Source organism: Chromobacterium sp. CV08, assembly GCF_051129845.1.
GTDB lineage: Bacteria > Pseudomonadota > Gammaproteobacteria > Burkholderiales > Chromobacteriaceae > Chromobacterium.
On the sequence record NZ_CP150453.1, the window covers coordinates 1,350,100 to 1,403,827 of the forward strand.

General features: G+C 65.7%; 56 protein-coding genes and 7 tRNA genes (1 of these 63 cut by a window edge). 44 read left to right on the plus strand and 19 right to left on the minus strand.

Annotated elements, in window-relative coordinates; genetic code table 11:
* The first annotated feature begins 132 nt into the window (after positions 1-132).
* The 3 genes from WNM05_RS06410 to WNM05_RS06420 are packed head-to-tail and all read left to right on the plus strand — an operon-like array spanning position 133 to position 2,807.
* On the plus strand, positions 133-861 hold the full coding sequence (locus WNM05_RS06410; RefSeq protein ID WP_434633502.1) for a CDP-alcohol phosphatidyltransferase family protein: 729 nt from the start codon (positions 133-135) through the stop codon (positions 859-861).
* On the plus strand, positions 851-1,816 hold the full coding sequence (locus tag WNM05_RS06415; RefSeq protein WP_434633503.1) for a fatty acid desaturase: 966 nt from the start codon (positions 851-853) through the stop codon (positions 1,814-1,816). The genes WNM05_RS06410 and WNM05_RS06415 overlap by 11 nt, the downstream gene beginning before the upstream one ends.
* Complete coding sequence (locus WNM05_RS06420; RefSeq protein ID WP_434633505.1) at positions 1,806-2,807, plus strand: Gfo/Idh/MocA family protein; 1,002 nt, start codon at positions 1,806-1,808, stop codon at positions 2,805-2,807. Before WNM05_RS06415 ends, WNM05_RS06420 begins: the two co-directional genes overlap by 11 nt.
* A 2-nt stretch (positions 2,808-2,809) precedes the next feature.
* Here WNM05_RS06420 and WNM05_RS06425 read toward each other — a convergent pair whose 3' ends face one another.
* Both WNM05_RS06425 and xseA read right to left on the minus strand, forming a co-directional pair.
* Positions 2,810-3,628: a hypothetical protein gene (locus WNM05_RS06425; protein WP_434633506.1), complete on the minus strand. Its 819-nt coding sequence runs from the start codon at positions 3,626-3,628 to the stop codon at positions 2,810-2,812.
* 193 nt (positions 3,629-3,821) lie between these two features.
* Positions 3,822-5,123 carry an exodeoxyribonuclease VII large subunit gene (gene xseA, locus WNM05_RS06430; RefSeq protein WP_434635128.1) on the minus strand — a complete coding sequence of 434 codons (1,302 nt, stop codon included), beginning with the start codon at positions 5,121-5,123 and terminating at the stop codon, positions 3,822-3,824.
* A 483-nt stretch (positions 5,124-5,606) separates the two neighbouring features.
* Between xseA and WNM05_RS06435 the strand changes: the two genes are divergently transcribed.
* A complete protein-coding gene (locus tag WNM05_RS06435; protein WP_434633507.1) occupies positions 5,607-6,116 on the plus strand; it encodes an O-acetyl-ADP-ribose deacetylase in 510 nt (169 codons plus the stop codon).
* On the opposite strand, the gene WNM05_RS06440 is transcribed toward WNM05_RS06435, so the two are convergent.
* Positions 6,109-6,975, minus strand: a complete 867-nt coding sequence (locus WNM05_RS06440) for an ion transporter (protein WP_434633509.1) — start codon at positions 6,973-6,975, stop codon at positions 6,109-6,111. The two genes, WNM05_RS06435 and WNM05_RS06440, sit on opposite strands and share 8 nt — an antisense overlap.
* A 221-nt stretch (positions 6,976-7,196) precedes the next feature.
* On the opposite strand from WNM05_RS06440, the gene cysK reads away from it, so the two are divergent.
* The 6 genes from cysK (at position 7,197) to WNM05_RS06470 (ending at position 10,969) form a co-directional block, all read left to right on the plus strand.
* Positions 7,197-8,129, plus strand: a complete 933-nt coding sequence (gene cysK, locus WNM05_RS06445) for a cysteine synthase A (protein ID WP_434633511.1) — start codon at positions 7,197-7,199, stop codon at positions 8,127-8,129.
* Between the two features lie 52 nt (positions 8,130-8,181).
* Positions 8,182-8,643 (plus strand): hypothetical protein, encoded by a 462-nt coding sequence (locus WNM05_RS06450; RefSeq protein ID WP_434633513.1) that lies wholly within the window; start codon positions 8,182-8,184, stop codon positions 8,641-8,643.
* Positions 8,643-9,050 (plus strand): YchJ family protein, encoded by a 408-nt coding sequence (locus WNM05_RS06455; protein WP_434633515.1) that lies wholly within the window; start codon positions 8,643-8,645, stop codon positions 9,048-9,050. The genes WNM05_RS06450 and WNM05_RS06455 overlap by 1 nt, the downstream gene beginning before the upstream one ends.
* 84 nt (positions 9,051-9,134) lie before the next feature.
* On the plus strand, positions 9,135-10,166 hold the full coding sequence (locus WNM05_RS06460; protein WP_434633517.1) for a histone deacetylase family protein: 1,032 nt from the start codon (positions 9,135-9,137) through the stop codon (positions 10,164-10,166).
* 189 nt (positions 10,167-10,355) lie between these two features.
* The gene (locus WNM05_RS06465) at positions 10,356-10,574 is read left to right on the plus strand and encodes a hypothetical protein (RefSeq protein ID WP_434633518.1); all 219 of its coding nucleotides are present in this window, start codon (positions 10,356-10,358) and stop codon (positions 10,572-10,574) included.
* Positions 10,575-10,681: 107 nt separating this feature from the next.
* On the plus strand, positions 10,682-10,969 hold the full coding sequence (locus WNM05_RS06470) for a hypothetical protein (RefSeq protein ID WP_434633519.1): 288 nt from the start codon (positions 10,682-10,684) through the stop codon (positions 10,967-10,969).
* Positions 10,970-11,034: 65 nt separating this feature from the next.
* Here WNM05_RS06470 and WNM05_RS06475 read toward each other — a convergent pair whose 3' ends face one another.
* Both WNM05_RS06475 and dcd read right to left on the minus strand, forming a co-directional pair.
* A complete protein-coding gene (locus WNM05_RS06475) occupies positions 11,035-11,514 on the minus strand; it encodes a glutathione peroxidase (protein ID WP_434633521.1) in 480 nt (159 codons plus the stop codon).
* A gap of 272 nt (positions 11,515-11,786) precedes the next feature.
* Positions 11,787-12,359 (minus strand): dCTP deaminase, encoded by a 573-nt coding sequence (gene dcd / locus WNM05_RS06480; protein WP_434633522.1) that lies wholly within the window; start codon positions 12,357-12,359, stop codon positions 11,787-11,789.
* A gap of 202 nt (positions 12,360-12,561) precedes the next feature.
* On the opposite strand from dcd, the gene WNM05_RS06485 reads away from it, so the two are divergent.
* Genes WNM05_RS06485 through bfr form a run of 3 tightly spaced genes read left to right on the plus strand, consistent with a single transcriptional unit; the run spans position 12,562 to position 15,070 of the window.
* A complete protein-coding gene (locus WNM05_RS06485) occupies positions 12,562-12,789 on the plus strand; it encodes a FeoA family protein (RefSeq protein WP_434633524.1) in 228 nt (75 codons plus the stop codon).
* The gene (feoB, locus tag WNM05_RS06490; protein ID WP_434633525.1) at positions 12,786-14,555 is read left to right on the plus strand and encodes a ferrous iron transport protein B; all 1,770 of its coding nucleotides are present in this window, start codon (positions 12,786-12,788) and stop codon (positions 14,553-14,555) included. The genes WNM05_RS06485 and feoB overlap by 4 nt, the downstream gene beginning before the upstream one ends.
* Positions 14,556-14,602: 47 nt before the next feature.
* On the plus strand, positions 14,603-15,070 hold the full coding sequence (gene bfr, locus WNM05_RS06495) for a bacterioferritin (protein ID WP_434633527.1): 468 nt from the start codon (positions 14,603-14,605) through the stop codon (positions 15,068-15,070).
* A gap of 63 nt (positions 15,071-15,133) precedes the next feature.
* On the opposite strand, the gene WNM05_RS06500 is transcribed toward bfr, so the two are convergent.
* The 3 genes from WNM05_RS06500 to WNM05_RS06510 all read right to left on the minus strand — a co-directional run bounded on the left by WNM05_RS06500 (position 15,134) and on the right by WNM05_RS06510 (position 17,497).
* A complete protein-coding gene (locus WNM05_RS06500) occupies positions 15,134-15,913 on the minus strand; it encodes a DODA-type extradiol aromatic ring-opening family dioxygenase (protein ID WP_434633529.1) in 780 nt (259 codons plus the stop codon).
* An 89-nt stretch (positions 15,914-16,002) separates the two neighbouring features.
* Complete coding sequence (locus tag WNM05_RS06505) at positions 16,003-16,200, minus strand: hypothetical protein (protein ID WP_434633532.1); 198 nt, start codon at positions 16,198-16,200, stop codon at positions 16,003-16,005.
* 313 nt (positions 16,201-16,513) lie between these two features.
* Entirely contained in the window at positions 16,514-17,497 is a 984-nt protein-coding gene (locus WNM05_RS06510) for a recombination-associated protein RdgC (protein ID WP_434633535.1), read from the minus strand.
* A 94-nt stretch (positions 17,498-17,591) separates the two neighbouring features.
* Between WNM05_RS06510 and WNM05_RS06515 the strand changes: the two genes are divergently transcribed.
* From WNM05_RS06515 to WNM05_RS06565, 11 genes are all read left to right on the plus strand, one after another.
* Positions 17,592-17,668 (plus strand) — tRNA-Pro (locus WNM05_RS06515).
* An 81-nt stretch (positions 17,669-17,749) separates the two neighbouring features.
* Positions 17,750-17,826, plus strand: a tRNA-Pro gene (locus WNM05_RS06520).
* Positions 17,827-17,886: 60 nt separating this feature from the next.
* Positions 17,887-17,962, plus strand: a tRNA-Thr gene (locus WNM05_RS06525).
* Between the two features lie 252 nt (positions 17,963-18,214).
* The gene (locus WNM05_RS06530) at positions 18,215-18,490 is read left to right on the plus strand and encodes a hypothetical protein (RefSeq protein ID WP_434633538.1); all 276 of its coding nucleotides are present in this window, start codon (positions 18,215-18,217) and stop codon (positions 18,488-18,490) included.
* Positions 18,477-19,112, plus strand: coding sequence for an undecaprenyl-diphosphatase (locus WNM05_RS06535; RefSeq protein WP_434633541.1), 636 nt, complete (start codon positions 18,477-18,479; stop codon positions 19,110-19,112). Before WNM05_RS06530 ends, WNM05_RS06535 begins: the two co-directional genes overlap by 14 nt.
* A gap of 31 nt (positions 19,113-19,143) precedes the next feature.
* Positions 19,144-19,926: a COG4705 family protein gene (locus WNM05_RS06540; RefSeq protein WP_434633543.1), complete on the plus strand. Its 783-nt coding sequence runs from the start codon at positions 19,144-19,146 to the stop codon at positions 19,924-19,926.
* Complete coding sequence (locus tag WNM05_RS06545) at positions 19,923-20,204, plus strand: hypothetical protein (RefSeq protein WP_434633545.1); 282 nt, start codon at positions 19,923-19,925, stop codon at positions 20,202-20,204. The genes WNM05_RS06540 and WNM05_RS06545 overlap by 4 nt, the downstream gene beginning before the upstream one ends.
* Positions 20,205-20,252: 48 nt before the next feature.
* Positions 20,253-20,378: a hypothetical protein gene (locus WNM05_RS06550; RefSeq protein WP_434633547.1), complete on the plus strand. Its 126-nt coding sequence runs from the start codon at positions 20,253-20,255 to the stop codon at positions 20,376-20,378.
* Positions 20,379-20,418: 40 nt separating this feature from the next.
* Positions 20,419-21,084, plus strand: coding sequence for a response regulator (locus tag WNM05_RS06555; RefSeq protein ID WP_434633549.1), 666 nt, complete (start codon positions 20,419-20,421; stop codon positions 21,082-21,084).
* Positions 21,060-22,412 (plus strand): ATP-binding protein, encoded by a 1,353-nt coding sequence (locus WNM05_RS06560; protein ID WP_434633552.1) that lies wholly within the window; start codon positions 21,060-21,062, stop codon positions 22,410-22,412. Before WNM05_RS06555 ends, WNM05_RS06560 begins: the two co-directional genes overlap by 25 nt.
* Before the next feature lie 128 nt (positions 22,413-22,540).
* The gene (locus tag WNM05_RS06565) at positions 22,541-22,813 is read left to right on the plus strand and encodes a hypothetical protein (protein WP_434633555.1); all 273 of its coding nucleotides are present in this window, start codon (positions 22,541-22,543) and stop codon (positions 22,811-22,813) included.
* Between the two features lie 180 nt (positions 22,814-22,993).
* Here the strand turns inward: WNM05_RS06565 and WNM05_RS06570 are convergent, their stop codons facing one another.
* Positions 22,994-23,443: a hypothetical protein gene (locus WNM05_RS06570; protein WP_434633556.1), complete on the minus strand. Its 450-nt coding sequence runs from the start codon at positions 23,441-23,443 to the stop codon at positions 22,994-22,996.
* A 189-nt stretch (positions 23,444-23,632) separates the two neighbouring features.
* Entirely contained in the window at positions 23,633-24,460 is an 828-nt protein-coding gene (locus tag WNM05_RS06575) for an SPOR domain-containing protein (protein WP_434633558.1), read from the minus strand.
* A 132-nt stretch (positions 24,461-24,592) separates the two neighbouring features.
* On the opposite strand from WNM05_RS06575, the gene ndk reads away from it, so the two are divergent.
* From ndk to WNM05_RS06650, 15 genes are all read left to right on the plus strand, one after another.
* Entirely contained in the window at positions 24,593-25,018 is a 426-nt protein-coding gene (ndk, locus tag WNM05_RS06580) for a nucleoside-diphosphate kinase (protein ID WP_011137089.1), read from the plus strand.
* A gap of 67 nt (positions 25,019-25,085) precedes the next feature.
* Positions 25,086-26,180, plus strand: a complete 1,095-nt coding sequence (rlmN, locus tag WNM05_RS06585; protein WP_434633561.1) for a 23S rRNA (adenine(2503)-C(2))-methyltransferase RlmN — start codon at positions 25,086-25,088, stop codon at positions 26,178-26,180.
* Positions 26,181-26,212: 32 nt separating this feature from the next.
* A complete protein-coding gene (pilW, locus tag WNM05_RS06590) occupies positions 26,213-26,920 on the plus strand; it encodes a type IV pilus biogenesis/stability protein PilW (protein WP_434633563.1) in 708 nt (235 codons plus the stop codon).
* Positions 26,921-26,922: 2 nt separating this feature from the next.
* The gene (locus WNM05_RS06595; RefSeq protein WP_434633564.1) at positions 26,923-27,870 is read left to right on the plus strand and encodes a helix-turn-helix domain-containing protein; all 948 of its coding nucleotides are present in this window, start codon (positions 26,923-26,925) and stop codon (positions 27,868-27,870) included.
* Positions 27,871-27,883: 13 nt separating this feature from the next.
* Positions 27,884-29,176, plus strand: a complete 1,293-nt coding sequence (gene ispG / locus WNM05_RS06600; RefSeq protein WP_434633566.1) for a flavodoxin-dependent (E)-4-hydroxy-3-methylbut-2-enyl-diphosphate synthase — start codon at positions 27,884-27,886, stop codon at positions 29,174-29,176.
* A 35-nt stretch (positions 29,177-29,211) separates the two neighbouring features.
* Positions 29,212-30,483 (plus strand): histidine--tRNA ligase, encoded by a 1,272-nt coding sequence (gene hisS, locus WNM05_RS06605; RefSeq protein WP_434633568.1) that lies wholly within the window; start codon positions 29,212-29,214, stop codon positions 30,481-30,483.
* Positions 30,484-30,500: 17 nt separating this feature from the next.
* A complete protein-coding gene (locus WNM05_RS06610; RefSeq protein WP_434633570.1) occupies positions 30,501-31,130 on the plus strand; it encodes a YfgM family protein in 630 nt (209 codons plus the stop codon).
* A gap of 4 nt (positions 31,131-31,134) precedes the next feature.
* Positions 31,135-32,274: an outer membrane protein assembly factor BamB gene (gene bamB / locus WNM05_RS06615; RefSeq protein WP_434633571.1), complete on the plus strand. Its 1,140-nt coding sequence runs from the start codon at positions 31,135-31,137 to the stop codon at positions 32,272-32,274.
* Between the two features lie 10 nt (positions 32,275-32,284).
* Entirely contained in the window at positions 32,285-33,694 is a 1,410-nt protein-coding gene (gene der, locus WNM05_RS06620) for a ribosome biogenesis GTPase Der (protein ID WP_434633572.1), read from the plus strand.
* Between the two features lie 91 nt (positions 33,695-33,785).
* Entirely contained in the window at positions 33,786-34,046 is a 261-nt protein-coding gene (gene hfq / locus WNM05_RS06625; RefSeq protein ID WP_101707146.1) for an RNA chaperone Hfq, read from the plus strand.
* Between the two features lie 101 nt (positions 34,047-34,147).
* Complete coding sequence (gene hflX, locus WNM05_RS06630) at positions 34,148-35,278, plus strand: ribosome rescue GTPase HflX (protein WP_434633573.1); 1,131 nt, start codon at positions 34,148-34,150, stop codon at positions 35,276-35,278.
* Positions 35,265-36,485: an FtsH protease activity modulator HflK gene (hflK, locus tag WNM05_RS06635; RefSeq protein ID WP_434633574.1), complete on the plus strand. Its 1,221-nt coding sequence runs from the start codon at positions 35,265-35,267 to the stop codon at positions 36,483-36,485. Before hflX ends, hflK begins: the two co-directional genes overlap by 14 nt.
* Positions 36,482-37,366: a protease modulator HflC gene (gene hflC, locus WNM05_RS06640; RefSeq protein WP_434633576.1), complete on the plus strand. Its 885-nt coding sequence runs from the start codon at positions 36,482-36,484 to the stop codon at positions 37,364-37,366. Before hflK ends, hflC begins: the two co-directional genes overlap by 4 nt.
* A 98-nt stretch (positions 37,367-37,464) precedes the next feature.
* On the plus strand, positions 37,465-38,616 hold the full coding sequence (locus tag WNM05_RS06645) for an ATP phosphoribosyltransferase regulatory subunit (RefSeq protein WP_434633578.1): 1,152 nt from the start codon (positions 37,465-37,467) through the stop codon (positions 38,614-38,616).
* A gap of 39 nt (positions 38,617-38,655) precedes the next feature.
* Positions 38,656-39,951 carry an adenylosuccinate synthase gene (locus WNM05_RS06650; protein ID WP_434633579.1) on the plus strand — a complete coding sequence of 432 codons (1,296 nt, stop codon included), beginning with the start codon at positions 38,656-38,658 and terminating at the stop codon, positions 39,949-39,951.
* 70 nt (positions 39,952-40,021) lie between these two features.
* Here the strand turns inward: WNM05_RS06650 and WNM05_RS06655 are convergent, their stop codons facing one another.
* Together WNM05_RS06655 and WNM05_RS06660 are read right to left on the minus strand one after the other, a co-directional pair.
* A complete protein-coding gene (locus tag WNM05_RS06655) occupies positions 40,022-40,372 on the minus strand; it encodes a VOC family protein (protein WP_434633581.1) in 351 nt (116 codons plus the stop codon).
* Positions 40,373-40,433: 61 nt separating this feature from the next.
* Entirely contained in the window at positions 40,434-41,675 is a 1,242-nt protein-coding gene (locus tag WNM05_RS06660) for a cytochrome-c peroxidase (protein ID WP_434633582.1), read from the minus strand.
* Between the two features lie 169 nt (positions 41,676-41,844).
* On the opposite strand from WNM05_RS06660, the gene WNM05_RS06665 reads away from it, so the two are divergent.
* Together WNM05_RS06665 and WNM05_RS06670 are read left to right on the plus strand one after the other, a co-directional pair.
* Complete coding sequence (locus WNM05_RS06665; RefSeq protein WP_434633583.1) at positions 41,845-43,947, plus strand: acid phosphatase; 2,103 nt, start codon at positions 41,845-41,847, stop codon at positions 43,945-43,947.
* A gap of 245 nt (positions 43,948-44,192) precedes the next feature.
* Entirely contained in the window at positions 44,193-45,590 is a 1,398-nt protein-coding gene (locus WNM05_RS06670; RefSeq protein ID WP_434633584.1) for a DHA2 family efflux MFS transporter permease subunit, read from the plus strand.
* Positions 45,591-45,632: 42 nt separating this feature from the next.
* Here the strand turns inward: WNM05_RS06670 and WNM05_RS06675 are convergent, their stop codons facing one another.
* The 3 genes from WNM05_RS06675 to WNM05_RS06685 all read right to left on the minus strand — a co-directional run bounded on the left by WNM05_RS06675 (position 45,633) and on the right by WNM05_RS06685 (position 49,613).
* On the minus strand, positions 45,633-46,712 hold the full coding sequence (locus tag WNM05_RS06675; RefSeq protein WP_434633586.1) for an ABC transporter ATP-binding protein: 1,080 nt from the start codon (positions 46,710-46,712) through the stop codon (positions 45,633-45,635).
* A complete protein-coding gene (locus tag WNM05_RS06680) occupies positions 46,705-48,435 on the minus strand; it encodes an ABC transporter permease (RefSeq protein ID WP_434633589.1) in 1,731 nt (576 codons plus the stop codon). The genes WNM05_RS06675 and WNM05_RS06680 overlap by 8 nt, the downstream gene beginning before the upstream one ends.
* Positions 48,436-48,527: 92 nt before the next feature.
* Entirely contained in the window at positions 48,528-49,613 is a 1,086-nt protein-coding gene (locus WNM05_RS06685) for an ABC transporter substrate-binding protein (RefSeq protein WP_434633591.1), read from the minus strand.
* A gap of 120 nt (positions 49,614-49,733) precedes the next feature.
* Between WNM05_RS06685 and WNM05_RS06690 the strand changes: the two genes are divergently transcribed.
* Together WNM05_RS06690 and WNM05_RS06695 are read left to right on the plus strand one after the other, a co-directional pair.
* Complete coding sequence (locus WNM05_RS06690; protein ID WP_434633593.1) at positions 49,734-50,414, plus strand: response regulator; 681 nt, start codon at positions 49,734-49,736, stop codon at positions 50,412-50,414.
* On the plus strand, positions 50,407-51,807 hold the full coding sequence (locus tag WNM05_RS06695; protein ID WP_434633594.1) for a sensor histidine kinase N-terminal domain-containing protein: 1,401 nt from the start codon (positions 50,407-50,409) through the stop codon (positions 51,805-51,807). Before WNM05_RS06690 ends, WNM05_RS06695 begins: the two co-directional genes overlap by 8 nt.
* A 44-nt stretch (positions 51,808-51,851) precedes the next feature.
* Here WNM05_RS06695 and WNM05_RS06700 read toward each other — a convergent pair.
* From WNM05_RS06700 to WNM05_RS06715, 4 genes are all read right to left on the minus strand, one after another.
* Positions 51,852-51,938: transfer RNA gene (locus WNM05_RS06700), tRNA-Leu, on the minus strand.
* Between the two features lie 60 nt (positions 51,939-51,998).
* Positions 51,999-52,085 (minus strand) — tRNA-Leu (locus WNM05_RS06705).
* A gap of 33 nt (positions 52,086-52,118) precedes the next feature.
* A tRNA-Leu gene (locus WNM05_RS06710) sits at positions 52,119-52,205 on the minus strand.
* A gap of 51 nt (positions 52,206-52,256) precedes the next feature.
* A tRNA-Leu gene (locus tag WNM05_RS06715) sits at positions 52,257-52,343 on the minus strand.
* Between the two features lie 72 nt (positions 52,344-52,415).
* Here WNM05_RS06715 and rnr point away from each other — a divergent pair.
* On the plus strand, positions 52,416-53,728 hold the start of the coding sequence (gene rnr, locus WNM05_RS06720; protein WP_434633595.1) for a ribonuclease R. Its footprint extends 1,396 nt past the window's final position; 1,313 of the gene's 2,709 nt are visible here — the first part of the coding sequence; it begins with the start codon at positions 52,416-52,418; the stop codon falls past the right edge of the window.

Here is a 53,728-nt window from a genome sequence, read left to right on the forward strand (position 1 = left end):
GGGGCGGAGCCGAGCGGCGGGCCCACCCTGTCCGAAAGGCCTGGTCGCGTCGATATTTCATGCAATTAAAATGAAATGCGGCCGGCGCCTGCGGGCCCGCCGCACACCGGCCACCCCATCGCCAGGAGGCGTATGCCGCAACCGACACGGACTTCCATCGCGATCGCCTGGTCGGTCCATGCGCTGACGGCCTGCGGCATGATACTGGGCATGCTGGCCCTGCAGGCGATGCTGGCGAGGGACTGGCGGCTCGCGATCTGCTATCTGCTGGCGGCGCTGGCGCTGGACGGCATAGACGGCCCGCTGGCCAGGCGTTTCGAGGTCGGCCGGATCCTGCCGCGTTACAGCGGCGCCATTCTCGATCTGCTGGTCGATTACTTCACTTTCGTGCTGTTGCCGGCCCTGTTCGTCTGCTGGTCCGACGCGGTGCCGGAGGCGTGGCGCTGGCCGGCGGCGCTGGCGATGATGCTCAGCGCGCTGTACCACTACGGCAATCTCGAGATCAAGACCGACGATTGCTATTTCACCGGCTTCCCGGCCTTCTGGAACATTGTCGTCTTCTACCTGTATCTGTTGCGGCCGCCGCCGGAATGGTCGTTGGCGCTGATAGGCGCCTTGTGCCTGCTGACCTTCGTTCCGGTCAAATGCGTCCATCCGTTCCGCGTCGCCCGCCTGCGCAGGCTGAACATCGCGGCAGCCGCGTTCAGCATGGCGGCGGCGGCTGGGGCACTGTTCTCGCCGTTCCCCCGCGAGCTGGCCTGGCTCAGCCTGGCGCCTGTGGCCTATTTCGCCGCGCTCAGCCTCCACCGCACGATGCGGCCCGCCGCCTACCGCATGCGCGAGGCCGGCGATGCCGGTTGACAGCCATGGACTGATTCCGGTGGCGTCGCCCGATGTCCACAGGCGACGCCGGCAGCAGATCCTGGCCGCGCATCCCGAAGTGCGCGGGCTGTTCGGGCCGAATCCGTGGACCTTCGCCCTGATGGCGGCGCTGGTCGCCGCGCAATTCTCGATGGCCTGGCTGGTCAGGACGTGGCATGCCTGGCAGGTCATCGCCGTCGCCTACTGCGGCGGTGCCTATCTGTCGGCGGCCTTGTTCGCGCTGATCCATGACGCCAGCCACGGCCTGGTCTTCTCCGGGGCGGCGCGGAACCGCCTGGCCGCGATCTTCGCCAATCTCCCGCTGGTGTTCTGCAGCGCGATGCCTTTTTTCCGCTATCACGGCGCGCATCATTCCCGCTTCGGCGACTACCGCTGGGATGTCGGCGTGCCGACCCGAGAGGAGGCGGAGTGGGTGGGCAATGTCGGTTGGCGCAAGGCGCTGTGGCTGGCGGCGTTCCCGCTGTTCCAGGGCCTGAGGGTGGGCAAGTATCCGGCCGCGACCGCTTACTGGGACCGCTGGATGGTCTTGAACGCGGCGCTGCAGGCGCTGGCCTCGGCCTGGGTCGGCTTCGCCTTCGGCGGAATGGCGCTGCTGTATCTGCTGCTGGCCATGATGTTCACGATGGGCCTGCATCCATTGGGCAGCCGGGTGGTGCAGGAGCATTTCGTCGTCAGGAGCGGGCAGGAAAGCAACGACTTCGTCGGCTGGGCCAATGCGCTGGAGTGTTATTTCGGCCTGCACGCCGAGCACCACGATTTCATGCGGATCCCGTGGAACCGTCTGCCCCGGTTGCGGCGGCTGGCCGCGGAGTTCTACCGGGACGAGGCGGCTTTCGGTTCGCGGGCCGCCCTGATGCTGGACTTCATTTTCAATCCGCGCTGGTCGCTGCGCGACAATATCGTTCGAATCGAGGCGAAATCCGATGAGGCATGACGACAAATTGCTGAGGCTGGCCGTCGTCGGCGCCGGCATGATGGCGCGCCGGCGTCTGACGGCCTTTGCCGAGACCGGGCGGGCGCGCGTGCTGGCGGTGATGGCCGGCAGCGAATGCGGCGCGCGGACCCTGGCCGACGAATGGGGGGCGGCCGCCGTCGACTCGCTGTCGCAGCTGGCCGCCTTGAGGCCGGACGCGCTGTTGGTGGAAGTGCCGCACCGGGTACAGGACGAGATCGCCGCCTGGGCGCTGCGGCAGCGGATTCCGGCGCTGATCGGCGGACCGTTGGCCAGCTCGCTCGAGGCGGGCGTCGAGCTGGCGGCGCTGGCGGCCGGCGGCGGCGTGCTGGAGGCCGGCTACGAGGCGCGCTACAAGCCGGTGTGGGAAGAGGCCGGGCGGCTGATCGCGTCGGGACGGATAGGCCGGCCTATCGCCTTTCGCGCGGTGGCGCTGTGGCCCGGCGATCCGGACAGCTGGTATTACCGGCAGGCGGACAGCGGCGGCATGCCGCTGACCCATATGACTTACGCCTTTCTGAATCCGCTGCGGGCGCTGTTCGGCGCGCCGCTGCGCGTCTCGGCGTTCGCCAATTCGGTCAAGCACGCCGGCGACGGACTGGTGGAGCAGGAGACCTGCGTCGCCAATCTGGCGTATCCGGGGCAGGTGCTGGGCAGCCTGATGGCCGGCTATGTGCTGCCGTGCGAGTCCCGGCAATGGAGCGTGACGGTACTGGGCAGCGAGGGCGTGCTGGAAATCGATCCGACCGAAATGGACGGGGGCGCATTGTGCCTGTCGAGGGGGGCGGAGCGGCAATGCCTGGCCTTCGACCGCGCCCCGGACGCCTTCGTGCGGCAGGCGCACGCCTTCATCGACGCGGCGCGGGGCGAGCGGGGCCGCTGCCGCAATCCGCCGGACGACGCCCTGCTGGACCTGCGCTGCGCGCAGGCCATCGTCGAATCGGCGACGAGCGGGCGGACCGTCGCTTTGTAAGCCTAGCGCTGGGCCGACGTCAGCTGCACCGGCCCGTCGAACCACGGGCGGGCGTGTTCCGGCCAGTATTCGCATGGCGCATACAGCTGGCGGGACGGGTCGAAGGTCCAGCCGTTCTCCGTCCGCGGCGCGCCGCCGGCGCCGAGCAGCCGCTCGGCCTCCTGCGGCGCGCCGGCATAATTCTGTTCGAACAGCTTCTTGCTTTCCATCAGGTCCTGGACCCGGGGCCAGTGGTGCTGCGTCGGATGCTGGATGATGGTGTGAGGCGTCTTCCAGTAGCCGCGGGCCAATTCGGCCGTGCTGTCGCGGTGGACGTATTCGAGCCGCGGCGTCCTGACCTCGACGCCCAGGGCCGTCAGCGCGGCGCCCAGCGCCAGCTCGTCGCACAGGTCGCCGGGCCAGTGGACATGGTCGGCGTCGTCCAGTTCGCCCATCTTCCAGGAGTCGATGACGCGTATCCACGCGTCTATCCACGGCAAGCAGCTTTCGTCGGCCATCACCGTGCCGGAGTTGTAGTAGATCCAGAATTTCTGTGCCGGCCAGCGTATCGAGACCAGCGGCGCGCGCCAGCTGTCCGGTATCGGCGCGACGATACGGCATTCGACGTCGAGGAAGAGCACGGTGCCGAAGTCCTCTATCCCCTTCTTGATGATGTAGGGATGGTTGCACCAGGCACTCATCAGGCTGGGGTAGTCCTTCTCTATCTCGTACAGATGGCAGCGATAGCCCCAGCGTTCGCAGTCTGAGCGAAGCCCGGCGAACATGTCGACATAGCGCCCGGATGCCCAGCTGATGCAAGTGAATCGATGTTCCGTGCTCATGGCTGCTCCTGCTGATTCGGCTTCAGTGGATAGGAGAGTCCCGTGCTGCAGGAATGGGTGTCCGCGTTCTACGCGGCGATGCGTCGAACGCAATGCCAAAAATGTAAATTAAGTATTTGTTTGGTGATTATGGCATGTCAAGCGGCCGCCACATTTCCGCGGCGCGGCGGAAACATGGGGCCGGCAAGGGGAATCAGAACGGGAGCTCGGGCTGGGCTCCCTGCGGATGCTCGATTCGCGCTTCGGTGCTGCCTTCGGCCAGCCGCAGCGTCACCTTTTCATGATTCAGCAGCTCGGCCGGGTTCTTCACCGCCTGGCCGTCGCGCTTCTGCACGATGGCGTAGCCGCGCGCCAGCACCGCGTCCGGATTCAGCGCGGTCAGCGTCGCGGCCAGCTGGGCCAGTTGCCGGGCGCGGTTCTCCAGCAGCCGGTCGCGGGCCTGCTGCAGCCTGGTCTGCCGCTGCCGCAGCGCCTGGGCGTCGGCGGCCGGATCGGGTCGATGGCGGGACAGCCGGCTGCCGGCCAGCTGCAGCCGCCAGCGGCTTTGTTCGAAACCGGCGCGCACGCGCAGGCGCAGCGTTTGCGACAAGGCGCTCAGCCGCTCGCGCTGCGCCTGCAGTCTGGAGCCGGGGTGGGTCAGGCGCCGGCCGAGGAAGTCCAGCTGCTGGGCCTTGTCGGTCAGCAGTCGCGCCAGCGCCCTCTCCAGCGCGCGGCGGGCCTGCTCCAGCTGCATCGTCAGGTGCTCGCGGTTCGGCGAGACCAGTTCCGCCGCGGCGGTCGGCGTCGGCGCGCGGCGGTCGGCGACGAAGTCGCAGATGGTGAAGTCGGTCTCGTGGCCGACGCCGCTGACGGTGGGAATCGGGCAGGCGGCGATGGCGCGCGCGACGATCTCCTCGTTGAAGGACCACAGGTCTTCTATGCTGCCGCCGCCGCGGCAGACGATCAGCACGTCGACCTCGCGCCGCTCGCCGGCCAGGCGGACGGCGCCCGCGATCTGCTGCGCCGAGCCTTCGCCCTGGACCTGGGCCGGATAGAGGATCAGCGGTATGCCCGGCATGCGACGGCGCAGCGTGCTGACCACGTCGCGCAGCGCCGCGGCTGCCGGCGAGGTGACGATGCCGATGGCGGCCGGATGGGCGGGCAGCTCGCGCTTGCGGGCGCTGTCGAACAAGCCTTCGGCCTGCAGCCGCGCCTTCAGCCGTTCGAAAGCCTCGAACAGCCGGCCGAGTCCGGCGGCGCGCATTTCGCCGACGCTGATCTGGAACTCGCCGCGCGCCTCGTACAGCGTGACCTGGCCGCGCAGTTCCACCTGCATGCCTTCCTGCAGCCGGAACGGCAGTTGCGACAGCTTGTGGCGGAACATCACGCAGCGCACCTGGGCGCCGCCGTCCTTCAGCGAGAAATAGCCATGGCCGGAGGCGGCCAGCGTCAGGTTGGAGATCTCCCCGCCTATCCAGACCGGAGGCATGCCGGCTTCCAGCAGGTCGCGCGCCATGCGGTTGAGGGAGGAGACGCTGATGACATCCTGCCGGCTATCAAGGAAATCGGATCTTGTCAAGTGATTCACACCGTCTTGCTGAGGTAAGGGTTAGGAAGCGGCCGTTTCGGCAGCGCTTGCATAGTGTTTGATATCGGACTCAAAATATAATCAAATCAATGTCTTACACGAAACGATCCCCGGCGGTCAAAAACAATGGAAGCCTGAGCCGGCGGGCTTTTGCGCCCGCTGTGCACCGGCTTATCAACAAAGTTATCCACAGACGGACCCTGTAATTCCGCTACCGCGCGGAGGTGCCGTCTGCGGGCTGTTTCGGGTCGCATGCCTTGCCAATGTCATGTGGTTTGTTTGCCTCAACAATGAGTAAACGCTTGCTATTTGCCTGCCGGCTCGGGGCTGTGGCGCGGCAACCACGGGGACCGTTCGCGACATGATAGCAACAGCCCGGCGCCGCCGCAGCCCCGGCCGAGGAGGAAGGATATGGAATGCGCCTTGCGTTGCAGGCAGGACGACATCACCCGCTTGGCGGTGGACGCCATCGTCAACGCCGCGAACTGCGGCCTGTCGGGCGGCGGCGGCGTAGACGGCGCGATCCACCGCGCGGCCGGCCCCGAACTGCTGGCGGCCTGCCGCCGGTTGGGGGGCTGCCCGACAGGGGAGGCGAGGCTGACGGCGGGCTATCTGCTGCCCGCCCGCTACGTGATCCACACGGTGGGGCCGGTATGGCAGGGCGGAACGCAGGGCGAGCCGGCGCTGCTGGCCGCCTGCTATCGCCACAGCCTGGCGCTGGCCGCGCGGCACGGCGTGACCAGCATCGCCTTTCCGGCGATCAGCTGCGGCGTCTACGGCTATCCGCTGGAGGCGGCGTGCGAGCTGGCGGTGGCGACGCTGCGCGCCTGGCTGGACGGCGAGGCGCATCCGCTGCGCGAAGTCTGGCTGGTCGCCTACGACGAGCGCGCGCTGGCGGCCTACCGCCGCGCGCTCAGCTGACCCTGTCCTTGGACGGACGCGGCAATTGGCCGCCGCAATGCTTGCAGAAGCGGGCGTCCCAGTCGTGCCCCTCGCTGAAACAGTGCGGGCACAACCGGGTCGCCGAGCGGTTTTCGGCGGGATCGGGCGAGGCGCGGGCGATTTCGGCGCTGACGATGCCGGTGGGGACCGCGATGATGCCGTAGCCGGTGATCATCACCAGGCTGGCCAGCGCCTGGCCCATCGGCGTCTTCGGCGTGATGTCGCCGAAGCCGACGGTGGTCAGCGTGACGATGGCCCAGTAGATGCTGGTCGGAATGCTGGTGAAGCCGTGTTCCGGTCCCTCTATCACGTACATCAGCGTGCCCAGCACGATGACCAGCAGCACCACGGTGACCAGGAACACGGTGATCTTGCGCCGGCTGGCCAGCAGGGCCTTCTGCAACTGGGCCGCCTCGCCCAGGTGGCGGCTGAGCTTGAGGATGCGGAACATCCTGAGCAGCCGCAGGATGCGCACGTCGGCGAGGAAGCGGCTTTCCGGAATGAACAGGCCCAGGTACAGCGGCAGGATGGACAAGAGGTCGATGACGCCGAAGAAGCTTTTCACATAGCGCAGCGGCTTGTGCACGCAGATCAGCCGCAGCGCGTATTCGACGGTGAACAGAATGGTGAACAGCCAGTCCAAGGCGGACAGCAGCGCGCCGTAGCGCTGGCGGATCGACGATACGCTCTCCAGCATCACGCAGGCGACCGACACCAGGATGGCGATGGTCAGGGCCAGGTCGAACAGCCGGCCGGCGCGGGTGTCGGCTTCGTAGATGACGATGTACAGCCGGCGGCGCCAGCCGGACAGCGGGGTCAGGGGTTCCTGGATGGGCATGGGAATCGTGTCTGTGTTTGCATTGACTATAACAAAGCGGTTTGAATCCGCCGATGTCGGCCGGACCGGCGGCGAAGCCGCGGGGCCGGCGTTTGGCGGAAAGGGTAGCCGGACTTTGGTTTGCTGGATATAAGCAAACAATATTAGGTCGCGATACGGCGATTGATTATGATGCTGTGGAATATCGGCATGACAATTATCTGTCAGTGAGGAATAAGACTATGCGCATCGCCAACACCATCACCGATCTGATCGGCAATACGCCGCTGGTGAAGCTCAACCGCGTCACCGAAGGCGCCGGCGCCACCGTGGTGGCCAAGCTGGAATTCTTCAATCCGGCGCACAGCGTCAAGGACCGCATCGCGGCGGCGATGCTGGACGCGGCGGAAAAGGCCGGCAAGATCGGCCCGGACACCGTCATCGTCGAACCGACCTCGGGCAATACCGGCATCGGCCTGGCGATGGTGTGCGCGGCGCGCGGCTACAAGCTGGTGATCACGATGCCGGAGACGATGAGCAAGGAGCGCCGCCAGTTGCTGAAGGCCTACGGCGCCGAACTGATCCTGACGCCGGGGCCGGAGGGCATGGGCGGCGCCATCGCCAAGGCGCGCGCGCTGGTCGACGAATTCCCGGATACCTATTTCATGCCGCAGCAGTTCGAGAATCCGGCCAATCCGGAGATCCACCGCGAGACCACGGCCGAGGAGGTATGGAAGGACACCGACGGCCAGGTCGACATCTTCGTGGCCGGCGTCGGCACCGGCGGCACCATCACCGGCGTCGGCGAGGTGCTGAAGGCGCGCAAGCCGGGCGTGCAGATCGTCGCGGTCGAACCGGACGCGTCGGCGGTGTTGTCCGGCGACGCCAAGGGGCCGCACCCGATCCAGGGCATAGGCGCCGGCTTCGTGCCGGCCATCCTGAACACCGGCGTCTACGACGAGATCGTCCGCGTCAAGAACGAGGACGCGCTGCAGACCGCGCGAGAGGTCGCGACCAAGGAAGGCATCCTGGTCGGCATCTCGTCCGGCGCGGCGGTGTGGTCGGCGCTGCAGCTGGCCAAGCGGCCGGAGAACGCCGGCAAGCTGATCGTCGTGGTGATCCCGTCGTTCGGCGAGCGCTATCTGTCCACCGTGCTGTTCGAGCATCTTGGCTGAGCGGTGCGATGCCGTTGACGGCGCGCGGGCAGGGCAGGCTACAATGGCCGCCATGAACAAGCTTATCGCTTTCTCCCTGATCGGCTTGCTGGCAGGCTGCAGCGCGCTGAAACAGCTGGGCGTGCCGGTACAGTCCGGCAGCCCGTCCCGTCCGGTCCAGCAGGCGCCGCGCGCGGCGGGCAAGGTGGACCAGCTGCTGGCCGAGGCCAACCGGCTGGCCGATCGCGTCAAGGCCGGCGAACTGAGCCGCACCGCCGCGGCCGACCAGCTGAACGCGGCGCGCTTGCGCATCGCAGGGGCCAATCCGGTCGACAACGACAACTTCGCCGTCTACCGCCAGCTGACGGTGGAGCGGGACGCCGGCCGCATCGATTCCGACGCCTTCCGTTCGCGACTCGAGCTGCATCTGCGCGAATGGATGCGTCGTTGGCCCCGATACAGCCCGAAGCCGGCCGATCCGGCGTTTTCCAATTTCCTGCTGAAGTTGTACGGGCTGCCGCCGCTGGGTTACTGATGAAGCCGAAGAAACAAGCGAGCGCCGCCTGTCCCTGCGGCGGCGGCGAGCTGACGGCCTGCTGCGGCCGCTATCTGGGGCCCGGCGCGCCGCCGGCGCCGACGGCCCAGGCGCTGATGCGTTCGCGCTACAGCGCTTACGCGCTGGGCCTGGAGGCCTATCTGCTGGCCACCTGGCATCCTTCCACGCGTCCGGAGGCGCTGCATCTGGACGAGGACGCCGGCGTGGTGAAATGGATAGGGCTGGATGTCAGGCGCTGCGAGGCGGGCCTGGAGGCCGACGTCGACGGCGTGGTCGAGTTTCTCGCCCGCTGCAAGGTGGGCGGCAAGGCCGAGCGCATCCATGAAACCAGTCGTTTCGTCCGCGAGGACGGCCGCTGGTATTACGTTTCCGGCGTGGTGGCTTGAGCTGGCGCAAACTGGCCGCGCTCGGCGTTTGACCGTGGCGCTGCGCTGGCGGAGCATGAATCATGACTCCGCCGGGACGCCATCATGCTTACCGTCTATTCCGATGACCACCGCCTGCAGCACGGCCAGTCCGAGCTGATAGCCGGCACCTTGAAACCCTGTCTGGAGACGCCGTCCCGCGCCGATATGGTGCTGGCCGCCGTGCGTCGGCGCGAGCTGGGCGATGTCGTCCATCCGCGCCGCCACGGCATCGCGCCGATCTTGCGCGTGCACGACGCCGGCTATGTCGATTTCCTGCAGACGGCCTGGCCGCGCTGGCTGGCGCTGGGCCGCGATTGCGACGCGCTGCCGAAGATGTGGCAGATCCGCCGGCTGCGCGAGGTCGTGCCCGAGCATGTCGAAGGCCAGCTGTGCTATTACGCCATGGATTGCGGCACGCCGATCACCGCCGGTACCTGGCAGGCGGCGTGCGCCGCCGCCGACACCGCGCTGACCGGGGCCGATCGCCTGATCGGCGGCGAGCGCGCGGTGTTCGCGCTGACCCGGCCGCCAGGCCACCACGCCGCGCGCGATTACTGCGGCGGCTACTGCTTTCTCAACAACGCGGCGATCGCCGCCCAGGCGCTGCGCGACCACGGCATGCGCAAGGTGGCGGTGCTGGACGTCGACTACCATCACGGCAACGGCACCCAGGACATCTTCTACCGGCGCGGCGACGTGCTCTTCTTGTCGATACACGGCGATCCGCGCACCGAATATCCGTTTTTCCTAGGTTTCTCCGATGAAAAGGGGGAGGGCGAGGGCCTGGGCTGCAATTTCAATTTTCCGTTGCCGGCCGACTCCTGCGTCAGCACCTGGTTCGTCGCGCTCGATTGCGCCTTGCTGCAGATCGCCCGTTTCGGCGCCGACGCGCTGGTGGTGTCGCTGGGCGTCGACACCTTCCTCGGCGATCCGATCGCGCGCTTCAAGCTCGACTCCCCGGACTTCGTCACGCTGGGCGCGCGGCTGGCCGGCTTGAGGCTGCCGACGCTGTTCTGTCTGGAGGGCGGCTACGCGGTGGAGCCGATAGGCACGAATGTGGTGAATGTGCTGGCCGGTTTCGAGGCGAGGAACTAGGCAGGTTCGCGAGCGCGCTGCGGCGGTTTTTTGACGAGGCCTGGCCTATGCTTAAAGAGTCTTTCGCCGCGGCCGGAGGCGCCGTCGGCGGGGAAAAAGTCGGAGACGGGCAATGGGCAAAAGCATAGACAATGTGGTGGCGAAGCTGGGAGACGCGCGCCGGACGGCGGGCCGGGCGAGCCGCGCCGCATGTCGGCGGCGCTGCCGGGCGATCTGGCCCTGGAGCTGATGGCGTTGGCGGCGGCGTTTCACGACAGCAGCGAGGCCTTGGCCGGAGAATTGCTGGGCGCGGCGATCGCCGACGCCTGGGAGGCGCTGGATGATGGCCAGCTGTTGCAGGCCACCCGGGCATGCCGCCGGCTGCTGGACGGCGGCGGAACGGCGGAGGGCTCGCCGCCGCGGCATTGAGGGAGGCAGCATCGTCCGCCGGGAAGCGGCCGACCGGCGAGGCGGCTTGATCAATCGGCCGGGACCGGGCTTGCCCCGGAGCATGTCGACGCGACAGGGAGGACTGAATGGGATTGGCCTTGAAGACCTTGCTGACGGAACTGGAGGGGCAGCGCGCCGGCGACCCCGATACGGCGGCCGTGCTGACGCTGACGACGGTGCGCACGCTGGAGGTGCCGCTGGATATCGCCGCCTGCCGCGAGTTGCGGGTGCTGGCCCAGGTATTCAACGGGGACCAGGCCGAACTGGCGGCTGCGGTGCTGCGGGCGGCCTTGGTCGACATCCAGGAGCATCTGGACGACGATCTGGATCTATTGGCCGTCGACGCCAGGCGCCACATCGATTCGTGCGCGTGAACCGGGGCTAGACCCCGTCTGCCGCCGCGAAGGCGGCGAAAAGAGCCGGGCCCTCCCGGCTCTTTTCATTGCGCCAGCAGTGCGGCGATCCGTTCTGCCAGCTTCTCCGGCCGGGTCAGCGGCGCGAAGCGCGCGACCACCCGGCCGTCGCGGTCGACCAGGAACTTGCTGAAGTTCCAGCGTATCGACCGGCCCAGCAGGCCGCGTTTTTGCTGCTTCAGATAACGCCACAGCGGATGGGCGCCGGCGCCGTTGACGTCTACCTTGTCGGCCATGTCGAAGCCGACGCCGTAGTTGCGTTGGCAGAAGGCGCCGATTTCGTCGGCGGAGCCGGGCTCCTGCGCGCCGAACTGGTTGCATGGGAAACCGATCACGGTCAGCCCTTGCGGGCCGAAGCGGCGGTGCAGCGCCTCCAGGCCGGCGTACTGCGGCGTGAAGCCGCAACGGCTGGCGGTATTGACCAGCAGCAGCACTTGGCCCCGGTAGGCGTCCATCGCCTGCTCGCCGCCGTCCAGGCGGCGGAAGGAAAAGTCGTAGATGCTCATGAACGGAGGTGGGAGTGGTGGAAGGCAGATGATGGCGGGGCTGTCGTCTGCTGACAAGCGGACAGGCATAAAAAGGGGGCGCAGCGGCAAGGGGGAACCGCGACGCCCCAAGAAGAAACAGCTTGCTGTGCAAAGGGTCGGCACAACCGGGATGTCGGCTAACCCTTTGTTTAGCCTAGAACAGATGCCGAAAATTGCGAGCGGCTTTTGCAGCCGGCGCACGCAAAAAAGGATGGCCTCGGCCATCCTTTTTCCGTTCGGGCGCGCCGCGATCAGGGACGCGGCAGCGTGACGCCGACCTGGCCCTGATACTTGCCCGCGCGGTCCTTGTACGACACGTCGCACTCCTCGTCCGATTCGAAGAACAGCACCTGGGCCACGCCCTCGTTGGCGTAGATCTTGGCCGGCAGCGGCGTGGTGTTGGAGAACTCCAGCGTCACATAGCCTTCCCACTCCGGTTCGAACGGGGTGACGTTGACGATGATGCCGCAGCGGGCGTAGGTGGATTTGCCCAGGCAGACGGTCAGCACGCTGCGCGGAATGCGGAAGTATTCCACCGTGCGCGCCAGCGCGAAGCTGTTGGGCGGGATGATGCAATAGCCCTTGCCCGACACTTCCACGAAGGAGTTGGGGTCGAAATTCTTCGGGTCGACGATGGTGCTGTTGATGTTGGTGAACACCTTGAATTCGTCGGCGCAGCGGATATCGTAGCCATAGCTGGAGGTGCCGTAGGAGATCAGCTTCTGGCCGTCGGCGGCCATTTTCACCTGGTTGGCTTCGAACGGCTCGATCATGCGCTGTTCATCCGCCATCCGGCGTATCCACTTGTCCGATTTGATGCTCATAAGTCCTTGGCCCGTTTGGTCGATTGTGCAATGGCTGGATTTTAACCGCAGAAGCGGCCGCCGGGGCAGAAATGCGTCTTCGCCGACGCAGCCGGGCCGGCGCCGCAGTTGCGCCAGGTCAAGCGGAGGCGTCGGCCCGGCGGCGTCGCCCGGCATCCTGGATATACTAATGCGAACCATTTGCATTGTTTCAGGAGCCGATATGCTGTCATTGGATCGTTTCCCCCGCGGCGGCGCCGGCATCGTCGAGCGACTGGCGCTGGACGGAGAGGCCCGGCGTCGTGTGACGGCCTTCGGCCTGTCGCCTGGCTGCCGCTTCCGTCTGCGCCGCGTCGCGCCGTGGGGCGGCCCGCTGCTGCTGGAGGTGGGCGCCACCCGCTTTCTGCTGCGCCGCAGCCTGGCGCGGCAGATCGAGGTGAGGGCGGCATGAAACGCTTCGCGCTGATAGGCCTGCCCAATACCGGCAAGTCCACCTTGTTCAACCGGCTGACCGGCATGTCGCAGCGGGTCGGCAACTGGCCGGGGCTGACCGTGGAGCTGAGCAGCTCGCGGCTGCTCTTGGGCGGCCGCATGGTGGAGCTGATCGACCTGCCCGGCGTCAATGATCTGACCGGCTATACCGACGACGAGGCGGTGGTGCGCGATGTGCTGTTGTCGACGGCGTTCGACGGCGCGGTGCTGGTGCTGAACGCCAGCCAGCTGGACCGTCAGTTGCCGTTGGCCTTGCAGCTGATCGCCAGTGGCCTGCCCTGTCTGCTCGTGCTGAACATGGCCGACGAGGCCAGGCTGCTGGGCATTTCCGTGGATGCTGATGCCTTGGCCGAACGGCTGGGCGCGCCGGTGGCGCTGGTGTCGGCCAAGCGGATGGAGGGCTGGCCCAGGCTGAGCGAAGCGCTGAACCGGCTGGCCACGCGATCCGGCCCGGCCGTGCACGCGCAGATGGAGCGGGTGCCTGAGTCGCAGCGGGCGATCGACCTGGCTCGCCGCGCGCTGGACGGCTGCTGGCGTCTGCCGCCGGTGCTGCCGACGCTGCTGACCGAGAAAGTGGATCGCTGGCTGCTGCATCCGTGGCTGGGCCTGCCGCTGTTCTTCGCCTTGATGGCCTTGCTGTTCAACCTGACCTACCAGATCGGCACGCCGCTGCAGGACGCGGTCGGCGGCGGCCTGGACTGGGTCAAGGACCATGTGCTGGCCGCGGCCGTTTCCCCGTTGCCGGCCATCCTGCAGAGCCTGCTGCTGGATGGCGTCTGGCAGGGCGTGGCGACGGTGCTGACCTTCGCGCCGATATTGTTCGTGTTCTTCGTCTTGATGGCGATGGTGGAGGACAGCGGCTACCTGGCCCGAGCCGCCTTCCTCACCGACGCGATGATGGCCAGGCTGGGGCTGGACGGCCGCGGCTTCGTGATGCAGCTGATGGGTTTCGGCTGCAATGTGCCGGCCATCATGGGCACCCGGGTGATGCGCGAGCGCAGCCAGCGGCTGTTGACCATGCTGGTGATTCCGTTTTCCCTGTGCTCGGCGCGGCTGCAGGTGGTGGTGTTCTTCGCCGGCATCCTGTTCGGCGAGGGCCAGGCGCCGTGGGTGGTGTCCGGCCTGTACCTGATGAGCTTCGCCGCCGCCGTCGTCACCGCCTGGGTGTTCAAGCGCCGCTACCGCGGCGACGAGGCCTTCCTGCTGGAAGTGCCGCCGTACCGGCTGCCGGGCGCGCGCCACATGTTGACGCGGGCGGCAGGCGAGGTGAGCGCCTTCCTGCGCTTGGCGTCCACTTTCATCCTGGCCGGCGTGGTGATGGTCTGGTTGCTGACCCACATCCCGGCGGGGCACGGCAAGACGCTGGCCTACGCGCTGGGCGAGGCCTTGTCGCCGGTGCTGGATCCGATAGGCATACGCGCCGAGCTGGCGGTGGCGCTGCTGTTCGGCTTCGTCGCCAAGGAGATCCTGCTGGGCAGCCTGGCGGTGATCTACGGCGTGTCCGAGGCCGGCCTGGGCGGCGCGCTGGTCCAGCATCTGGACTGGGCGTCGGCGATGAGCTTCCTGATTTTCACGCTGGTGTACGTGCCCTGCCTGTCCACGGTGGCGGCGATGCGCCGCGAATCGGGAAGCCGGCGTTTCGCCGCGATGTCGGTAGCCTGGTCGGTGCTGCTGGCCTGGACCTTGTCCTTCGCTTTCTACCAGGGCGTGCATCTGCTGCGCTGAACGCCTAGAATGACGGTTTGCATGACCCGGAACGACAGGACAAAAGCATGAAGGGCGATCCCAAGACCATAGCGCTGCTCAACGATTTGCTGGCCGAAGAGCTGTCCGCAGCCGACCAGTATTTCATCCATGCCGAGATGTACAAGGACATGGGCCTGAACAAGCTGTTTGAGCGTATAGACCACGAGCGCGAGGACGAGTTGTCGCATGCGCGCACGCTGATCGCCCGCACGCTGTTTCTGCAGGGCCGCCCCGACGTGGCGCGCCGCGTGCCGATCAAGGTCGGAGAGGACGTGCCGGCGATGCTGAAGGCCGACCTGGAGGTGGAATACCGCGTCGGCGCCTTGCTGAAGGAAGTGATCGCCCACAGCGAGAGCGTGCGCGACTACGTGACCCGCGACGCGCTGATGGTGCTGCTGGAGGAGACCGAGAACGATCACGCGCACTGGCTGGAGCAGCAGTTGAAGCTGATAGACCTGATGGGCGTGGAGAATTACCAGCAGGCGCAGATGTAAACGCGCGGCGCGCGACGTTCTGCCTGCGATGCCCGGCCTGCGCCGGGCATTTTTCATGAGCGTTCAGTCGAAGCGCCAGCAGGCCATCGACAGCGAACCCATCCGCCAGTCGTCGTGCAGCTTGACCGGAGTCGCGTCGTCGTCCGAGGCGCCCAGCGCCACCAGGAGCGGCTGGAAGTGCTCGTCGCTGGGGTGGTTCTCGCGCGGATAGGGCGCGCGCTGCTGCCAGTGCACGATGTCGTCGCGGCGATTCTCCAGCAGCGCGCGGTCCATCCAGTCGGCGAAGCCGGCCGCCCACGGCGCCGGCGCGCTGCCCTCGGGGCTCAGTTCCCAAAGATTGTGGGTGTAGCTGCCGCTGCCTATCACCAGCACATTCTCGTCGCGCAGCGGGCGCAAGGCCCGGCCCAGCGCGTAATGTTCGGCGGAGCCGGCCCGGTGGTGCAGCGAGACCATCACCAGCGGGATATCGGCCTGCGGAAACATCAGCAGCAGCGGCGTCCACATGCCGTGGTCCAGCGGCCGCTCCGCGGTGGTGGCCAGCGGCAGGCCGGCGTCGGCGATCAGGCCGGCCACGCGCTCGGCCAGCGCCGCATCGGTGGCGGCGGGATAGCGCAGCGTGCGCAATACCGGCGGAAAGCCGCCGAAGTCGTACAGCGTGCCGGGGCGCGGCTGCAGATTGACGGTCAGGGCCGAGGCTTCCCAGTGGGCCGAGACGATGACGATGGCGCGCGGGCGCGGCCAGTCGCGTCCCAGCCGCTCAAGGAAGTGGCGGGTGGGGCTGTCTTCTATCGGCAGCGTAGGGGCGCCGTGGGAGATGAACAGCGCGGCTTGTCGGGAAGTCATGATCTGTTGCCTGCAATCGGGGGATGGCAACAGCTTACGCCGGCGTATCGCTTAGAAAAACACCGGTCTTCTCACTTTATTATTTCCTGTTATTTAACAATCGCGCCATGGCGGCCGCCGGTCTGAGGAGACGGCGCGTCCAGGCCGTGGCTCAGCCACAGCAGGCAGCCGGCGCAGAAGATGGCGATGCCCAGGGCTCTGCGCCAGCCGCGGCGAGGAGGGCGGGGTTTGCCTGTCTGTCGGCGTGAAGGGAAGGGGCTGACGGTCTGCATGGCGATTCTCATCATGATGTGTCTACCATAATAATGATAATGATTATCATTTAAATCAAGGGCGATATGCCTTACTGCGCGATTGCGACGCGCGCCGGCCGTCGCTCATTGCAGCCAGGCGAAGGCGGCCAGCATCTCCAGCAAGGCGTGGTTCCAGCTTTCCTTCATCGCATCGTCTCCGGCGTTCCGATGATGGCAGTATCGGCAATGAAAATAGTTTTGTTAAATTGATTGTTTTTAATCGATAGTTTTGTTTTTATTATCGGGTGCGTCGCGAGAGCGTAAAAAAACCCGGCGGGGCCGGGTCGGTGCAGGGGCGGGACGCGCTTCAATCCCAGGGCACGTCGACGGCGTCGCCGCCGGCTGTGGCGGAAGGAGCGGCGGGCGCGGTCGCCGGGGCCGGCTGCGCCTGGCTGTCCTCGAGGCCGCCCAACGCTTCCACCAGCGCCTCGACCAGTTCGCCCAGCTCCTCGCTCATCAGCAGGAAGGTCGCCGCAAACAGGCTGTCGCGGTCGTCGCCGGCCTGGCTGGCCTCGTCCTGCAGCACGTCGAGGAACTGTATGCGCTTCAACTGCAGCGTGTCGGTCAGCTGGAAGCGGATCTTCTCGTTCCAGATCAGGCCCAGCTTGGTGGCCTGCTTGCCGGTGGCGATGTGCTGGCGGATCTCGTCGCTGGTCAGGTCTATGCGGCTGCAACGCACGACCGCGCCGTTCTCGCTGCCGTCCTTCAGTTCGCAGTCGGCGTCCAGTTCGAAGCCGCCCGGCGCTTCGCCGGCGGCCAGCCAGTCGGTCATCGCGGTGTGCGGAGCGAGCTTGGTCCTGGGCAGCGCGGCCGGAAACGGCGGCAGCGCCTCGCGCAGCTTGGAGACCAGCGCCTCGGCCTTGCTGGACGAGCCGGAGTCCACCATCAGCCAGCCGCGCTGGATGTCCAGGTAGGCGCTGGTGCGGCCGCTGCGGACGAAGGCGCGCGGCAGCAGGTCGTCGGTTACCTGCTCTTTCAGCGCCAGCTTTTCCTTGCGGCCGACCTTGCGCAGCTCCTTGTCCTCGATCTCCTGCACCTTCATTTCGACGAAGTCGCGGATCACCGAGGCCGGCAGAACCTTGTCCTCGCGCCGCATCGAAACCATCAGGCTGCCGCGTCCGGCGTAGACCGGCGCATCCAGATGGCCGGCCGGCGGCACCCAGCCTTCGCTGAACCAGTCGAGGCCCATGCACGGTTGAAACGGGCGTTTTTCCAATGCCTGCAACAGCTTATCGGCGTCGACCAGGCTGTCCGCGCTCAAGCGATAAAAAGATAGTTGCCTAAACCACATATTTGTTCCATAATGCGCGTCCTCTGAAGCCGCTGATTGTACCGCAGCAAGCGGGATAGCAGCAGTTTTTCAGACAAGCAGTTTAGCCGGTCGTCGGAGTGTAGCTTAGCCTGGTAGAGCGCTACGTTCGGGACGTAGAGGCCGGAGGTTCGAATCCTCTCACTCCGACCAGTTGAACAAATTAAAGCTTGTCAGAAAATCAGATTCGAGGTATATTAGCTTCCTCGGCGCGAGTCGGGATTGAAGTTAAATCGGAGTGTAGCTTAGCCTGGTAGAGCGCTACGTTCGGGACGTAGAGGCCGGAGGTTCGAATCCTCTCACTCCGACCAGATTCAAAAAGCCTTGATTTTCAAATTACAGAGAATCAGGGCTTTTTTAACGGTTGGTTTGCCGGTATAGCTCAGTTGGTAGAGCAGCGCATTCGTAATGCGAAGGTCGTAGGTTCGACTCCTATTACCGGCACCATTAAAATATTAAAATCAAAGCAATGCGATTTTAAAAGAAAAAAGGCCCGCGAATACGCGGGCTTTTTTCTATTCCGTTTCGGTTTTATTATCGATCATTATCCGCGTGGATTCGGCGGCGGCTGGCATCATTAAGCCGCTTCCTGATCGGGTCGGCCTCGACGCATCGACCGCCGCGCGCGTCTAAGTCCTCGCTAAGTTTCTTCTCTTACTCTCCGGTTCATGCGCTTGGCGCGTCATCCGGAGGGTTGATATGTACCGTTATTCCACGCTTTCTCTTCTGGCCGTCGTCGCCTTCACTTGTGGCGCGGCCGCCTATGCCGCCGGGACTCGATTGACCGGGGAGATCGCCATTGCCGAGCGGCATGTCAACGGCTGGGCTGGCCGCGCGGAATGCGGGCGCGCCGGCTTGGGCCGGGCGTATGCGGTGGCCCGCGGCGGTCGGGCCTTCGACGTCGGCGTCGATCCCGCCAGGGGCGCGGTGCTGGAGTCGGGCGAGAGCAAGGCGGATCGCGATGAGCGCGATTGATGGCCTGATCGGCCTGGGGAACGTCCTGGAGGGCCTGAACTGGGCGCTGTTCGCCGTTTTGAACGCGCCCGCGCATCCGCTGCCGGCGCTGCCGCGTCTGGCGGTGTTCTGCGCCGAAGGCCTGATCTGGGCCATCCCCGTCGGCATCGGGCTGGTCTGGTTATGCGGGGGCGAGTCCGCCCGCAAGGCCGCGTTGGCGGCGGCGATGGCCGGACTGGCCGGGCTGCTGCTCAATCAGCTGATCGGTCTGGCCTGGCCGCATCCGCGGCCGTTCATGATCGGACTCGGGCGCACGCTGATTCCGCATGCGGCCGATTCCTCCTTCCCCAGCGACCACCTGACCCTGTGGTGGTCCGCCGCCTTCGGCCTGCTGCTGCGGCCGGATTGCCGTCGTATCGGCGGCGCGCTGGCTGTGCTGGGCCTGCCCATGGCCTGGGCGCGCATTTATCTGGGCGTCCACTTCCCGCTGGACATGGCGGGCGCCGCCGTGACGGCGCTGGCGGCCGCCTGGCTGGCCGGGCCGCGGCATGAACCGTATCTGGAACCGATATACCGTCTCGCGCTGAGCGCCCGCCGTTTGTTGTTCGGCAGGCTCATCGCCGCCGGATGGCTGCGCGCCTGAGCGGCGCCGTAACGATTGCAAGGAGTGTGCGATGAATACGTTGCCTGCCGCTGAGCCGGCTCCATGGCTGAACAAGGTGTCGGAGGTCGCGCTGACCTTCTGGATCATCAAGATTCTTTCCACCACGGTGGGCGAGACCGGGGCGGATTTTCTCGCCGTCGATGCTGGCTGGGGGCAGGGCGCGACGCGCGCGCTGATGGGCGCGTTGCTGGCGACTGCCTTGTTCGCCCAACTGCGGACGCGCCGTTGCGTGCCGTGGCTGTACTGGCTCACCGTGGTGCTGGTGAGCGTGGTCGGCACCCAGATCACCGACTGGCTGACCGATGGGCTGGACGTCAGCCTGTATGTCAGCACCGCCGCCTTCGCCGCCGGGTTGGCGGCGATCTTCATCGTCTGGCGCCGGATGGAGCGCACGCTGTCCATCAGCGACGTTTCGACGCCGCGGCGGGAAGATTTCTATTGGGCGGCGGTCCTGTGCACTTTTGCGCTGGGGACGGCTGCCGGCGATCTGGCGACCGAGGCGCTGGGTTTGGGCTTCACGCTGGGCGCGCTGGGGTTCGGCGCATTGCTCGCCGCCTGCTGTGTCGCCTGGCGCATCGGCGGCAACGCGGTGCTGACGTTCTGGCTGGCCTACATTCTGACTCGGCCTTTCGGCGCGGCGTTGGGAGACTGGCTGACGCAGGCCAAGGCTTATGGCGGCATCGGCATCGGGGCGATGTGGACCAGCGGCTTGTTCCTGTCGGTGATTGCGGTCCTGGTGGCCGCCGCGCAGATGGGGTGGCCGGGCCGCAAAGCGGCGGCGGTCGCCAAATGACGTCTTTCACTTTCCAGGAGCGATCAATGCGGTACTTTCGTTTTTTTGGATGGGTGGCCGCGCTTGCCGCGTCTGTCGTGTTGTTGACCGCGGCGGCCGGCTGCTCCAGGCGCGACGACGCCGGCAAGGCCGTTGCCGGGCAGGCCGCTGATGCGCAGGTTTCCCGCTTGGGCGATTTGAGCGTGTTTCGCCGCATCGCCGCCGATGTGGCTGGCATCGTCAACCGGGGGGACTTGCCGGCGGCGAGGGCGCGGATCAAGGATCTGGAGCGGGCCTGAGGTGCTGCGGAGGCCGGATTGAAGCCGAGATCCGCCCGGGATTGGCATATGCTGGACAAGGCGATGGACCGCGCGTTGGCGGCCTTGAGGGCCGACCCGCCGGATCAGGCCGACTGCAAGGCGGCATTGGCGGATCTGCTGCTGGCTTTCGATGGCGGCCGAAGGGGCGCTTGAGGAGGGGCGGGTTCGTGGCGGGGAGGGGCGGAGGAGGAATATGAGGGTATTGCTGATCGAGGACGATGCGATGATAGGCGAGGCGGTCCGGGCCGCGCTGCGCGACGAGGGCCAGGCCGTCGATTGGGTGCGGGACGGGCGTTCCGCGCTGACGGCGCGGGGATGCCAGCACTATGATCTGGTCTTGCTCGACCTCGGTTTGCCGGGGCGGGACGGCCAGTCGGTGCTGGCCGCCATCCGCGCCGGCGGCGACGCGATTCCGCTCTTGGTCATCACCGCCCGCGATGGGCTTGACGACCGCTTGCGCGCGCTGGACGGCGGGGCCGACGACTATCTGGTCAAGCCGTTCGAGATGGCGGAGCTGCTGGCGCGCATGCGCGCGGTGTCTCGGCGCAAGGGCGGCAGCGCGGCGCCGCTGCTGGGCAATGGCGTGGTGTCGCTGGACCCGGCCACGCGGATGGCGACGATCGCCGGCGGCGCGCCGATCCCGCTGTCCAACCGCGAATTCTCGCTGCTGCATGCGCTGTTGTTGCGTCCGGGCGCCATCCTGTCGCGCGGCAATCTGGAGGATCGCATCTATGGCTGGGGCGACGAGGTGGAAAGCAACGCGGTCGAGTTTCTGATCCATTCGCTGCGCCGCAAGCTGGGAAGCGATGTCATCAAGAATGTCAGGGGGGTGGGATGGATGGTTTCAAAAGGCGTTTGAGCGAGTCGGTGCAGTTGCGGCTGTCGTTCGTGCTGACCGTGGCCATCCTGCTGTTCGGCGTGGTCGCCGGGGTGTTTTCCTTTGCGTCCGCGCTCGGCGAAGCGCATGAATTCCAGGACGACGTGTTGCGTCAGGTGGCCGCGCTGCTGGACCGGGGACGGCTGCCGGCCGACTTTCCCGAGGGCGGCGCCCGGGAGGGAAACGAGGAATCCAGGGTGATCGTGCAGCGGCTGGGGAGCTGGCGGCCGGCGGCGCCCAGCGTCGACGCCGGCGGGGTGCTGAGGCTGGAGAAATCCTTGCCGGACGGTTTGCAGACCGTGGAGGCCGGCGGCGAGAGTTTTCGCGTGCTGGTGCGGACGATGAGGGACGGGAGGCGGATCGCCGTCGCGCAGGAGTCCGGCTTTCGCGACGAGCTCGCCCGGGATGGCGCGCTGCGCACGGTGATGCCTTTCCTGTTGCTGATCCCGTTGCTGCTGCTGATGGTGGCCAGGCTGGTGCGGGGCATGTTCCGGCCGATCGCCGAACTGTCGCGCGAAGTGGACCGGCGCGCGGAGCGGCAGCTGCATCCGCTGGACCCGGACGGCCTGCCGCTGGAGGTCAAGCCGTTCGTGCTGGCCATCAATCGCCTGCTGGAGCGCGTCGCGCAGTCGATGCGGGCGCAGCGGCGCTTCGTCGCCGATGCCGCCCATGAGCTGCGCTCGCCGTTGACGGCCTTGTCGCTGCAGGCGGAGCGACTGGCCGACGCCGAGATGTCCGGCGCGGCGCGGGAGCGTTTGTCCGCGCTGCGCGGCGGCATCGGGCGCGGCCGCAATCTGCTGGAGCAGTTGCTGGCGTTGGCTCGGGCGCAATCGGCGACGGCGGCGCCGTCCGCGGTGTCTGTCAGGGATGCGTATCGCCGGGTGTTGGAGGATCTGATGCCGCTGGCTGAGGCCAAGCGCATCGACATCGGCGTGGAGGGGGAGGTCGATGCCAGGGTGTGGGCGGGCGAGCTGGATCTGTTCGCGCTGCTGAGGAATCTGGCCGATAACGCGATCCGCTACACGCCGGATGGCGGCCGCGTCGATCTGGCCGTCGGCGAGGCGGACGGCCAGGTGTTGCTGACGATAGAAGACACTGGCCCCGGCATTCCCCGCGAGGAGTGGGGCCGGGTGTTCGACCCCTTCTATCGCAGCCTGGGAAGCGGTGAACAAGGGGCCGGGCTGGGCTTGTCCATCGTGAGCGCCATCGCTGAGCGGATCGGCGCGCGGGTCAGCCTGTCCTTCCGCGACGAGGCTGGTCAGTCTGGCCTGAGGGTATCGGTCAGCATGCCGGCCGCGCGCGAAATTTGACGCCTTGGAGGCGATTTTCGCGCCGCTAAGTTCCGGCTAAGTCTGGCCTGCTAAGTTGCAATGGCATGATGCTGGGCGTGCGTCCCGCATTGCGCGTTTCGCGTTCGAATCCTATCGGGAGACACACCATGATGATCGCCTCGGTTTCCGCCCAGGTCCCTCAGACCGCATCGACACCAGACGCAGGGCCGTCCGGCGTGCCCGCATCCGCGCCGCAACCGCAGACGCAAGCTCAACCCGCCCAGCCGGTGGTGCAGGACAAGGTCACCATCAGCAATGCGGCCAGGGCCTTGCAGGAAGCCGCGGAGACGGCGACGCAGACCGCCAAGGAGGCGCAGGGCGGCGACAGGCAGGCTCAGCGCAAATTGGTGGCGGAACAGGCGCGGCGGATCGCGCGCTGATTCGGGGCGGCGTCCGTTTCGTGGCGGATGGGCATTTGGGCGGCGGGGCGGTTTTTCCATCGCCGCCCGACTGCGCTTGGCGCCGCTGACAAAACTCCTGATCCTGCGTTGCGCCGACTTGTCGTACTCAAGTACTGCCTGCGTCGGCGCGCCTTGGCTCAGGGGCTCTGCGAGGTTTTGTTAGCGGCTCTTAATCGTCGAGGCGGGATCGTCTGTCGGCGCCGTGTATGGCCAGATTGAAAATATTATTTTTAAAATCAATTTCTTGGGATTGTTTTCCCATTCGTCGACTTTGATCGCCGCGATGAGCCCGGCACGCGTAATTGGAGAGGGCAAAGCTGCTGTCGCGGAGTTCATTGGAATCAACGGCTTGATTGTCGCAAGCTTTTTGGGCTGCATTTCGGAACGGGGTGCCACGGCATTGTTTGATGCGCTGTTTTTCTCGGAACTGGTTTCCGGCGGGATTTGATGAGCGGCGGTTTCGATTCTTATTCCAGAGCGCGGCGGGCATCTGGCCGGTGCGCGGCGGTTTTGCGATTGGCCGCAGAATTTTTTAAAAAAGCCTTGCCAGAAAAGATGTGCGACGGTATAGTTCGTTTCTCTCGAGACGCGGTGAAAATCGCGAATCAAGAAAGGCGATGTTGGCGGTTAGCTCAGTTGGTAGAGCATCGGATTTTGATTCCGAGGGTCACAGGTTCGAGCCCTGTACCGCCTGCCAGGAATACGAAAAGCCCCGGATGAGAATCCGGGGCTTTTTCATTGCGGCCGTCTCGCGGCCGCGGCGACGGGGCCCTCGAGGGGGCCCCGTTCTGCTGTCCGCTATTGACCGGCGGCCAGTAGCGGCGAGTAGCCGAGCTCGCGCAGTTTCTTCATCGCTTCGTCGGCCTCGGCGCGGCTCTTGAACGGCCCGAGCTGCACGCGGGTCACGGTGTGGGCGGAGATGCCGTGCTTCTGCAGGTCGCGCACCAGTTTCTGCGCGTTGCCGATGCTGGAGAACAGGCCCAGCTGCACCTGGTAGCCGACCGAGCTGCCCGCCGGTTCCGCCTTGGCCGGAGCGGGCGGAGGCGCGGTCGTCGCCGGTGCCGCGCTGGCGGTCGGCGCGGCGGCCGGCGTCGCGTTGGCGACGACGGGGGCGGTATTGCCGCTGGGCGAGGGGGCCGGAGGTGGACTGGCGGTCCTTGTCTGCGCCTGGTGGCTCGGCGGATGGGTCTTGGCGGGTGCCGGGGCGGGCGCGGCGCGTTCCCCGGCCGCCTGGCGGGTGGCCGCCTGCTGGTTGGCTATCGCCGGGGTCTTGCTCAGGTCCGGCGTCCGCGGGCTGTTCGCGGCCGGGGTCGCCGGCGCGTGGCTGGCGGTGTCGGCGGCGGGGGCGCTGCTTTGGCTTGCCGGTGCGCTGGCGGCCTGCGTCGCGGGAGCGGTCGCGGCAATGTCCGGGACGGCGGCCGGCTTGATGATCTTGCCGGAGCTCGGGCTGGGCGCGTCGCTGTTCATCTCCTGCTTGGGCTTGGTCAGCGCGTCCATCAGCGGGATCGCTGCGAGCGCGACGGCAACCAGGCCGCCGGCGAGCCAGAGCCGCTTTTTCAGCTTGCTGTTGAGGTCGGATTCTTCGCCGCCGTCGGCCGGCGTCTGCTGTTGGTTTTGTTCGCGCATGGTGCCTGAGTGGAATGTGCAGCACGTGTTTGAAAACACTGCTAAAATATCGGGTTCGTCAGAATTGGGTAACCCGAGTGGCCGCATAATACTCAAGTTTAGCCACTTGTCTTGTCGTTAGGGAGAATTTATATGGCAATTGAACGTACCTTGTCCATCGTGAAGCCGGATGCCGTTGCGAAGAACGTGATCGGCAAGATTTACGATCGTTTCGAATCGGCCGGCCTGAAGATCGTCGCCGCCAAGATGAAGCAACTGTCCCGCGCCGAAGCCGAAGGCTTCTACGCCGTGCACAAAGAACGCCCGTTCTTCAAGGACCTGGTCGACTTCATGGTTTCCGGTCCGGTGATGATCCAGGCGCTGGAAGGCGAGAACGCCGTGCTGAAGAACCGCGAACTGATGGGCGCCACCGACCCGAAGAAGGCTGAAGCCGGCACCATCCGCGCCGATTTCGCCGAGTCGATCGACGCCAACGCCGTTCACGGCTCCGACAGCGTCGAAAACGCTGCCATCGAAGTGGCCTACTTCTTCGCCGCTTCCGAAATCAGCTCCCGCTGATTCGTAAAGTAGTTGAATGACCGGAGGTCGCCGCTGCCGGCGGCCTCTTTTGCCTGTTGAGGATTGCATGAAAACCAACCTGCTCGACTTCAATCTGGACCAGCTGACGCAGCATTTTGCCGAGATGGGCGAGAAGCCCTTCCGCGCCAAGCAGGTGATGCGCTGGATGCACCAGATGGCCGAAGACGATTTCGACGCGATGACCGACCTCGCCAAAAGCCTGCGCGCCAAGCTGCACGAGCGCGCCGTGGTGGGCGTGCCGTCGCTGATGACCGGGCAGGAGTCCAGTGATGGCACCCGCAAGTGGCTGCTCGACGTCGGCACCGGCAACGGTGTGGAAACCGTGTTCATTCCGGAAGACGATCGCGGCACCTTGTGCGTGTCATCCCAGGTCGGTTGCGCGCTGGAATGCACGTTCTGTTCCACCGGCCGCCAGGGATTCAACCGCAACCTGTCCACCGCCGAGATCATCGGCCAGCTGTGGTGGGCGAACAAGGCGATGGGCGTGACGCCGAAAAACGAGCGCGTCGTGTCCAATGTGGTGATGATGGGCATGGGCGAGCCGCTGGCCAATTTCGACAATGTGGTCAGCGCGATGCAGATCATGCTGGACGACCACGGCTACGGCCTGTCCCGCCGCCGGGTGACGCTGTCCACCTCCGGCCTGGTGCCGCAGATGGACAGGCTGCGCGAGGAGTGCCCGGTGGCCCTGGCGGTGTCGCTGCACGCGCCGAACGACGCGATACGCGACGTGATCGTGCCGATCAACAAGAAATATCCGTTGTCGGAGCTGATGGCCGCTTGCAGCCGCTATCTGGAGAAGGCGCCGCGAGATTTCATCACCTTTGAATATGTGATGCTTGACGGGGTCAACGATAGGCCGGAACATGCTCGCCAGCTGCTGGAATTGGTGAGGGACGTGCCGTGCAAGTTCAACCTGATTCCGTTCAACCCGTTCCCGAACTCGGGTTATGATCGCTCCAGCAACAACGCGATTCGCATTTTCCGTGAAATTCTGCAAGAACAAGGATATGTGGTGACCGTGCGCAAGACCCGCGGCGACGATATCGACGCGGCCTGCGGCCAGCTTGCCGGCCAGGTGCAGGACAAGACGCGGCGCCAGGCCAAGTGGACGCAGATCATCGAGGACAGAAAACTATGACGTCATGGCGGGGGTGGTTGGCTGGATGGCTGTTGGCATTTGGCATCGCCGCCCCCGCCATGGCGGCGAGCAATCCGCATGAGCTGGCCAAGGTGCGCAGCCAGCTGGCCGTCGAATACGCCAGGATAGGCAATCTGAAGGCGGCGCTGGACAACGCCAACCAGGCGGTGGCGGCCGACCCGTCCTATGTGACCGGCTATGTCACCCGCGCCTATGTGTTCGGCCTGCTGAAGCAGGACGGCCAGGCCGAGGGCGACTTTCAGCAGGCCCTGCGCTTGGACCCGGCCAGTCCGGAAGCCAATAATAACTACGGCCTGTTCCTGTGCGAGCATGGACGGGTCCAGGATTCGCTGGCGCTGTTCCAGAAGGCGCTGGCCAATCCATTGTATGATTCGCCGCAGTCGGCCTATCTGAACCTCGGGCGCTGCAGCGCCAAGCTGGGGCAGACCGACCAGGCCAACGACTATTTGCTGAGCGCCTTGCGCGCGGCGCCGGACTTCGCGCCGGCATTGCGCGAACTGGCCGAGATGCATCTGGGGCTCGGTAACGCCAAGCTGGCCGCGTTTTATTTCGCCCGCCTGCGGCGCGGGCCTGACGGCCTGGATGCGCCCGACTGGTGGCTGGGAGCCAGAATCGCCCGAAAGACCGGCGACGGCGCGCTGGAGCGGGAATGCGAGAACGCGCTGAAGAACCGGTATCCGGACTCTAGAGAAACACAACTGCTGTTGAGTGGAAGCTGAGGATGGAAGAAAAAATCGAACATCACGACGCGTCGGCGCCAGGCGGCATCGGCGCCCGTTTGCGGGCCGCTCGCGAGGAAGCCGGCCTGGGCTTGGGGGAAGTGGCCGACAGGCTGAAACTGTCGCTGAGGCAGCTCGAGGCGATAGAGCGCGACGATTTCGCCGCCTTGCCCGGCGCAACCTTCGTCCGCGGCTTCGTCCGTAATTACGCCCGTTTTCTGGAGGTCGATCCGGAGCCGCTGATGCAGGCGCTGGAACAACATTTCCCTTCCGCGGTCAATGATGTTGCCAACCTGGTCAAGGGCACGGCGGCGCGCGAGCACGCCGCGGAACCGGACGAGGCGGAGACGGAGGCGTCCTCCGGCGACGGCGGCAAGTGGGTGCTGTTGTTGCTGGTCGTCGCGGCGCTGGCCGGCGGCGGCTACTGGTACGTCAATCGCGACGACTCGCCGATCAAGGCTGCGGCCGAGCACGCGGCCAACGAGCTGGCGCCTATGCTGACCGAGCAGTCGTCGGCGCCCGCGGCCAAGGCGGCCGCTTCCGAGCCGGCGAAGACGGTCCAGGCCGCGAAGCCGGCTTCGGCGCCGATGCCGGCGCCCGCGGCGGCGGCCAAGCCGGCGGCGTCTGCCGCCCTGGCCGCGGTCAAGCCTGCTGCCAGCGCGCCGGCCAAGGCGGTCAAGGCGCAGCCGGCCAGCGCGCCGCAGGCCCTGGGCTCCGACCGCGTCAGCGTCAACGTCAAGGACGCGGCCTGGGTGTCGGTGCAGGACGCCAATGGCCGCAAGCTGATCTACAAGGTGCTGCAGCCGGGCGACGCGACCGAGGTGACCGGCGTGGCGCCGTTCAAGGTGGTGGTCGGCAACGCCGATCAGGTCGAATTGAGCTACAACGGCAAGCCGGTGGACCTCTCCGACAAGATCCGCGGCACCACCGCCAAGATTCAACTCAAGTGATGCAGGGTAGCGAATGGATAGCGTGAACATCGCGCGCCGTCCCACCCGCCTGGTGCGGGTGGGACATGTTTTGGTGGGATCGGCCGCGCCGGTCGTGGTGCAGTCCATGACCAACACCGATACCGCCGACGCGGCGGGCACCGCCGAGCAGGTGTACCAGCTGGCGCAGGCCGGCTCCGAGGTCGTGCGCATCACCGTCAACTCGCCGGAGGCCGCGGCGCGGGTGGCGGAAATCCGCCGGCGCCTCGACGACCTGGGCTGCGACGTGCCGCTGGTCGGCGACTTCCACTTCAACGGCGACCGTCTGTTGAAGGAATTCCCGGACTGCGCGAAGGCGCTGGCCAAGTACCGGATCAATCCGGGCAACGTCGGCAAGGGCGCGAAGGGCGACGACAAGTTCGCCTTCATGATCCGCACGGCGATGGAGTACGACAAGGCCGTACGCATCGGCGTCAACTGGGGCAGCCTGGACCAGGCCTTGCTCGCGCGGATGATGGACGCCAACAACCGCGCAGCCGATCCGCTGCCGCTGCCGAGGCTGATGCAGGAGGCGCTGATCGTGTCGGCGCTGGAGTCGGCCGAGAAGGCGGTGGAGATCGGCCTGTCGCCGGACAACATCATCCTGTCGTGCAAGGTCAGCAATGTGCAGGACCTGATCAGCGTCTACCGCGAGCTCGGCGGCCGCTGCGACTACCCGCTGCATCTGGGCCTGACCGAGGCCGGCATGGGCAGCAAGGGCATCGTCGCCTCCAGCGCCGCCTTGGCCGTGCTGCTGCAGGAAGGCATAGGCGACACGATACGGATCTCGCTGACGCCGCAACCGGGCGAGGCGCGGACCAAGGAAGTGGTCGTCGCCCAGGAGTTGCTGCAGACGATGGGCCTGCGCAGCTTCACGCCGCTGGTCACCGCCTGTCCGGGCTGTGGCCGCACCACCAGCACCTTCTTCCAGGAGCTGGCCGACCACATCCAGAGCTATCTGCGCGAGCAGATGCCGGTGTGGCGGCTGCAGTATCCGGGCGTCGAGGACATGAAGGTGGCGGTGATGGGCTGCGTGGTCAACGGTCCGGGCGAGTCGAAGCTGGCCGACATCGGCATCTCGCTGCCCGGCACCGGCGAAGTGCCGGTGGCGCCGGTCTACGTCGACGGCCAGAAGGACGTGACGCTGAAGGGCGACAACATCCCGGCGGAATTCACCGCCATCGTCGACAACTACGTCAAGACCCGCTACGGCGAGGGCGGCGCCAAGCGCCGCGAGGGCGGCAGCCGCACCATCCCGATCCGGCCGGTCCAGGCGGCGAAGGCCTGACGGAAACAGAATCCAGCTGATACAAGAAGATAGCAATGGCTCAGAAATACCAAGCGGTCAAAGGCATGAACGATGTGTTGCCGGCCGAATCCTACCAGTGGGAATACTTTGAAGGGGTGCTGCGCAAGCTGCTGGCCGACTACGGCTACCAGAACATCCGCACGCCCATCGTCGAGGGCACGCCGCTGTTCGTGCGTTCCATCGGCGAGGTGACCGACATCGTCGAGAAGGAAATGTACACCTTCATCGACAGCCTGAACGGCGACAGCCTGACGCTGCGTCCGGAGGGCACCGCCGGCACGCTGCGCGCGGTGGTCGAGCACAATCTGCTGTACAACGCCACGCCCAAGCTGTGGTACATGGGCCCGATGTATCGCCACGAGCGCCCGCAAAAGGGCCGCTACCGCCAGTTCCACCAGGTGGGCGTGGAGGCGCTGGGCCTGGCCGGTCCGGACATCGACGCCGAGATCATCGCGATGACCGCCGATCTGTGGCGCCGTCTGGGCATCGGCCAGCACGTACGGCTGGAGATCAACTCGCTGGGCAACGCCGACGAGCGCGCCGCCCACCGCGAGGCGCTGATCGCCTATCTGGAGCGCCACGTCGACATCCTGGACGAGGACGGCAAGCGCCGGATGCACAGCAATCCGCTGCGCGTGCTGGACACCAAGAACCCGGCGCTGCAGGAAATGGCCAACGCCGCGCCCAAGCTGTCCGACTACCTGGGCGAGGAATCGCGCGCCCACTACGAGGGCTGGAAGGCGATGATCGCCGCGCTGGGCATCGAGTACATCGAGAACCCGCGCCTGGTGCGCGGACTCGACTACTACAATCGCTCGGTGTTCGAGTGGGTGACCACCGAGCTGGGCGCCCAGGGCACCGTCTGCGCCGGCGGCCGCTACGACGGCCTGATCGAGCAGCTGGGCGGCAAGGCCGCGTCCGGCATCGGTTTCGGCATGGGCATGGAGCGCGTGCTGCTGCTGCTGCAGGACAAGGGCCTGCTGCCGGCGCAGCGCAGCGTCGACGTCTTCCTGGTCAACCAGGGCGAAGGCGCCGGCCTGTACTCGATGAAGCTGGCGCAAAGCCTGCGCGCCGCCGGTTACTCGGTGGCGCAGCACCTGGGCGAGGCCAGCTTCAAGTCGCAGATGAAAAAGGCCGACGCCAGCGGCGCCGAATTCGCGCTGATCGTCGGTGAAAACGAAATCCAGGCCGGTCAGGTGGTGGTGAAGGCGCTGCGCGCCGAAGCCGCCCAGCAGACCGTGGCGGCCGATGCGGTTCTGGCCACCCTCGCCACTCTGAAAGCTTGATAGGAAGGGGGAACGCGATGGCGTTCGACTTGCAGGAACAGGAACAGATCGATTCTCTGAAGGTATTCTGGCAACAGTGGGGCAAGCTGATCGGCGGCGCGGTGCTGGCGCTCAGCCTCGGCTACCTGGGTTACAAGGCCTACGGCATGTACCAGCGGGGCCAGGCCGAAAAGGCCGCTGTCGCCTATGAGGCCGTGGACGACGCGATAGCCGCCAAGGACATCGCCAAGCTGAAGACCGCCGCCCAGCAACTGCAAGGCGAATACGCCGGCACCGTGTACGCCAGCCGCGCCTCGCTGGTGCTGGCCAAGGCCGCCTTCGACAAGAACGACGCGGCGCTGGCCGAAAGCCAGCTGCAATGGGTGCTGAAGAACGGCAACGACGCCGAACTGCAGGCCATCGCCCGCCTGCGCCTGGCCTCCTTGCTGCTGGACCAGAAGAAGTTCGACGGCGCGATCGGCGAGCTGAGCCAGGAGCATCCGGCGGCCTTCGACGCCCAGTACCTCGAGTTGAAGGGCGACGTCTTCGTCGCCAAGGGCGACAGCGCCGCCGCGCGCGACGCCTACAAGGCCGCGCTGGCCAAGCTGGTGGAGGAAAGCCCGAACCGCCAGCTGGTGCAAACCAAGCTCGACGCGCTGGGAGGCTGATAGCATGCGCCGCCATCTGTTGTTGACCGCGATGATGTCGTCCCTGCTGCTGGCCGGCTGCGCCAGCTGGTTCGAGGGATCCTCCCAATTCCAGCCGACGCCGCTGGCCGAAATCAAGCCGCTGCAGACGCTGAACGTCAAGTGGACGCTGACGCAGGCGGCGCCGGCGGCCAGCTTCCTGCCGGTCTACGCCAGCGGCAATGTGGTCAGCGCCGACGTCGAGGGCCGAATCCGCAGCGTGGACGCCTTGTCCGGCCGCGTGCAGGCCGACGTGGCGCTGAAGCGAGCGCTGGCCAGCGGCGTCGCCGTCAGCGGCGACACCGTGCTGGTCGGCAGCCAGGACGCCAAGTTGCTGGCCGTCGACCGCACCACCGGCAAGATACTGTGGGAGCAGCCGCTGACCAGCCTGCTGCTGGAGCCGCCGCAGATCGCCGGCGGCATCGTCGTCGTGCGCACCAACGACGCCCGCCTGACCGGTTTCAACCTGGCCGACGGCAAGCAGCAGTGGTCGCAGGCCAATGTGCTGCCGCAGCTGACCGTGCGCAACAACGGTTCGATGCAGGCGGTGGGCAAGGAGGCGGTGATGGTGGGGCAGGCCGGCGGCCGTCTCGACATCGTCAATCCGCTGACCGGCAACGCGCTGTGGCAGGGCGCGGTCGCCACGCCGCGCGGCGCCACCGAGCTGGAGCGCGTCACCGACGTCACCAGCCGGCCGGCCTTCGACGGCAGCCAGGTGTGCGCGGTGGCCTACCAGGGCCGCGTCGCCTGCTTCGACGCCCGCAGCGGCAGCCTGCAGTGGGCGCGCGAAGTCTCGTCCAGCCGCGGCGTGGCATTGGACGCGCACAACGTCTACGTCACCGCCGAGGACGGCTCGGTCTGGGCCTACGACCGCCAGAGCGGCCGCAACGTCTGGAAGAACGACGAACTCAAGTACCGCAATGTCTCCGGTCCCGCGTTGATCGGGCGCTTCGTGCTGGTGGTGGATGGCGAGGGCTACGCCCATCTGCTATCCAACGAGAGCGGCAGCATTGTCGGACGTAACAAGATCGGCACCTCCGGGCCGGTCAATCAACCGGTGTCGCTAGGCTCCTCCGCCCTGGTTCAGGGACAGGACGGCCGCCTGGCGATGCTGAATCTGGGATAAGCAGTTTTAGATGAAACCTACCGTAGCGCTGGTCGGCCGCCCCAATGTGGGCAAGTCGACCCTTTTCAACCGGCTGACCCGCAGCCGCGACGCCCTGGTCGCCGACCAGCCGGGCCTGACGCGTGACCGCCACTACGGCCATGGCCGCGTCGGCGAGAAACCGTACCTGGTGGTCGATACCGGCGGCTTCGAGCCTGTGGTCGACGAAGGCATTCTGTTCGAGATGGCCAAGCAGACGCTGCAGGCCGTCGACGAAGCCGACGCCGTGGTCTTCCTGGTCGACGGCCGCGCCGGCCTGACGCCGCAGGACAAGATCATCGCCAACCGTCTGCGTCAGCTGGACCGCCCGGTGTTCCTGGCCGTCAACAAGGCCGAGGGCATGAAGCACGCCATCGCCGGCGCCGAGTTCCACGAACTGGCGCTGGGCGAGCCGCTGGTGGTCTCCGCCGCCCACGGCGACGGCGTGCGCGAGCTGATGGAGCTGGTCCTGGAAGGCTTCCCCGACGAAGTCGAGGAAGAAGACAGCCGCCACCCGAAGTTCGCCGTGATCGGCCGCCCCAATGTGGGCAAGTCGACGCTGGTCAACGCCATCCTCGGCGAAGAGCGAGTGATCGCCTTCGACCAGGCCGGCACCACTCGCGACAGCATCTATATTGATTTTGAGCGAGAAGGCCATACCTATACCATCATCGACACCGCCGGCGTGCGCCGTCGCGCCAAAGTCAACGAGATGCTGGAGAAGTTCTCCGTCATCAAGACGATGAAGGCGATCGAGGACGCCAATGTCGCGGTGCTGGTGCTGGACGCGCAGCTGGACATCTCCGAGCAGGACGCCACCATCGCCGGTTTCGCGCTGGAAGCGGGCCGGGCCTTGGTCGTGGCGGTCAACAAGTGGGACAATCTGGACGGCGAACAGAAGGAGAACGTGCGCCGCGAGATCGCCCGCAAATTGAACTTTCTGGATTTCGCAAAGTTTCATTACATCTCGGCCATCGAGGGCCGCGGTGTGGCAGACTTGTTCAAGTCCATCGACGAGGCCTACCGGGCGGCGATGGCCAAGCTGGCGACGCCGAAGTTGACGCGGGTGCTGCAGGTGGCGCTGGAGCGCCAGCAGCCGCCGCGTTCCGGCCTGGTCCGTCCGAAGATGCGCTACGCGCACCAGGGCGGCCAGAACCCGCCGATTATCGTCGTGCACGGCAACGCGCTCGACAATATCCCGGCCAGCTACACCCGCTATCTGGAACACACGTTCCGCAAGGTGTTCAAGCTGCAGGGCACGCCGCTGAGAGTGCAGTACAAGTCGTCGGAGAATCCGTTCGACAACGACGAGAAGGACAAGCCGCGGGCCAAGCCCAAGCCGATGTCCAAGATGCGGGGCAGGGAAAAGGAAGTTCGCTACGGCAAGAACAGCAAGAAATAGTACGACGGAATGTTTTCTGCTAAAAATAAGCAGGCCGCCGCGCTGTTCGCTGTACAGTTAATACAACAATCAACGATTCGGAGAAAAACGAATGAGCTCTAAAGGGCAAATGTTACAAGACCCGTTCCTGAACATCCTGCGCAAGGAACACGTGCCGGTCTCCATCTACCTGGTCAACGGCATCAAGCTGCAGGGTCAGGTCGAATCCTTCGACCAATACGTCGTCCTGTTGAAGAACACGGTGACCCAGATGGTTTACAAGCACGCCATCTCCACCGTGGTTCCGGCCCGTCCGGTCAACATCCCGCACGAACATCCGGTGCAAAAGCAGGAACAGGCGCAGGACGCGTAAGCCGTCCTCGCTCCGCCGATCGGGCCGATTGGTCGCATCTGTCGATGCGGCCACTCGGCCTTTATCGTTTATCGCCGTACTCACGAATGGTTTAGCAAACAGTGTTTGATCGTCCCGACTTAGGCGACCAGGCCATCCTGGTCAGCCTGGATTTTGGTGTTGCCGACTACCAGGAAAGCGTCGCCGAGTGCGCCGAGCTGGTGCGAGGCAGCAAGGTGGAAATCCTGGGCATGGTGCAGGGCAAGCGCCAGCGGCCCGATGCCGCGCTGTTCGCCGGCAAGGGCAAGGTGGAGGAGATTGCCGTCATGGTGCGCGCCACCGGCGCCAATGTGGTGATCTTCAACCACGCGCTGTCGCCGGGCCAGGAGCGCAATCTGGAGCGCGCGCTCCAGTGCCGCGTGATAGACCGCAACAGCCTGATCCTCGACATTTTCGCCCAGCGCGCCCGCAGCCACGAGGGCAAGCTGCAGGTGGAGCTGGCCCAGCTGTCCCATCTGTCGACCCGGCTGGTGCGAGGCTGGACCCACCTGGAGCGGCAGAAGGGCGGCGTCGGCCTGCGCGGCCCGGGCGAAACGCAGCTGGAAACCGACCGCCGGCTGCTGGGCATCCGCGTCAAGGCCTTGAAGGACAGATTGGTCCAGGTGCAGAAGCAGCGCCAGACCCAGCGCAAGAGCCGCAACCGCGCCGGCGTCGCCTCGGTGTCCATCGTCGGCTACACCAACGCCGGCAAGTCCACCTTGTTCAACGCCTTGACCAAGGCCAATATCTACGCCGCCGACCAGTTGTTCGCGACGCTGGACACCACCAGCCGCAAGCTGTTCCTGAATCACGACTGCTCGGTGGTGCTGTCCGACACCGTGGGTTTCATCCGGGACCTGCCGCACACGCTGGTCGCGGCCTTCCGCGCGACGCTGGAGGAGACGGTGCAGGCCAATCTGCTGCTGCACGTGGTCGACTGCGCCAGCGAGACGCGCGAGACGCAGATCGACGAGGTCAACAAGGTGCTGGCCGAGATCGACGCCGACGGCATCCCGCAGCTGATCGTGTGGAACAAGAGCGATCTGCGCGAGCTGCCGCCGGAGATAGAGCGCGACGACGAGGGCAATATCGTCGCCGTGCGGGTGTCGGCGCTGCGGGGCGAGGGACTGGAACTCTTGCGCGAGGCGATTGCCGAACGGGTGCAACCTTTCGCAAACAACCATAAAGAACCATACGAGCATGTCGCAGAATGACCCGAACCGTGGCCGCAACGGCCAGAATGGGCCACCGGACCTCGATGAAGTGTTCCGTGATCTGAACCGAAAACTGTCCCGCCTCTTGGGCGGCAAGCCCGATAAGGGCGGGCAGGGCGGGAATCAGGGCGGCCGTCCCGGCGCGTCGCTCACGCCGCCGTCGTACAAGGGCGGCGCCGCCGTCGTGGTCGGCGTGCTGGCCGCGCTATGGCTGGCCAGCGGTTTTTACATCGTCGACGCCCGCGAGGAGGGCGTGGTGTTGAGGCTGGGCAGCTACAACCGCCTGACCGAGCCCGGCCTGCAATGGCATGCGCCGTATCCGTTCGAGAAGGCCGAGATCGTCAACCTGACCGAGTTGCGCAGCATCGAGGTCGGCTATCGCGGCAGCGCGCAGAACCGCGTGCCGGAAGAGTCGCTGATGCTGACCTCGGACCAGAACATCATAGACGTGCAGTTGTCGGTGCAGTACGACATCAAGGACGCGCGCGCCTTCCTGTTCAACAACGCCGCGCGCGAGCGCGACGGCAAGGACCTGGTCAAGCAGGCGGCCGAGACCGCGATCCGCGAAGTGGTGGGACGCAACAAGGTGGACTTCGTGCTGAACGAGGGCCGCGCCCAGATCGCCGCCGACGCCCGCAAGCTGATCCAGGAGGTGCTGGACCGCTATCGGGCCGGCATCCGGATCGCCAAGGTCAACATCAACGACGTGCAGCCGCCGCAGCCGGTGCTGGCGGCGTTCGACGACGCGGTGAAGGCCGGCCAGGACAAGGACAAGCTGTTGAACGAGGGCATGGCCTACGCCAACGAAGTGGTACCGAAGGCCAAGGGCATGGCCTCGCGGCTGGTGCAGGAGGCGGAAGGCTACCAGCAGCAAGTGGTCGAGCGCGCCCAGGGCGACGCCGAGCGCTTCAAGCAGGTGTTGCCTGAATACAACAAGGCACCCAAGGTCATGCGCGACCGTCTCTATCTGGACATGATGCAGCAGATCATGAACAACAGCAGCAAGGTGCTGGTGGATCAGAAGGGCGGCAACAGCCTGCTCTACCTGCCGCTGGACAAGCTGACCCAGATGGCTTCGCCGGCCGCTCCCGCGCCGGCGCCGTCCTCCGCCAACCCGACTCCGGCCCAGCAGCCGGCCTCGCCGCCTGCGGCGAAGAACGGGCGCGATGCGTCGCGCGGTCGTGATTTCTTTGGAGCGGAGCGATGACTGAAAGACTGATTCCCATGCTGGCGGCGGCGGTCGGCGTCCTGTTCATCGCCAGCCTGTCGCTGTTCACCGTCGATCAGCGTCAGTACGCGCTGGTTTTCCAGTTCGGCGAGGTCGTGAAGGTGATCTCCGAACCGGGCATACAATTCAAGATCCCGCTGTTGCAGAACGTCCGCTATTTCGACCGCCGCGTGCAGACGATAGACGCCGAGGCGCCTGAGCTGTTCAACACCCGCGAGAAGAAAAACGTGCTGGTCGACAGCTTCGTCAAGTGGCGTGTTGTGGATGTGTCACAGTTCTACAAGAGCGTCGGTTCCGAGGCCGCCGCGGTGGCGCGGCTGAAGCAAACCATCAATGACGGCCTGCGCGCGGAATTCGGTCAGAAGACCGTTGCCGACGTCATTTCCGGCCAGCGCGACCTGGTCATGGAGACGGTTCGCAAGCGCGCGGACGCAGATGCGCGTAAAATAGGCGTGGAAATTCTCGACGTACGCTTAAAACGCGTCGATTTTCCGGATAAAATAAGCAGTTCCGTCTACGACCGCATGCAGTCCGAGCGCCGTACCGTGGCCAGCCAGCTGCGCAGCGAGGGCGCGGCCGACGCCGAGCGCGTCAAGGCCGAGGCCGACAAGCAGCGCGACGTGATCCTGGCCGAAGCCTACCGCAAGGCGCAGGAGCTGAAGGGCGCCGGCGACGCCAAGGCGGCGGCGATCTACGCCGACGCCTACGGCAAGAACCCGGAGTTCTACGCCTTCTGGCGCAGCATGGACGCGTACAAGGAGTCGTTCAAGAACAAGAGCGACGTGCTGGTGCTCGATCCGAGCAGCGATTTCTTCAAGTATCTGAAGAATCCGCAGGCGGGGCAGGGCAAGGGCAAGTAGGCGACAATTGATTTTTGAGAAGACTGGCCGGGGCGACCTGGCCAGTTTGCTGATGACAAGGCGGGTCGCACCCCGCCTTTTATTCTGTTGAAGACGAAATGCGCAATTGGCTGTTACCCGAATACATCGCCGACATCCTGCCGGCTACCGCCCGCCAGGTGGAGTCGGCCAAGGCCGCGATGCTGGAAGGCTTCCGCGTCGCCGGCTACGAGCTGGTGCTGCCGCCGCTGATCGAGTACATCGACTCGCTGGTCAGCGAGGGCGACGTCACGCTGGATCTGAAGACCTTCAAGCTGGATGACCAGCTGTCCGGACGCCAGCTCGGCCTGCGCGCCGACATCACGCCGCAGGTGGCGCGCATCGACGCCCATCTGCTGGGCGGGCGCACCGGCGTGACCAGGCTGTGCTACGCCGGCAGCGTCGTGCACAGCCGCCCGTCCGGCCTGACCAGCTCGCGCGAGCCGCTGCAGGTCGGCGCCGAGCTGTACGGCTATGCCGGCATCGAGGCCGACCTGGAGATCATCGAGCTGATGCTGTCCACGCTGGAAAAGGCCGGCGTGAAGAAGCTGAGGCTGGATGTCGGCCACATCGCCATCTACCGCGGCCTGGCCGCGGCGGCCGGCCTCGCGCCGGAAACCAGCCGCGAGCTGTTCGGCCTGTTGCAGAACAAGGACGCCGCCGGCATCGCCGCGCTGGTGGCCGGCGTCGCCGAGCCTTACAAGAGCGCCTTCCTGGCGCTGCCGGAGCTGTACGGTCCGGCCGCGGTGCTGGAAAAGGCGCGTACCCGGCTGCCGTCGCTGCCGGAGGTGGAGCTGGGCCTGATGCAGCTGTCGGCGATCGCCCGCGCGATGGAGGGCAGGGTGGAGCTGAGCTTCGACCTGGCCGAGCTGCGCGGCGACTTCTACCATACCGGTCTGATGTTCGCCGCCTACGCGCCGGGCTGGTCCGACGCGATCGCCCGCGGCGGCCGCTACGACAATGTCGGCCGCCGTTTCGGCCGCGCCCGCCCGGCTACCGGTTTCAGCCTGGACCTGCGCGACCTGCTGCGCATCCTGCCGGAGCGCGACTCCAGCCGCGGCATCCGCGTGGCTGCGCGCCATCTGCCGGCCGCCGCGGCCGAGGTGGCGCGCCTGCGCGCCGGCGGCGAGATGGTGGTGGTCGACTACCTGGGCGAATCCGCGGCCGCGCTGAACTGCGACCGCGAGCTGGTGCCTGCCGCCGATGGCTGGCAGCTGGCGCCGTTTAACTGACTTTTTGTTTGAATCCGACTGAAGAAGAGGTTTTTTCCAATGTCCAAGAACGTTGTCGTGATTGGCACCCAATGGGGTGACGAAGGCAAGGGCAAGATCGTTGACTGGCTGACCGACCACGCGCGCGCCGTCGTGCGCTTCCAGGGCGGCCACAATGCCGGCCACACCCTGTGGGTGAACGGCAAGAAGACCGTCGTCCGCCTGGTGCCGTCCGGCATCCTGCGTCCGGACGTCGAGTGCTTCATCGGCAACGGCGTGGTGCTGTCGCCGGAAGCGCTGCTGAAGGAGATCGACGAGCTGGAGGCCGCCGGCGTCAACGCCTCGGCCCGCCTGAAGATCGCCGAAGGCTGCCCGCTGATCCTGCCGTACCACATCGCGCTGGACCAGGCTCGCGAAGCCGCCAAGGGCGACGCCAAGATCGGCACCACCGGCCGCGGCATCGGCCCCTGCTACGAAGACAAGGTCGCCCGCCGCGCGCTGAAGGTGATCGATCTGTTCGATCCGGCCCGCTTCGAGAGCAAGCTGAAGGAAAACGTAGACTACTACAACTTCCTGCTGACCAATCTGTTCAAGGCCGAGCCGGTAAGCTACGAAGCGATCCTGGCCGACACCATGAGAATGGCCGAGCGCATCAAGCCGATGGTGGCCGACGTGTCCCGCACGCTGTACGACCTGGACAAGGCCGGCACGCCCATCCTGTTCGAAGGCGCGCAGGGCACGCTGCTGGACATCGACCACGGCACCTACCCGTACGTGACCTCGTCCAACTGCGTGGCCGGCGCCGCCGCGCCGGGCGCCGGCGTGCCGCCGCAGATGCTCAACTACGTGCTGGGCATCGTCAAGGGCTACGCGACCCGCGTCGGTTCCGGTCCGTTCCCGACCGAGCAGGAAAATGAAATCGGCGCCTTCCTGGCCAAGCGCGGCAACGAGTTCGGCTCCGTGACCGGCCGCCCGCGCCGCTGCGGCTGGTTCGACGCCGCCGCGCTGAAGCGCTCGATCCAGATCAACGGCGTGTCCGGCCTGTGCGTGATGAAGCTGGACGTGATGGACGGCCTGGAAGAGATCAAGCTGTGCACCGGCTACATGCTGGAAGGCCAGAAGGTCGACATCCTGCCGTTCGGCTCCGACGCCGTCACCAAGTGCGAACCGGTGTACGAAACGCTGCCGGGCTGGACCGGCACCACCGTCGGCGTCAAGCGCTGGGAAGACCTGCCGGCCAACGCCCAGGCCTATCTGAAGCGCATCGAAGAGGTTTGCGGCGCGCCGGTCGACATCGTGTCCACCGGTCCGGACCGCGAAGAAACCATCGTGCTGCGCCACCCGTTCGGTCTGTAAGCCTTAGGCTTCAGCCAGAGAAAAGCCCACCGCTTGCGGTGGGCTTTTTGTTTGTTGGGATTTGAATGGTTCATTCGTGCTGCAGGATATTGATCAGCTGGCCCAGCGGGTCGCGGACGAAGAAGCGGCGTACGCCCCAGGGCTCCACGACGGGCCCGTATTCGATGGCGATGCCTGCGCCGCGCACCCTGGCCAAGGCCTGCTCCACATCGTCCACCTCCACGGACAGCGCCGGCACCGGCGTGCCGGAGCCGCCTTCGCTGGCGAGGCTGATCTGCGGCTGCATCGCGGCATCGGACGCGTAGATGCGGATCCAGCCGTGGTCCATCACCATTTCCAGGCCCAGCACGTCGCGGTAGAAGCGCTCCGCCGCGGCCGGCGTGGCGGTGGCGATATTGGCGACGATGCGCTGCACTTTCATCTCGCTCTCCTGGGATATGGAATCGACTCGTTCAGCATAGCCGCAGTCCGGCCGCCGCGGCTCAGCTTTTGCCGCGCCGGGGCGGTTTGTAGCCGTCGTTCAGCGTTTGCAGGAAGGCCAGCATGTCGTCGATGTCGCGCTCGCTGAACATCGGCTTGCCGCCCGCCTTGCCGCCGAACGGCGCCTCCATATTGACGTTTGCCTGATAGCGCGCCGGCAGGTCGTCGAACTTGGCCACCTTGCCGTCCTTGCCCTTCGGATACCACTTGTCGGGACGCGTGTCGCGCTCGGCGTAGAAGCGCAGCACCTGGCGCAGATCGTGGAAGCTGCCGTTGTGGAAGAAAACCTTGCGGGTGGCGACGTTACGCAGGCTGGGGGTGCGGAACAGGCCGCAGTAGTCGCCGCGGTTCTTGAAGTCCGTGCGGACAGGTCCGCACAGACCCAGGTCGAAATAATGGTTGTCGCGGTTGGCGGCGAGTGCAGGATTGCGCGGCGCGCCGACGGCGATGTGGCCGTAGTCGGTGAAGGAGGGGAAGGCGCCGCTTTCGCTGCGCTGGCTGATATGGCAGGACGCGCAGTTGCCTTTGTCCGGATCGTTGAACGCCTTCAGTCCACGCGTTTCTTTGGCGGTCAGCTTGGCCTGGCCGCGCAGGAAGGCATCGTATTTGCTGTCGTAGGGGTAGAACTCGCGGGGATTCTGCTGGAACACTTCCAGCGCCAAGGCGGCCTTGTCGAAAGCCTGCGCGGGCCGATTGAAGATATCGTTGCCGAACAGCGCTTTGAAGCGCGCGGCGGAGGATGAGCGCCGCAGTTTATCGACCACTGCGGCTGAGGTGCCGTTGGCCATCTCGTTGGCGGCCAGCAGCGGCAGCGCGGCTTGGGCGTGGGTGGAGTCGGCGCGGCCGTCCCAGGTGTAGCCGCCGGTGGGGCCGGCGTCTTCGCTGTCGTTGCCGTCGTTGTCGTGGAAGTGCTCGCTGAACGGCGGCACGTTTTGCAGATAGCGCAGCGAAGGCGCGGCGCGGGTGCCGGGTTGTCTGCCGTCCTTGCCGCCCAGCTGCGCGGCTAATCCGTTGGGCGGGCCGTAGGCGTGGGAGGGGCTATGGCAACTGGCGCAGGACATCTGGCCGGAGGCGGACAGCGAACGGTCGAAGAACAGCTGGCGGCCCAGCGCTTCCAGCTGTTTGGCGCTGACAGGCCGCGGGCCCGGCGCGTAGCTGGCGTTCTGATAGGCAGGTTTGACGGGCGCGCCGGCCATGATGAGGCTGGAGCAGGACAGCAGGGAAAGCGCGAGGATTCGTTGCATGGTGGCGGCGTCGATTGCGGTGGCGGGACTGTACTTCGGCTGCATGACAGAAAGATGAAAATGGAAAGGCGGCATCTGTTCATACGGAAAATACTAACAGAATGTAAATGTAATGTAACATGCCGTCGCGATACTTCGCATTTTCCGTTAAACAGCAAGGAAATCCGTGATGCAACGTTTAGCCTGTGGGCTGGCGCTGACCGTGATCGGCGCCGCCGTTTTGAGCGCCTGCGGCAGCGGCGGCGGCTCGGCCTCGACCAGCGGGGTGGTGACCGGCAGCTACTTCCGTCATGCCAAAGTCTGTCTGGACCGCAACGGCAACGGTCGTTGCGACAGCACTGAAATCTCTACCTACACCGACGACAACGGCGCGTTCAGCCTCAATGGTTTGGGCGATGTGGTGGTGGAGGTGGGAACCGACGCGGTCCGCTACGACCCCGACACCAAAACCGCGACGCCGGTGACCGATCCGCTGGTGTTCCGCGCGCCGGCCTCCGCCCATGGCGTGGTCAGCTCGCTGTCCACCGAAGTGGCCGACCTGATGGACGGCGGCATGGACCTCGCCAGCGCGCGCAGCGCGGTGGCTGCCCGAGTGGGCGTGCCGGAGGACAAGCTGCTGGGCGACCACAACAAGGAAGGCGATCCCGACGTCAAAGCGGCGCTGAAGGCGGCGATCAACCAGAACATCGACGCCATCGCCGGCGCGGTGAAGGAAGCGGGCGCCGGCGGCGACGTCAAGGCCAGCCTGCACAAGCGGATGGCGCTGTCCGACATCAAGAACGTGGTGGTGATCTACGCCGAGAACCGCGGCTTCGACAATCTGTACGGCCTGTTCCCCGGCGCCAACGGCGTGCCCGGCGTCAATCCCTCATCCAAGGGCGGCTACGTCGCGCAGAAGGATTTCGACAACTCGGTCCTGCCGGCGCTGCCGCCGACCTGGGGCGGCCTGACCGCCGCCGGGCAGACCGTGACGCTGAGTCAGGCGCAGACCATGGGCTTCGCCAACAAGCCGTTCCAGATCGATGATCCGAACGGCCTGAACGGCACCGGCGTGGCGGTGCCGCAATCGGTGGTGACCCGCGACCTGGTCCACCGCTTCTACAATAACCAGATGCAGATCAACGGCGGCGCCAACGACAAGTTCGCCGCCTATTCCGACGCCGGCGGCCTGTCCATGGGTTATTACGACGGCAGCAAGATGGCGATGTGGCAGCTGGCGCAGCAATACACGCTGGCCGACAACTTCTTCATGGGCGCTTTCGGCGGCTCCTTCCTCAACCACCAGTATCTGGTCTGCGCCTGTGCGCCGCAGTATCCGAATGCCGATGCCTCGCCGGCCAAGGGCAGCATCTCGGCGATAGACGTAGACGACAAGGGCAACTTCATCCGCCTGACGCCGGCCGCCAATACGCCGGCATCGGTGCTGTCCGGTCAGGCCAAGTATCTGAACGACGGCAATCTGACGCCCAAGGACGCGGCCGGCATGTACTACGCGGTCAACACCATGCAGCCGGCGTTCCAGCCCAGCGGCAACGCGCCGGCCTCCGGCGACGCCAGCGGCCTCTACGCCGATCCGGCCAAGGCCAACACCTTGCCGGTCCAGACCCAGGCGACCATCGCCGACAGGCTGGACGCCAAGAAGGTGAGCTGGGCCTGGTATGCCGGCGGCTGGGCGCAGTCCACCGCCGACCGCAGCAAGGTCTACAACGGCAGCGTGCCGAATTTCCAGGCCCACCATCAGCCGTTCAACTACTATGCCGGCTTCGACCCGTCCAAGCAGGCGGCCTATCGCGGCCAGCACCTGAAGGATTTCGACCAGGACTTCCTGAGCGCCGCAGCCGCGGGCACGCTGCCGCAGGTGGCGTTCTACAAGCCGCAGGGCAATCTGAACCAGCATGCCGGCTACGCCAGCGTGGCGGATGGCGACGCGCACATCGCCTCGGTGATCGCCAAGCTGCAGCAAAGCCCGCAGTGGAAGAATATGCTGGTCGTCGTCACCTATGACGAGAACGGCGGCTTCTACGACCACGCCGCGGTGCCCAAGGGCGACCGCTGGGGGCCGGGCACCCGCATTCCGGCCATTCTGATCTCGCCGTTCGCCAGGAAAGGCTATGTCGACCACACCCAGTACGACACGGCCTCCATCCTGCGCTTCCTGAGCCGCCGTTTCGGCCTGCAGCCGTTGCCGGGCGTGGTCGCGCGCGATATCGCCTTGGTGAGGAACGACGGCAGGCCGATGGGCGACTTCACGTCGGCGCTGACCTTCAACTAAGACCCGCTAACAAAACCCCTGATCCTGCGTTGCGCCTCCTTGTCGTACTACTTGTACTGCCTGCGTCGGCGCGCCTTGGCTCAGGTACGCTACGCGGTTTTGTTAGCGGCGCTAAGCCGCTATTCTTTAGCCGTTGATGAGCCGCCCGCTGTACCGGGCGGCTTTTTGTTAGCGTTCATGGCATTCGGCACGCAGACGGCCGCAGAGTGATAAACTGAAATGCTTCCCGCCAATATTTTATCGTCATGCAGTTGAAAATCGCTCCCGGCATGCTGACGCCGCTCATCGTCGCCACGGCGCTGTTCATGGAAAACATGGACGCCACCGTGATCTCAACCTCGCTGCCGGTGATCGCTCAGGATCTGGGTGTGGACCCGATCTCGCTGAAACTGGCGCTGACGTCCTATCTGGTCAGCCTGGCGGTATTCATTCCCATCAGCGGCTGGATGGCCGACCGCTTCGGCGCCCGCCGCATTTTCCGCTCCGCCATCCTGGTGGTCATGTTGGGTTCGCTGTTGTGCGCGATGACCGACAGCTTGCACGGCTTCGTGCTGGCGCGTTTCCTGCAGGGCATAGGCGGGGCGATGATGGTGCCGGTGGGGCGGCTGGTGATTCTACGAACCATAGACAAGGCGGACCTGGTTCGGGCGCTCAGCTACCTGACCGTGCCGGCGTTGCTGGGGCCGGTGATCGGCCCGCCGCTGGGCGGCTTCATCAGCACTTATTTCCATTGGCGCTGGATCTTTCTGATCAATATCCCGATCGGTCTGCTCGGGCTGGCGCTGGCCGGGCGCTTCATCGCCAATCTGAAAGAGGACGAGGTGCCCAGGCTGGACTGGTGGGGTTTCGCGCTGACTGGCTCCGGCTTGTCGATGTTGATGCTGGGTCTGGCGACGGAAGGCAAGCACATGTTGTCCGCCACCGCTTCGATCTGGTTGTCCATGGCGGGGGCGGCCTTGCTGCTGGTCTATCTCCGGCATTACCGCCGGCAGGCGCACCCGCTGCTGGATTTGTCCTTGCTCCGGCTACCTACCTTCAGTGCCGGCGTTGTCGGGGGGTTCGTATTCCGTGTCGGCATCGGCACCATCCCTTTCCTGCTGCCCTTGATGCTGCAGCTGGGCTTCGGCTTCTCGCCGTTCGAGTCCGGACTGCTGACCTGCTCCACCGCGATGGGGGCGATAGGGATGAAGACCATCGTCTCCAAGGTGCTGCAACGGTTCGGCTTCCGCCAGGTGCTGGTGGTGAACAGCATTCTGGCGGGCTGCTCGGTGGCCGTGTACGCGCTGTTCAAGGCCGATACGCCGCACTGGCTGCTGCTGCTGGTGTTCGTGCTGGGCGGCTGTCTGCGCTCCTTGCAGTTCACCAGCCTGAACGCGATCACTTTCGCCGATGTCGACAAGGAGCGGCTTAGCTATGCCACCAGCTTGTCCAGCGTCGCGCAGCAGCTGGCTGCCGGCTTCGGCGTGACGGTGGGCGCGTTCGCGCTGCAGACGGTCGCCTGGCTGCAGGGCCATCAGCAGTTGACCGCCGGCGATTTCGGCCATGCCTTCCTGATCATGGGCGGCCTGACGGTATTGTCCAGCCTGCAGTTTTTGAAGTTGAAGCAGGATGCCGGACGGCAGGTGTCGGGGGGGCATGAGTGACGGCCGTTCCGGTTTTCCCCCGGCACGGCCGCTTGCCTGGGGCTAGATCGGCTTGGAGGCTTCCCGGTCGAACGCCCAGATGTCGCGTTCGCCGAACTCCAGCCAGCACTCGCCGGCGGCCCTGGGCTCCTGCCCGTAGGCGCGCAGACGGTTTTCGCCTTGCTGCAGCAGGTATTCCCAGCGGTCGCCCAGATACATCGAGGTGAGCAGCCTGGCCGGCAGGCGGTTGTGGCCGGGCTCGTCGCGCACGCGCAGCCGCTCAAGCCGGATCACCGCCTGCGCCTGGCTTCCCGCCGGCAAGGGCTGGCGGGCGGTGGCCCGCAGCTGCCAGCCGTCGCCGTTCAGGATGACGCTATCGCCTTCGCTGGCGGCGACGGTGGCGCTCAAGGTGTTGTTGGCGCCCATGAATTGCGCGCTGTACAGGCTGACGGGCTGGGAGTAGAGCTCGGTCGGCGTGCCGGCCTGCTCGATGCGGCCGTGCTTGAGCAGCAGGATGCGGTCGGACATCGCCATCGCCTCGCCCTGGTCGTGGGTGACGCACAGCGCGGACAGCTTCAGCTCCATGATCAGTTCGCGCAACCAGGCGCGGGCTTCCTCGCGCAGCTTGGCGTCCAGATTGGACAGCGGCTCGTCCAGCAGGAGCACCGGCGGGTTGTACACCAGGGCGCGTGCGATGGCCACCCGCTGCTGCTGGCCGCCGGAAAGCTGGTGGGGGTAGCGCCGGCCCAGCGCGCCCAGGCCCAGCTGCTCCAGCACCTGTCCCACCCGGTCGGCCGTCTCTTTCTGCCCGGTCTTGCGCAGCCTGAGACCGTAGCCGACGTTTTCCGCCACCGTTCGATGAGGCCACAGCGCATAGGACTGGAACACCAGACCCAGCGAGCGATGCTCGACCGGCAGGTTGTGGCCGGCGTCGCCGTCGTACAGGGTTTGCTCGTTGAGGCGGATGGCGCCGGCTGAGGGCTGCTCCAGTCCGGCGATGGCCCGCAACAGCGTGGTCTTGCCGCTGCCGGAGGCGCCCAGAAGCGAGACGACCTCCCCGGCATTGAGGGCGAAAGACACGCCTTTGAGGATGGGCGTGGCGTCATAGCTGAGAAACAGATTGTCGACGACGAGCTTAGTCATGCAGTTTCACTCCCAGGCGCAGCGCCACGGCCAAGCCGGCGCCCACCATCAGAATATTGATCACGGACAGCGCGGCCACCTGGTCCACCGCCCCGGTGGCCCACAGCGATACCAGCAGCGAGCCTATGACCTCGGTGCCGGGGGACAGCAGGTAGACGGCGGTGGAGTATTCGCGCTCGAAAATCATGAAGATCAGCAGCCAACTGGAAATCAGGCCGAAGCGGATCAGCGGCAGGGTGACGTCCAGGCTGGCGCGACGCGGACTGGCGCCGACGCTGCGGGCGGCCTCCTCCAATTCCGGCCCCACCTGCAGCAGCGCGCTTTGCACCAGCCGCATGCCGTAGGCCAGCCAGACCACGGTGTAGGCCAACCAGATCGAGAACATGCTGTTCTTTGCGCCCTGCAGGCCGGGAACGAACAGGAACACCCACAGGAAGGCGAGGCCGGCCAGGATGCCGGGCACCGCGCGCGGCAGCAGCACCAGATAGTCCAGCAGGCGGCTGCCCCAATCGTGGCGGCGATGGCCGGCGAAGCCCACCAGGGTATAGAGGCCCACCGCCAGCGCGCCGCCTATCACGCCGATGCCCAGGGTGTTGACGATGGCGCGCACGATGCTGTCTTCCTCGAACAGCAGCGAGAAGTGCTCCAGCGTCAGCGCCTCGGCCAGGGAAACGCCTTCTCCCCAGTGGCTGACCACCGAGCGCAGCGCGATGCCGGAAATGGGCACCGCCACCGTCAGCAGCAGCCACAGCAGCACGATGGCGACGGCGGGATAGCGCCAGGCGCCCAGCGACAGCGCGTGCCGGCGGCCGGCCTTGCCCTTTACCGTGACGAAACGGTTGGCGCTGCGCAGCAGGCGGCGCTGCAGCAGCACCAGCGGAAAGGTGATGGCGATCAGGCATACCGCCACCGCGGCCATCAGGTGATAGGACGGAATGCCCAGCTTGTTGGTGAGCTTGTACAGATAGGTGGCCAGCACCAGATGGCCTTCCGGATCGCCCAGCACCAGCGGCAGACCGAAGATCTCGAAGCCCAGAAACAGCACCAGCACGCCGGAAAACAGCAGCGAGGGCATGATCATCGGCAGGCTGATGTCGCGAGCGACCCGGAACGGGCTGGCCCCGGCCACGCGCGCCGCCTCCTCCACGTCCGATCCCAGATTGCGCAGAGCGGCGGAGGCGTACAGATAGATGTGCGGCACGTGGGTGAGGCCGGCGATGACGGCGATGCTGGTCAGCGAATAGATGCTCCACGGCAGCTCGTCCCAGCCGAACAGCTGCTTCAGCCACAGCGAATGGAAACCCACCGGGCCGGCGGCCACCACATAGCCGAAAGCCAGCACCATCGGCGAGACGAAGACCGGCGTCAGCAGCAGCGGCTCCAGCCAGCGGCGGCCGGGCAGGTCGGTGCGGACCATCAAAAAGGCGAGCACGCCGCCCAGGGGAATGGCGATCAGCGCCATGCCGGCGGCGATCGCCACCGAGTTCTTCAGCGCGGACCAGAAGTCCGGGTCGGCGAAGATGAAGCGATAGGCGTCCAGCCCCAGGCTTTTCTCCGCCATGAAAAAGGGTTGGTTGAGCAGGCTCTGGTACAGCACCAGCGACAGCGGCGCCATCACGGCCAGCGCGACGCAGGCGATGAGCAGCGTGCGCCAGCAAAGATGGCGGGCCAGCGCGCGGCCGGGCGCGGCCGGCGGCGTGGCGGCGGCGGTGGAGGTATTCATGGCTTGGACTCCGGAATGGGGGCGTCCGGCGCGATCCGGGACGGTGCGCGGGACGGGAAGCGCCGGCCCGGCCGGGATGGCCGGGCGGCGGCTCAGTTCTTCAGCGCCTGTTGCCAGTTGCGCATGAAGTCCAGCCGCTTGGCCTGGTCCAGGTAAACCAGCAGGCCGGAGCCGATCTGGATCGGCCTGATGCTGCTGCCCAATTGCTGGTTCAGCGCGGACAGGGAGGCCGCGCCGCCGACGTCGGCGCGCAGGGAGAACAGGTCGGCCTGGTTGGCGAGGACGTCCTGGCCGCGCTTGGACAGCAGGTAGTCCAGCCACAGGCGGGCGGCGTTGGGGTTTCTGGCCTTCTTGGACACGATGGCCAGACGGCTGGCGACCTGGGTGTAGTCCTTGGGATAGACGTAGCCGATGGATGGGTCCTTCTTGGCCTTGGCGAAGGCGTAGGAGCCGAGGATGTTGTAGCCGATCAGATTCTCGCCGGAGGAGATGCGCTCCATCATCGCGCCGGTGGAGGTCTGCAGCTTGACGCCCGATTGGCCCAGCGCGCGCACCAGATCCCAGACGCCCTGCGGGCTGTAGCGGTAGTCCTGGGTCAGGAAGTTGAAGCCTACGCCGGAACGCTCGATGTCGTAGGTGGTGACCTTGCCCTTGAAGCGCGAAGGATTGGTCTTGAGGATGCGGATCAGGTCGGCGCGGGTCTGCGGGATTTCCGCCGGCTTGAGCAGGCGCTTGTTGTAGACGATGGCCACCGGCTCGTAGGTGGTGGCGTAAGCCTGCTGCTGGTAATGGGCCCATTTGGGCAGCTTGGACGTTTCGGGCGAGGCGTAGCTGGCGGCGTAGCCGTCGTTGACCAGCTTCACCTGCAGATCCATCGCCGAACTCCAGACCAGGTCGGCGCTGGCGCTGTTGGCCGCGTTCTCGCTGATGAAGCGGTTGTAGATCTCGGTGGTGTTCATGTCGTGGTATTCCACCTTCACCGCCGGATAGAGCGTCTGAAAGTCTTTCAGCAGCGGCCGGGCGATCGCGCTGTCGGTGGCGGAATAGATGATCAGCTTGCCTTCCTTGGCCGCGGCGGCTTCCAGATTCTGATAGCTGGACGGATAGTGAGCCGGCGCGGCCCAGGCGCCGCCGCTTAACGCCGCGACGCACAGTGATAGTTTCAGCTTGCCATGCATGACGTCTTCTCCTGTAGGAGCCCTGTCCGGGCTCGTCTCGGTTCCGCCGCTCTATTGGCTGCGGTCTGGCAAGCATGGTATTAGAGTAAACCTTTCAATCCGCTTTCAGCTGGGCAAGTCATGCGCATTCTCCTGGTGGAAGACAATCCGGCCCTGGCCGAATCCTTGCTCAAGGCCTTGACGCAGGCGGGCTTCGCCGTCGACGCGATGCACGACGGACAAGACGCCGACCATGTGCTGCATACCCAGGACTACGCGCTGGTGATCCTGGATCTGGCCCTGCCCAGGCTGGATGGCTGGGAAGTGCTCAGGCGCTTGCGCGCCCGGCGCAAATCGGTGCCGGTGCTGATTTTGACCGCCCACGGCTCGGTAGAGGACAGGGTCAAGGGGCTGGACATGGGGGCCGACGACTACCTGTCCAAGCCGTTCGACCTGATTGAGCTGGAAGCCCGGGTGAGGGCGCTGATACGCCGCAGCCATGGCCATGACCATAACCGGCTGAACGTGGGCGGCTTGAGCTACGACGGCGCGGGCCGAGTGTTCACGCTGGCCGGGCAGGCCTTGAAGCTGACGCCGCGCGAGCACGCGGTGCTGGAACTGCTGATGCTGCAGGGCGGCAAAGCCATCAGCAAGGACGCGCTGTCCGAGCGCATTTTCGGCCTGGACGAATCCGGCAGCGCCGAAGCCATGGAAATTTACGTTCACCGGCTGCGCAAGAAGCTGGCGAACGGAGACGTCGGCATCGTCACCTTGCGCGGTCTGGGCTATCTGCTGGCGCGGACGGACGGCGGCCATGATTAATGGCCAGGCCTGGCGGCGGCCGGACAGCCTGCGGCTGCGCTTGCTGTGGGGATTGCTGCTGCCCTTGTTGTTGCTGCTGTCGCTGGACGCCTATCTGACCTACCAGCGCAGCCTGGCCGGTGCCAATGCGGCTTTCGACCGCATGCTGCATACGTCGGCGCGCGCCATCGCCAATGGTGTCAGCAGCCACGGCGGGGAAATCAGGGTGGACATTCCCTACTTCGCCTTGCAGATGTTCGAGAGCAATGCCGCCGGCAAGGTGTTCTATCGGGTCAGCGACGCGCGGGGCAAGGCGCTGACCGGTTACGAAGACTTGCCGCCCCCGGCCAGGAAAGAGCAGGATGCGCCCGCGCTGCAGTTCGCCGACGCCGATTATCTGGGCGAGGAGGTGAGGCTGGTCAGTCTGCGCCAGTCGGTGAGGGACATGCTCACGTTGCGGGATCAGGATGTCTGGGTACAGGTGGCGGAGACGCCGGAGTCGAGACAGGCGCTGGCGCGCAGCCTGCTGTTGGGGTCATTGCTGCAGGAAATCCTGCTGGTGTTGACGTTGCTGCTGATCGTCTCGCTGGCGGTCAGCCGCGGGCTGCGGCCCCTGCGGCGCTTGTCGGCTGAAGTGGCGGGCAGAAAGGAGGGCGATCTGGAGCCCCTGCCCAAGGCGGGACTGCCCAGCGAGCTGACGCCGCTGGTGGATGTGCTCAATCTGCACGGCGAGCGGCTGCAGCGCTTGTTCGCCGCCAGGCGGCGCTTCATCGACGACGCCGCCCACCAACTGAAGACGCCGCTGGCGGTGATGCAGACCCAGGCTGAGCTGGCCTTGCGCGAGGAAGCGCCAGCCGAGCAGCGGCGGCAACTGCGGCGACTGCTGGCCGGCCTGCGCCAGGCGGGGCATATGGTCGCGCAATTGCTGCAGATGTCGCGGCTGGAGCCGGACAACGGTCAGCCCATCGCGCTGGAAAGGGTGGACGCGGCGGCGCTGGCGCGCGAGGTGGCGCTGGAATGGGCCGCCGTCGCGCATGAGTGCGGCGCGGATCTGGGTTATGAGGGCGCGGACAGCGTGTCGGTTCGCGGCAATCGCGCCCTGCTGCGCGAGTTGCTGAACAATCTGCTGGACAACGCCTTGCGCTACGCCGGGGAGGGGGCGGTGGTGACGGTGGCGGTGCGGGATGGGCCGCATGCCTGCCTGGAGGTGAGAGACAGCGGTCCAGGCATTCCGGAAGCCGAACGGGAAAAGGTGCTGCTGCGATTTTATCGCTTGGCTGGGGAGAGGCGGGATGGCAGCGGATTGGGGCTGGCCATCGTCAGGGAGATCGCGGGGCGGCATGGCGCGCGCTTGTCGCTGGATCAAGCGATTGAGGGGGGATTGCGGGTGGGCGTGCATTTCCCCGAACGCTGAAAAACGAAAACCCCATTGCCGAAGCAATGGGGTCTCGCTGAATTTGGTGCCCAAGAGAAGACTCGAACTTCCACACCCTTGCGGGCGCTAGGACCTGAACCTAGTGCGTCTACCAATTCCGCCACCTGGGCAAAACTCTGATTGTGTCACTGCCGAAACCTGGAACTGAAAGCGCCAGATTTGCAAATATCTGGTGCCCAGGAGAAGACTCGAACTTCCACACCCTTGCGGGCGCTAGGACCTGAACCTAGTGCGTCTACCAATTCCGCCACCTGGGCATACGACTTCATACCGTGTACAGCGATCTGTGTTGGTGCCCAAGAGAAGACTCGAACTTCCACACCCTTGCGGGCGCTAGGACCTGAACCTAGTGCGTCTACCAATTCCGCCACCTGGGCCAACCAGATTTTCATGATGCCAGCTTAGCAACGGGCTTACAATAGTAAGATTGGTGCCCAAGAGAAGACTCGAACTTCCACACCCTTGCGGGCGCTAGGACCTGAACCTAGTGCGTCTACCAATTCCGCCACCTGGGCGTCGCTTTGCTGTATCATTTGTTGCATCGCTGCAACGAGATGCGAATTATAGACATTATCTAGAGGGTGTCAATGGCTCAATCAGAAAAAAAACAAAAAAAGCTTTCCCTTCGTGACCGGGACCCCTTCCTGGAACGGGAAAAACTCAAATATTCCAATCCCTTGCCCAGCCGCGAGTTCATCATGCAGATACTCGCCGAGCAGGGGGTGCCGCTGTTTCCTGACGAATTGGGACAGATGCTGTCCATCGCCAGCGACGAATCGACTTATTTCGAACGCCGTTTGCGCGCGATGGAGCGCGACGGCGAAATCATCATCAACCGCAAGGGCGCTGTCTGCGTCGCCCAGAAACTCGATCTGGTCCGCTGCAAGGTATCGGGCCACCGCGACGGTTACGGCTTCGCGATACCGGACGAGGGCGAGGGGAACGGGAGCGACATCTTCCTGCCCGAGCGCGAAATGAAGAAGGTGATGCACGGCGACCGCGTGATGGTGCGGCCGTCCGGAGTCGACCGCCGCGGTCGGCAGGAGGGCCGGATCGTCGAAGTGCTGGAGCACGCGGTGACCCGCTTGGTCGGCCGCATCCAGCACGAACGCGGCGTATGGGTGGTGCGACCGGAAGACCGCCGTCTCAACCACGACATCCTGATCGAGCCGGGCGGCGAAGCCGGCGCCAAGGACGGCCAGGTGGTGATGGTGGACATCCTGCAGCAGCCGGACGCCCACCATCAGCCGGTCGGCCGGGTCGACGAAGTGCTCGGCAACTACGCCGATCCGGGCATGGAGATCGAGATCGCTCTGCGCAAGCACGCGCTACCGCACCGCTTCCCCGACGAAGCGCTGGCCCAGGCCAAGGCGACGCCGAAGAAGGTGCGCAAAAAGGACTGGACCAAGGACCGCGTCGATCTGCGCGATCTGCCGCTGGTGACGATAGACGGCGAAACCGCGCGCGATTTCGACGACGCGGTATACGCGGAGAAGCATGGCAAGGGCTATCGGCTGGTGGTGGCGATCGCCGACGTCAGCTTTTACGTGCAGCCCGGCGACGCGCTGGACAAGGAGGCGCTCGATCGCGGCACCTCGGTCTACTTCCCGCGCAGGGTGATCCCGATGCTGCCGGAGGCGCTGTCCAACGGCATCTGTTCGCTGAATCCCGACGTCGAGCGGATGTGCATGGTCTGCGACATGCAGATCAATGCCAAGGGCGAGGTCAAGAAGTACAAGTTCTACCCGGCGGTGATGCAGTCCAAGGCCCGCCTGACCTACAACCAGGTATGGGACTGGCTGCAGAACGGCACCGACCACGCGATGCTGCCGCATGTGAAGGATCTGTACGCGCTGTTCAAGATCCTGCTGGCCGCGCGCGCCAAGCGCGGCGCGATCGA

What these genes read in the sequence shown, in the direction of transcription:
- WNM05_RS06420 (WP_434633505.1), top strand. Translation starts at nt 1,806, where the DNA reads ATGAGGCATGACGACAAATTGCTGAGGCTGGCCGTCGTCGGCGCCGGC.
- WNM05_RS06440 (WP_434633509.1), bottom strand. Translation starts at nt 6,975, where the DNA reads ATGCCCATCCAGGAACCCCTGACCCCGCTGTCCGGCTGGCGCCGCCGG.
- WNM05_RS06470 (WP_434633519.1), top strand. Translation starts at nt 10,682, where the DNA reads ATGGGATTGGCCTTGAAGACCTTGCTGACGGAACTGGAGGGGCAGCGC.
- WNM05_RS06645 (WP_434633578.1), top strand. Translation starts at nt 37,465, where the DNA reads ATGCGCAATTGGCTGTTACCCGAATACATCGCCGACATCCTGCCGGCT.
- WNM05_RS06575 (WP_434633558.1), bottom strand. Translation starts at nt 24,460, where the DNA reads ATGCGCGAACAAAACCAACAGCAGACGCCGGCCGACGGCGGCGAAGAA.
- WNM05_RS06610 (WP_434633570.1), top strand. Translation starts at nt 30,501, where the DNA reads ATGGCGTTCGACTTGCAGGAACAGGAACAGATCGATTCTCTGAAGGTA.
- hisS (WP_434633568.1), top strand. Translation starts at nt 29,212, where the DNA reads ATGGCTCAGAAATACCAAGCGGTCAAAGGCATGAACGATGTGTTGCCG.
- WNM05_RS06500 (WP_434633529.1), bottom strand. Translation starts at nt 15,913, where the DNA reads ATGACTTCCCGACAAGCCGCGCTGTTCATCTCCCACGGCGCCCCTACG.
- ispG (WP_434633566.1), top strand. Translation starts at nt 27,884, where the DNA reads ATGGATAGCGTGAACATCGCGCGCCGTCCCACCCGCCTGGTGCGGGTG.
- xseA (WP_434635128.1), bottom strand. Translation starts at nt 5,123, where the DNA reads ATGGCGCGCGACCTGCTGGAAGCCGGCATGCCTCCGGTCTGGATAGGC.
- WNM05_RS06560 (WP_434633552.1), top strand. Translation starts at nt 21,060, where the DNA reads ATGGATGGTTTCAAAAGGCGTTTGAGCGAGTCGGTGCAGTTGCGGCTG.
- WNM05_RS06540 (WP_434633543.1), top strand. Translation starts at nt 19,144, where the DNA reads ATGAATACGTTGCCTGCCGCTGAGCCGGCTCCATGGCTGAACAAGGTG.
- der (WP_434633572.1), top strand. Translation starts at nt 32,285, where the DNA reads ATGAAACCTACCGTAGCGCTGGTCGGCCGCCCCAATGTGGGCAAGTCG.
- hflK (WP_434633574.1), top strand. Translation starts at nt 35,265, where the DNA reads ATGTCGCAGAATGACCCGAACCGTGGCCGCAACGGCCAGAATGGGCCA.
- WNM05_RS06675 (WP_434633586.1), bottom strand. Translation starts at nt 46,712, where the DNA reads ATGACTAAGCTCGTCGTCGACAATCTGTTTCTCAGCTATGACGCCACG.
- WNM05_RS06455 (WP_434633515.1), top strand. Translation starts at nt 8,643, where the DNA reads ATGAAGCCGAAGAAACAAGCGAGCGCCGCCTGTCCCTGCGGCGGCGGC.
- WNM05_RS06415 (WP_434633503.1), top strand. Translation starts at nt 851, where the DNA reads ATGCCGGTTGACAGCCATGGACTGATTCCGGTGGCGTCGCCCGATGTC.
- WNM05_RS06690 (WP_434633593.1), top strand. Translation starts at nt 49,734, where the DNA reads ATGCGCATTCTCCTGGTGGAAGACAATCCGGCCCTGGCCGAATCCTTG.
- cysK (WP_434633511.1), top strand. Translation starts at nt 7,197, where the DNA reads ATGCGCATCGCCAACACCATCACCGATCTGATCGGCAATACGCCGCTG.
- WNM05_RS06595 (WP_434633564.1), top strand. Translation starts at nt 26,923, where the DNA reads ATGGAAGAAAAAATCGAACATCACGACGCGTCGGCGCCAGGCGGCATC.
- WNM05_RS06475 (WP_434633521.1), bottom strand. Translation starts at nt 11,514, where the DNA reads ATGAGCATCTACGACTTTTCCTTCCGCCGCCTGGACGGCGGCGAGCAG.
- WNM05_RS06535 (WP_434633541.1), top strand. Translation starts at nt 18,477, where the DNA reads ATGAGCGCGATTGATGGCCTGATCGGCCTGGGGAACGTCCTGGAGGGC.
- WNM05_RS06680 (WP_434633589.1), bottom strand. Translation starts at nt 48,435, where the DNA reads ATGAATACCTCCACCGCCGCCGCCACGCCGCCGGCCGCGCCCGGCCGC.
- WNM05_RS06665 (WP_434633583.1), top strand. Translation starts at nt 41,845, where the DNA reads ATGCAACGTTTAGCCTGTGGGCTGGCGCTGACCGTGATCGGCGCCGCC.
- WNM05_RS06670 (WP_434633584.1), top strand. Translation starts at nt 44,193, where the DNA reads ATGCAGTTGAAAATCGCTCCCGGCATGCTGACGCCGCTCATCGTCGCC.
- WNM05_RS06510 (WP_434633535.1), bottom strand. Translation starts at nt 17,497, where the DNA reads ATGTGGTTTAGGCAACTATCTTTTTATCGCTTGAGCGCGGACAGCCTG.
- WNM05_RS06450 (WP_434633513.1), top strand. Translation starts at nt 8,182, where the DNA reads ATGAACAAGCTTATCGCTTTCTCCCTGATCGGCTTGCTGGCAGGCTGC.
- WNM05_RS06695 (WP_434633594.1), top strand. Translation starts at nt 50,407, where the DNA reads ATGATTAATGGCCAGGCCTGGCGGCGGCCGGACAGCCTGCGGCTGCGC.
- WNM05_RS06685 (WP_434633591.1), bottom strand. Translation starts at nt 49,613, where the DNA reads ATGCATGGCAAGCTGAAACTATCACTGTGCGTCGCGGCGTTAAGCGGC.
- WNM05_RS06485 (WP_434633524.1), top strand. Translation starts at nt 12,562, where the DNA reads ATGCTGTCATTGGATCGTTTCCCCCGCGGCGGCGCCGGCATCGTCGAG.
- WNM05_RS06655 (WP_434633581.1), bottom strand. Translation starts at nt 40,372, where the DNA reads ATGAAAGTGCAGCGCATCGTCGCCAATATCGCCACCGCCACGCCGGCC.
- WNM05_RS06465 (WP_434633518.1), top strand. Translation starts at nt 10,356, where the DNA reads ATGTCGGCGGCGCTGCCGGGCGATCTGGCCCTGGAGCTGATGGCGTTG.
- WNM05_RS06545 (WP_434633545.1), top strand. Translation starts at nt 19,923, where the DNA reads ATGACGTCTTTCACTTTCCAGGAGCGATCAATGCGGTACTTTCGTTTT.
- WNM05_RS06410 (WP_434633502.1), top strand. Translation starts at nt 133, where the DNA reads ATGCCGCAACCGACACGGACTTCCATCGCGATCGCCTGGTCGGTCCAT.
- WNM05_RS06530 (WP_434633538.1), top strand. Translation starts at nt 18,215, where the DNA reads ATGTACCGTTATTCCACGCTTTCTCTTCTGGCCGTCGTCGCCTTCACT.
- ndk (WP_011137089.1), top strand. Translation starts at nt 24,593, where the DNA reads ATGGCAATTGAACGTACCTTGTCCATCGTGAAGCCGGATGCCGTTGCG.
- dcd (WP_434633522.1), bottom strand. Translation starts at nt 12,359, where the DNA reads ATGAGCATCAAATCGGACAAGTGGATACGCCGGATGGCGGATGAACAG.
- hflC (WP_434633576.1), top strand. Translation starts at nt 36,482, where the DNA reads ATGACTGAAAGACTGATTCCCATGCTGGCGGCGGCGGTCGGCGTCCTG.
- WNM05_RS06460 (WP_434633517.1), top strand. Translation starts at nt 9,135, where the DNA reads ATGCTTACCGTCTATTCCGATGACCACCGCCTGCAGCACGGCCAGTCC.
- bamB (WP_434633571.1), top strand. Translation starts at nt 31,135, where the DNA reads ATGCGCCGCCATCTGTTGTTGACCGCGATGATGTCGTCCCTGCTGCTG.
- WNM05_RS06660 (WP_434633582.1), bottom strand. Translation starts at nt 41,675, where the DNA reads ATGCAACGAATCCTCGCGCTTTCCCTGCTGTCCTGCTCCAGCCTCATC.
- WNM05_RS06650 (WP_434633579.1), top strand. Translation starts at nt 38,656, where the DNA reads ATGTCCAAGAACGTTGTCGTGATTGGCACCCAATGGGGTGACGAAGGC.
- WNM05_RS06505 (WP_434633532.1), bottom strand. Translation starts at nt 16,200, where the DNA reads ATGATGAGAATCGCCATGCAGACCGTCAGCCCCTTCCCTTCACGCCGA.
- WNM05_RS06550 (WP_434633547.1), top strand. Translation starts at nt 20,253, where the DNA reads ATGCTGGACAAGGCGATGGACCGCGCGTTGGCGGCCTTGAGGGCCGAC.
- WNM05_RS06435 (WP_434633507.1), top strand. Translation starts at nt 5,607, where the DNA reads ATGGAATGCGCCTTGCGTTGCAGGCAGGACGACATCACCCGCTTGGCG.
- rlmN (WP_434633561.1), top strand. Translation starts at nt 25,086, where the DNA reads ATGAAAACCAACCTGCTCGACTTCAATCTGGACCAGCTGACGCAGCAT.
- WNM05_RS06555 (WP_434633549.1), top strand. Translation starts at nt 20,419, where the DNA reads ATGAGGGTATTGCTGATCGAGGACGATGCGATGATAGGCGAGGCGGTC.
- hfq (WP_101707146.1), top strand. Translation starts at nt 33,786, where the DNA reads ATGAGCTCTAAAGGGCAAATGTTACAAGACCCGTTCCTGAACATCCTG.
- feoB (WP_434633525.1), top strand. Translation starts at nt 12,786, where the DNA reads ATGAAACGCTTCGCGCTGATAGGCCTGCCCAATACCGGCAAGTCCACC.
- bfr (WP_434633527.1), top strand. Translation starts at nt 14,603, where the DNA reads ATGAAGGGCGATCCCAAGACCATAGCGCTGCTCAACGATTTGCTGGCC.
- WNM05_RS06565 (WP_434633555.1), top strand. Translation starts at nt 22,541, where the DNA reads ATGATGATCGCCTCGGTTTCCGCCCAGGTCCCTCAGACCGCATCGACA.
- WNM05_RS06425 (WP_434633506.1), bottom strand. Translation starts at nt 3,628, where the DNA reads ATGAGCACGGAACATCGATTCACTTGCATCAGCTGGGCATCCGGGCGC.